53 protein-coding genes and 1 tRNA gene (1 of these 54 running past the window's edge) are annotated in these 57671 nt (G+C 65.8%); 45 read left to right on the top strand and 9 right to left on the bottom strand.

The window, feature by feature from the left end; all coding sequences use genetic code 11:
* Together E3N85_RS04595 and E3N85_RS04590 are read right to left on the bottom strand one after the other, a co-directional pair.
* On the bottom strand, positions 1 to 295 hold the 5' portion of the coding sequence (locus E3N85_RS04595; protein WP_134459971.1) for a globin domain-containing protein. It extends 869 nt beyond the left edge of the window; only the first 295 of its 1164 coding nucleotides appear in the window; it begins with the start codon at positions 293 to 295; its stop codon lies beyond the left edge, outside the window.
* Positions 296 to 411: 116 nt separating this feature from the next.
* Positions 412 to 855: an Rrf2 family transcriptional regulator gene (locus E3N85_RS04590; RefSeq protein WP_134459968.1), complete on the bottom strand. Its 444-nt coding sequence runs from the start codon at positions 853 to 855 to the stop codon at positions 412 to 414.
* 55 nt (positions 856 to 910) lie between these two features.
* Between E3N85_RS04590 and E3N85_RS04585 the strand changes: the two genes are divergently transcribed.
* Positions 911 to 1660, top strand: coding sequence for a trimeric intracellular cation channel family protein (locus tag E3N85_RS04585; RefSeq protein WP_241978302.1), 750 nt, complete (start codon positions 911 to 913; stop codon positions 1658 to 1660).
* A gap of 3 nt (positions 1661 to 1663) precedes the next feature.
* On the opposite strand, the gene E3N85_RS04580 is transcribed toward E3N85_RS04585, so the two are convergent.
* Positions 1664 to 2470, bottom strand: a complete 807-nt coding sequence (locus E3N85_RS04580) for an inositol monophosphatase family protein (protein ID WP_134460717.1) — start codon at positions 2468 to 2470, stop codon at positions 1664 to 1666.
* A 140-nt stretch (positions 2471 to 2610) separates the two neighbouring features.
* On the opposite strand from E3N85_RS04580, the gene E3N85_RS04575 reads away from it, so the two are divergent.
* The 14 genes from E3N85_RS04575 (at position 2611) to dapF (ending at position 16739) form a co-directional block, all read left to right on the top strand.
* Positions 2611 to 2686, top strand: a tRNA-Lys gene (locus tag E3N85_RS04575).
* 174 nt (positions 2687 to 2860) lie between these two features.
* A complete protein-coding gene (locus tag E3N85_RS04570; RefSeq protein WP_174722461.1) occupies positions 2861 to 3925 on the top strand; it encodes an efflux RND transporter periplasmic adaptor subunit in 1065 nt (354 codons plus the stop codon).
* Positions 3922 to 4617, top strand: a complete 696-nt coding sequence (locus tag E3N85_RS04565; protein ID WP_134459962.1) for an ABC transporter ATP-binding protein — start codon at positions 3922 to 3924, stop codon at positions 4615 to 4617. Before E3N85_RS04570 ends, E3N85_RS04565 begins: the two co-directional genes overlap by 4 nt.
* Positions 4614 to 5840, top strand: a complete 1227-nt coding sequence (locus E3N85_RS04560; protein ID WP_134459959.1) for an ABC transporter permease — start codon at positions 4614 to 4616, stop codon at positions 5838 to 5840. Before E3N85_RS04565 ends, E3N85_RS04560 begins: the two co-directional genes overlap by 4 nt.
* Before the next feature lie 121 nt (positions 5841 to 5961).
* Positions 5962 to 8850: a DNA translocase FtsK gene (locus tag E3N85_RS04555; protein ID WP_134459956.1), complete on the top strand. Its 2889-nt coding sequence runs from the start codon at positions 5962 to 5964 to the stop codon at positions 8848 to 8850.
* 3 nt (positions 8851 to 8853) lie between these two features.
* Positions 8854 to 9447 (top strand): CDP-diacylglycerol--glycerol-3-phosphate 3-phosphatidyltransferase, encoded by a 594-nt coding sequence (gene pgsA, locus E3N85_RS04550; protein ID WP_134459953.1) that lies wholly within the window; start codon positions 8854 to 8856, stop codon positions 9445 to 9447.
* 22 nt (positions 9448 to 9469) lie between these two features.
* Entirely contained in the window at positions 9470 to 10012 is a 543-nt protein-coding gene (locus E3N85_RS04545; RefSeq protein ID WP_134459950.1) for a CinA family protein, read from the top strand.
* A 157-nt stretch (positions 10013 to 10169) separates the two neighbouring features.
* Positions 10170 to 10478 carry a helix-turn-helix domain-containing protein gene (locus tag E3N85_RS04540; protein WP_134459947.1) on the top strand — a complete coding sequence of 103 codons (309 nt, stop codon included), beginning with the start codon at positions 10170 to 10172 and terminating at the stop codon, positions 10476 to 10478.
* A gap of 126 nt (positions 10479 to 10604) precedes the next feature.
* Positions 10605 to 10829 carry a DUF3046 domain-containing protein gene (locus tag E3N85_RS04535; protein ID WP_134459944.1) on the top strand — a complete coding sequence of 75 codons (225 nt, stop codon included), beginning with the start codon at positions 10605 to 10607 and terminating at the stop codon, positions 10827 to 10829.
* A 306-nt stretch (positions 10830 to 11135) separates the two neighbouring features.
* Positions 11136 to 12284: a recombinase RecA gene (gene recA / locus E3N85_RS04530; RefSeq protein ID WP_134460714.1), complete on the top strand. Its 1149-nt coding sequence runs from the start codon at positions 11136 to 11138 to the stop codon at positions 12282 to 12284.
* 47 nt (positions 12285 to 12331) lie between these two features.
* Positions 12332 to 13150 (top strand): regulatory protein RecX, encoded by an 819-nt coding sequence (locus tag E3N85_RS04525; RefSeq protein WP_241978301.1) that lies wholly within the window; start codon positions 12332 to 12334, stop codon positions 13148 to 13150.
* Positions 13151 to 13211: 61 nt separating this feature from the next.
* Positions 13212 to 14825 carry a tRNA (N6-isopentenyl adenosine(37)-C2)-methylthiotransferase MiaB gene (gene miaB / locus E3N85_RS04520; RefSeq protein WP_134459942.1) on the top strand — a complete coding sequence of 538 codons (1614 nt, stop codon included), beginning with the start codon at positions 13212 to 13214 and terminating at the stop codon, positions 14823 to 14825.
* 5 nt (positions 14826 to 14830) lie between these two features.
* Positions 14831 to 15805, top strand: a complete 975-nt coding sequence (gene miaA, locus E3N85_RS04515; protein ID WP_241978300.1) for a tRNA (adenosine(37)-N6)-dimethylallyltransferase MiaA — start codon at positions 14831 to 14833, stop codon at positions 15803 to 15805.
* A gap of 52 nt (positions 15806 to 15857) precedes the next feature.
* The gene (gene dapF / locus E3N85_RS04510; RefSeq protein ID WP_134459939.1) at positions 15858 to 16739 is read left to right on the top strand and encodes a diaminopimelate epimerase; all 882 of its coding nucleotides are present in this window, start codon (positions 15858 to 15860) and stop codon (positions 16737 to 16739) included.
* On the opposite strand, the gene E3N85_RS04505 is transcribed toward dapF, so the two are convergent.
* The gene (locus tag E3N85_RS04505) at positions 16736 to 17344 is read right to left on the bottom strand and encodes a class I SAM-dependent methyltransferase (RefSeq protein WP_134459936.1); all 609 of its coding nucleotides are present in this window, start codon (positions 17342 to 17344) and stop codon (positions 16736 to 16738) included. The two genes, dapF and E3N85_RS04505, sit on opposite strands and share 4 nt — an antisense overlap.
* A gap of 39 nt (positions 17345 to 17383) precedes the next feature.
* On the opposite strand from E3N85_RS04505, the gene hflX reads away from it, so the two are divergent.
* From hflX to metE, 3 genes are all read left to right on the top strand, one after another.
* Positions 17384 to 18964 carry a GTPase HflX gene (gene hflX / locus E3N85_RS04500; RefSeq protein ID WP_134459933.1) on the top strand — a complete coding sequence of 527 codons (1581 nt, stop codon included), beginning with the start codon at positions 17384 to 17386 and terminating at the stop codon, positions 18962 to 18964.
* Positions 18965 to 19262: 298 nt separating this feature from the next.
* Positions 19263 to 20228: a methylenetetrahydrofolate reductase gene (locus tag E3N85_RS04495; protein WP_134459930.1), complete on the top strand. Its 966-nt coding sequence runs from the start codon at positions 19263 to 19265 to the stop codon at positions 20226 to 20228.
* 102 nt (positions 20229 to 20330) lie between these two features.
* Positions 20331 to 22673, top strand: a complete 2343-nt coding sequence (metE, locus tag E3N85_RS04490) for a 5-methyltetrahydropteroyltriglutamate--homocysteine S-methyltransferase (RefSeq protein ID WP_134459927.1) — start codon at positions 20331 to 20333, stop codon at positions 22671 to 22673.
* A 99-nt stretch (positions 22674 to 22772) separates the two neighbouring features.
* Here metE and lexA read toward each other — a convergent pair whose 3' ends face one another.
* Positions 22773 to 23480, bottom strand: a complete 708-nt coding sequence (gene lexA, locus E3N85_RS04485; RefSeq protein WP_370289102.1) for a transcriptional repressor LexA — start codon at positions 23478 to 23480, stop codon at positions 22773 to 22775.
* A 288-nt stretch (positions 23481 to 23768) separates the two neighbouring features.
* Between lexA and E3N85_RS04480 the strand changes: the two genes are divergently transcribed.
* The 8 genes from E3N85_RS04480 to E3N85_RS04445 all read left to right on the top strand — a co-directional run bounded on the left by E3N85_RS04480 (position 23769) and on the right by E3N85_RS04445 (position 34099).
* Positions 23769 to 24197: a LysM peptidoglycan-binding domain-containing protein gene (locus E3N85_RS04480; protein WP_134459921.1), complete on the top strand. Its 429-nt coding sequence runs from the start codon at positions 23769 to 23771 to the stop codon at positions 24195 to 24197.
* Between the two features lie 58 nt (positions 24198 to 24255).
* A complete protein-coding gene (locus E3N85_RS04475) occupies positions 24256 to 25380 on the top strand; it encodes a histidinol-phosphate transaminase (protein WP_134459918.1) in 1125 nt (374 codons plus the stop codon).
* A 9-nt stretch (positions 25381 to 25389) separates the two neighbouring features.
* On the top strand, positions 25390 to 26013 hold the full coding sequence (gene hisB / locus E3N85_RS04470; RefSeq protein WP_134459915.1) for an imidazoleglycerol-phosphate dehydratase HisB: 624 nt from the start codon (positions 25390 to 25392) through the stop codon (positions 26011 to 26013).
* Positions 26010 to 26642: an imidazole glycerol phosphate synthase subunit HisH gene (gene hisH, locus E3N85_RS04465; RefSeq protein WP_134459912.1), complete on the top strand. Its 633-nt coding sequence runs from the start codon at positions 26010 to 26012 to the stop codon at positions 26640 to 26642. Before hisB ends, hisH begins: the two co-directional genes overlap by 4 nt.
* Positions 26643 to 26780: 138 nt before the next feature.
* Complete coding sequence (gene priA, locus E3N85_RS04460; RefSeq protein WP_134459909.1) at positions 26781 to 27527, top strand: bifunctional 1-(5-phosphoribosyl)-5-((5-phosphoribosylamino)methylideneamino)imidazole-4-carboxamide isomerase/phosphoribosylanthranilate isomerase PriA; 747 nt, start codon at positions 26781 to 26783, stop codon at positions 27525 to 27527.
* Positions 27527 to 28513, top strand: coding sequence for an SseB family protein (locus E3N85_RS04455; protein WP_134459906.1), 987 nt, complete (start codon positions 27527 to 27529; stop codon positions 28511 to 28513). The genes priA and E3N85_RS04455 overlap by 1 nt, the downstream gene beginning before the upstream one ends.
* 56 nt (positions 28514 to 28569) lie before the next feature.
* On the top strand, positions 28570 to 33318 hold the full coding sequence (locus E3N85_RS04450) for a DEAD/DEAH box helicase (RefSeq protein ID WP_134459903.1): 4749 nt from the start codon (positions 28570 to 28572) through the stop codon (positions 33316 to 33318).
* Positions 33311 to 34099: a DNA-formamidopyrimidine glycosylase family protein gene (locus E3N85_RS04445; protein WP_134459900.1), complete on the top strand. Its 789-nt coding sequence runs from the start codon at positions 33311 to 33313 to the stop codon at positions 34097 to 34099. Before E3N85_RS04450 ends, E3N85_RS04445 begins: the two co-directional genes overlap by 8 nt.
* Positions 34100 to 34117: 18 nt before the next feature.
* Here E3N85_RS04445 and E3N85_RS04440 read toward each other — a convergent pair whose 3' ends face one another.
* The gene (locus tag E3N85_RS04440; RefSeq protein WP_134459897.1) at positions 34118 to 34483 is read right to left on the bottom strand and encodes a DUF1844 domain-containing protein; all 366 of its coding nucleotides are present in this window, start codon (positions 34481 to 34483) and stop codon (positions 34118 to 34120) included.
* 288 nt (positions 34484 to 34771) lie between these two features.
* On the opposite strand from E3N85_RS04440, the gene infC reads away from it, so the two are divergent.
* The 10 genes from infC to pheT all read left to right on the top strand — a co-directional run bounded on the left by infC (position 34772) and on the right by pheT (position 44211).
* On the top strand, positions 34772 to 35398 hold the full coding sequence (gene infC / locus E3N85_RS04435; protein WP_104127223.1) for a translation initiation factor IF-3: 627 nt from the start codon (positions 34772 to 34774) through the stop codon (positions 35396 to 35398).
* On the top strand, positions 35391 to 35585 hold the full coding sequence (gene rpmI / locus E3N85_RS04430; protein WP_092111710.1) for a 50S ribosomal protein L35: 195 nt from the start codon (positions 35391 to 35393) through the stop codon (positions 35583 to 35585). Before infC ends, rpmI begins: the two co-directional genes overlap by 8 nt.
* A gap of 49 nt (positions 35586 to 35634) precedes the next feature.
* Positions 35635 to 36027, top strand: a complete 393-nt coding sequence (gene rplT, locus E3N85_RS04425; RefSeq protein ID WP_134459894.1) for a 50S ribosomal protein L20 — start codon at positions 35635 to 35637, stop codon at positions 36025 to 36027.
* A 152-nt stretch (positions 36028 to 36179) separates the two neighbouring features.
* Positions 36180 to 36980, top strand: a complete 801-nt coding sequence (locus E3N85_RS04420) for an RNA methyltransferase (RefSeq protein ID WP_134459891.1) — start codon at positions 36180 to 36182, stop codon at positions 36978 to 36980.
* 103 nt (positions 36981 to 37083) lie between these two features.
* Positions 37084 to 37872 (top strand): amino acid ABC transporter ATP-binding protein, encoded by a 789-nt coding sequence (locus E3N85_RS04415; protein WP_134459888.1) that lies wholly within the window; start codon positions 37084 to 37086, stop codon positions 37870 to 37872.
* Positions 37873 to 37922: 50 nt separating this feature from the next.
* Positions 37923 to 38792 carry a glutamate ABC transporter substrate-binding protein gene (locus tag E3N85_RS04410; RefSeq protein ID WP_134459885.1) on the top strand — a complete coding sequence of 290 codons (870 nt, stop codon included), beginning with the start codon at positions 37923 to 37925 and terminating at the stop codon, positions 38790 to 38792.
* Between the two features lie 130 nt (positions 38793 to 38922).
* Positions 38923 to 39570, top strand: coding sequence for an amino acid ABC transporter permease (locus E3N85_RS04405; RefSeq protein ID WP_134459882.1), 648 nt, complete (start codon positions 38923 to 38925; stop codon positions 39568 to 39570).
* Entirely contained in the window at positions 39567 to 40496 is a 930-nt protein-coding gene (locus E3N85_RS04400) for an amino acid ABC transporter permease (RefSeq protein ID WP_134459879.1), read from the top strand. Before E3N85_RS04405 ends, E3N85_RS04400 begins: the two co-directional genes overlap by 4 nt.
* Before the next feature lie 20 nt (positions 40497 to 40516).
* The gene (gene pheS, locus E3N85_RS04395) at positions 40517 to 41599 is read left to right on the top strand and encodes a phenylalanine--tRNA ligase subunit alpha (protein ID WP_134459876.1); all 1083 of its coding nucleotides are present in this window, start codon (positions 40517 to 40519) and stop codon (positions 41597 to 41599) included.
* Complete coding sequence (pheT, locus tag E3N85_RS04390) at positions 41599 to 44211, top strand: phenylalanine--tRNA ligase subunit beta (RefSeq protein WP_134459874.1); 2613 nt, start codon at positions 41599 to 41601, stop codon at positions 44209 to 44211. The genes pheS and pheT overlap by 1 nt, the downstream gene beginning before the upstream one ends.
* Before the next feature lie 380 nt (positions 44212 to 44591).
* Here pheT and E3N85_RS04385 read toward each other — a convergent pair whose 3' ends face one another.
* Positions 44592 to 45575 (bottom strand): type IV toxin-antitoxin system AbiEi family antitoxin domain-containing protein, encoded by a 984-nt coding sequence (locus tag E3N85_RS04385; RefSeq protein WP_134459871.1) that lies wholly within the window; start codon positions 45573 to 45575, stop codon positions 44592 to 44594.
* Between the two features lie 374 nt (positions 45576 to 45949).
* On the opposite strand from E3N85_RS04385, the gene argC reads away from it, so the two are divergent.
* The 7 genes from argC (at position 45950) to argH (ending at position 54024) form a co-directional block, all read left to right on the top strand.
* Entirely contained in the window at positions 45950 to 46996 is a 1047-nt protein-coding gene (gene argC / locus E3N85_RS04380; protein ID WP_134459868.1) for an N-acetyl-gamma-glutamyl-phosphate reductase, read from the top strand.
* The gene (gene argJ / locus E3N85_RS04375) at positions 46993 to 48174 is read left to right on the top strand and encodes a bifunctional glutamate N-acetyltransferase/amino-acid acetyltransferase ArgJ (RefSeq protein WP_134459865.1); all 1182 of its coding nucleotides are present in this window, start codon (positions 46993 to 46995) and stop codon (positions 48172 to 48174) included. The genes argC and argJ overlap by 4 nt, the downstream gene beginning before the upstream one ends.
* 2 nt (positions 48175 to 48176) lie before the next feature.
* Positions 48177 to 49097, top strand: coding sequence for an acetylglutamate kinase (gene argB / locus E3N85_RS04370; protein WP_134459862.1), 921 nt, complete (start codon positions 48177 to 48179; stop codon positions 49095 to 49097).
* Positions 49094 to 50287 (top strand): acetylornithine transaminase, encoded by a 1194-nt coding sequence (locus tag E3N85_RS04365; RefSeq protein ID WP_134459859.1) that lies wholly within the window; start codon positions 49094 to 49096, stop codon positions 50285 to 50287. The genes argB and E3N85_RS04365 overlap by 4 nt, the downstream gene beginning before the upstream one ends.
* A 105-nt stretch (positions 50288 to 50392) precedes the next feature.
* Positions 50393 to 51322: an ornithine carbamoyltransferase gene (gene argF, locus E3N85_RS04360; protein ID WP_134459856.1), complete on the top strand. Its 930-nt coding sequence runs from the start codon at positions 50393 to 50395 to the stop codon at positions 51320 to 51322.
* A gap of 56 nt (positions 51323 to 51378) precedes the next feature.
* On the top strand, positions 51379 to 52578 hold the full coding sequence (locus E3N85_RS04355; protein WP_134459853.1) for an argininosuccinate synthase: 1200 nt from the start codon (positions 51379 to 51381) through the stop codon (positions 52576 to 52578).
* A 9-nt stretch (positions 52579 to 52587) separates the two neighbouring features.
* A complete protein-coding gene (argH, locus tag E3N85_RS04350; RefSeq protein ID WP_134459850.1) occupies positions 52588 to 54024 on the top strand; it encodes an argininosuccinate lyase in 1437 nt (478 codons plus the stop codon).
* 224 nt (positions 54025 to 54248) lie between these two features.
* On the opposite strand, the gene E3N85_RS04345 is transcribed toward argH, so the two are convergent.
* Together E3N85_RS04345 and E3N85_RS04340 are read right to left on the bottom strand one after the other, a co-directional pair.
* The gene (locus E3N85_RS04345) at positions 54249 to 54848 is read right to left on the bottom strand and encodes a hypothetical protein (protein ID WP_134459847.1); all 600 of its coding nucleotides are present in this window, start codon (positions 54846 to 54848) and stop codon (positions 54249 to 54251) included.
* On the bottom strand, positions 54845 to 55477 hold the full coding sequence (locus E3N85_RS04340) for a DNA-binding protein (protein ID WP_134459844.1): 633 nt from the start codon (positions 55475 to 55477) through the stop codon (positions 54845 to 54847). The genes E3N85_RS04345 and E3N85_RS04340 overlap by 4 nt, the downstream gene beginning before the upstream one ends.
* A gap of 141 nt (positions 55478 to 55618) precedes the next feature.
* On the opposite strand from E3N85_RS04340, the gene tyrS reads away from it, so the two are divergent.
* Both tyrS and E3N85_RS04330 read left to right on the top strand, forming a co-directional pair.
* The gene (gene tyrS / locus E3N85_RS04335) at positions 55619 to 56920 is read left to right on the top strand and encodes a tyrosine--tRNA ligase (protein ID WP_134459841.1); all 1302 of its coding nucleotides are present in this window, start codon (positions 55619 to 55621) and stop codon (positions 56918 to 56920) included.
* A 56-nt stretch (positions 56921 to 56976) separates the two neighbouring features.
* Positions 56977 to 57516 (top strand): GNAT family N-acetyltransferase, encoded by a 540-nt coding sequence (locus tag E3N85_RS04330; RefSeq protein WP_134459839.1) that lies wholly within the window; start codon positions 56977 to 56979, stop codon positions 57514 to 57516.
* Positions 57517 to 57671: the final 155 nt, after the last annotated feature.

Genomic DNA, 57671 nt, shown 5'->3' with positions numbered 1-57671 from the left:
CGTACTGCTCGGGCTGAATGTCGAGGGAGATGTGCTTGTGGGCGATGCGGGAGAGCATGGCCTCCGGCGTGATGTCGGGGTTCTTCACCATGTGGGTCGCGAAGACGGCGATGCTGCCGGCGAGGGCCTGCTGCTGCGTGCCGTTCTTCTGGTTCGAGCGGCTGAACAACCCATCGAACAATTCGGGGTGGGCGGTGAGCATGCGCTTGTAGAAGTTCCTTGCGATCTGGGGCATCCGCTCACCGACCAGCGGCAGGGTGGCTTCGATGAGGGGGAGGGACTGGGCCGAAAGCATGAATACTCCTTCTATGTGACCGACTCCCGTTTGTGGGGGCCTTCCACAAAAGTAGCATTTGATATGCCAATTAAACGGATGCTTTCTACTAGTCGTAGAAAGTAGGGACTTTAGTCCTACCGCACCGATCCCAGTTCCACGAGGATCGGTCCATTCGGCTTTCCGTGCGGGAGGCTGGCGATGACGAGGCTATCCAGCTCGCGGTAAAAGGCTTCCCTGGCCCGGCGCAGGCTGCCGCGGAGGCCGCATCCGCTCAATAATGGGCAGGGATCGTCGGGGGAGTCGCAGGCGGCGAGGTCGGTGCGCGTGTCGAGCTGGCGAAGGAGTGCCCCGACGGTGACGTCGCGCCCGAGCGGGCTGATGCGCACGCCGCCGCTCCGCCCCCGAATGGCCTCGACCAGGCCGAGCTCGCGCAGGCGCATCAGTGCCTTGCTCACATGGTTGTAGGGAGTGCCGACCTCGGCGGCGACCACTCGCGAGGTGAAGGTCACGCCGTGCGGCGCCGCACAGAGCAGCATGACGATCCGCAGGCACACGTCGGAAAAAGCGTTGATCCTCATGGTTCAACTGTAATTGCGCCCGTCGCCTGCGCCGAGATGAGAGAGAATGGGGCAAGTGAACACTGAGTCGGAGACACTGTTTGAGGTAATCCGCTTCGTGGACCTGGCCGGCGTGCTCGCCAACGCCATTCTCGGCGGAGTCGCCGCGCGCACGGCCCGCCTCGACATTGTCGGCTTCGTGGTGCTTGCCATCATGAGCGGGCTCGGCGGCGGCGTGATCCGCGACACCCTGCTTCAGCAGGGCAGCCCGGCGGCACTGCTCGACCCGGCCTATCTGATCATTGCCATCCTCGGCGGTGTCATCGCCTTCTTCGTGACGTTCAACGGCCGGTGGACCCGTCGTGTGCTGTTGCTGACCGACGCGCTCGCCGTGGGGTGCTGGGCGGCGGTGGGGGTGCAGAAGGCGCTCGATGCCGGTCTCGGTTGGCTGCCCGCCATTCTGCTCGGCATGATCACCGCGGTCGGTGGCGGTATGGTGCGCGACATCATGCTGCTCAAGGTGCCGACGATCTTCGGCGGCAATACGCTCTATGCCACGAGTGCCCTGCTGGCGAGCACCGAGATGGTGATCCTGAGCCAGCTCGGGTTCGTGGCGGTCGGCACCGGTGTGGCCATTCTCAGCGGCGCCGCCCTGTCGCTGCTGGCCAAACGTTACGGCTGGGTTCTGCCAACCGGGTACGCGTTGCGCATTCCGAAGCCGATTCTGCTGCTGAACCCCCGGGCCTGGCGCCAGCGCCAGCGCCGGCTCGATGCGCGCAACGCTCGCAACGGCAACTTTCCCGACGATCCGGGTGCTTCGGTCTGACTGTTAAGACGATGCCTGGCCCGGGTTCAGCACGGCGAGCGTCGCCGCGTGCAGCAGCCCGTTTGTGGCCAGGGCGCTGCCGTGCCAGGGGCCGGGCTGGCCGTCGACCGAGGTGAACGTGCCGCCGGCCTCCTGCACGATCGGTGCGAGGGCGGCCATGTCGTAGGGCTGCAGGTCGAATTCGCCGGCCACGTCGAGGTGGCCCTCGGCGAGAAGCATGTACGACCACATATCGCCGTAGGCGCGGGTGCGCCAGACCTGCCGGGAGAGGTTTACGAGCTCGTCGAGGTGTCCAGCCGCATCCCACTGCTGCAGGCTGCCATAGCTGATGGATGCCTCGGCGAGCGTGTCGATGCCGGAGACGCGCAGGCGCAGGGGGGTGTCATCCGCGGTGCGCGTATCGATCGACCAGGCGCCACTGCCGGCCGCGGCCCACCAACGTTTGCCGAGCGCGGGGGCACTGACCACGCCGAGCACCGGTACGCCATCGACGGCGAGGGAGATGAGGGTGGCCCAGATCGGGATGCCGCGGAGGAACCCCGCGGTGCCGTCGATCGGATCGATGATCCATTGGCGGGTCGTCGACCCGATGATGCCGAACTCTTCGCCGAGAATGCCGTCGTCGGGGCGTTGCCCGGCCAGCAAACCGCGGATCGCACGCTCAACGGCCTGGTCGGCGTCTGTCACCGGCGTGCGGTCGGGCTTCGTCGTCACCACGAGATCGAGCGCGGTGAAGCGCGCACGTGAGATGGTGTCGGCGGCATCGGCGAGGGCGAGTGCCAGGTTGAGGTCCTCGGAAAGGGAATACATTCGCGGTTCGGTCACCCTCCCAAGGATAGTAATTTCACGCACGGATGCCGGTCGTGGGCCCTTTTCGGCCTCGATTGGCATCGAGCCTGCTTGGGGTGTTAGGGTTACACGTTGCCGCGGGTTGTTCCACTGTCGCACAGGCACCTCTAGCTCAATTGGCAGAGCAACTGACTCTTAATCAGTGGGTTCCCGGTTCAAGTCCGGGGGGGTGCACCAGCAACCCCGTCGTCACTGTTTCGCGCAGTGTCGGCGGGTTTTTTTGTTGGATTCGGTTGGCGCGCGAGCCGGGCATGCCATTTCACACGCAGCAACGGAGGCGTCTCGGCTCGTGCAGCGCTAGGCTCAGCCCATCGAGCTTGACCAGGGTGGGTCAGCTGGCGGGGGAGTGTCATGAATGTTGCACGCAAATGGATCTTTCCCATCCTTCGACTGGTCGTGATTGCGGCCATCGCGGTGGCGCTCGTCAAGGTCGCGTTCTACCCCGACAACGCGGCAGACAGCAACCCGGCTGAACCGACCGGAGTCATCGTCGAACCCCAGATTCCAGTCGCCCTCGGCACGATCAGCAACGACGTGACCCTGCCCGGCACGGTCACGGCCGATCCAGCCGTCGCCGTCAAGGCGACCGCCATCGGCACGGTCGACGAGATCTTCCTCGCAGCCGGACAAACGGTGAACAAAAACGACAAGATCTACGACATCCGGGGCGAAACGATCAAAGACCCGGTCGAATCAACGGATGCCGACGGCAACGTCACCATCACCCAGCCAAAACCGGTGATCACCTTCGTCAAAGTGCTGGCCCCGATCACCGGCACCCTGAGCTCGCTCGGCGTCATCCACGGCCAGAGCGTAGCCGTGGGGGATGCCACCGGCCAGGTCGCACCACCGAGCTTTTCCGTGAGCGGCGCCCTCAGCCCCGAGCAGCAATACCGCCTGCTGAGCAAGCCGACCGAGGCATCCGTCGCCATCACCAACGGGCCGGCGCCGTTCACCTGCACCGGTTTGACCATCACCACCCCGCTGGCCGGTGCCGCGGCCGGTGCTGACGGCGTATCCGGCGGCGAGACCGGCTCGAGCGGCACCACCGTCACCTGCGCGATTCCGGCCGAAGTGACCGTCTTCTCCGGTCTGGCCGCCCAGATCACGATCGCTGCAGGCCTGGCCGAAAACATACTCATCGTGCCCACCACCGCGGTGAAGGGCTCCGCCCAGACCGGCGTCGTCTGGTTCGTGTTGCCGGACGGCGGCACCGAAGAGCGCCCGGTAACGCTCGGCATGACCGACGGAGTGAACGTCCAGGTCATCGACGGAATCGTCGAGGGCGACCTGATCAACCAGTTCGTTCCGGGCGCCACCGCTGTCAGCCCCGGCGGCGAGGGCTGCGATCTGCAACCCGACGGCAGCACGGTCTGCTTCGGTGCCAGCCTCTCCAGCAGCGGGATCTCCAAATGACCCTGCTGCACCTTGAGGGCGTGACCCGCACCGTGCAGCTCATCGATGCGCCGCCTCTCACCATCCTCTCCGGCGTCGACCTCGACGTCGACGTGGGCGACCGCGTCTCGATCGTCGGCCGGTCCGGTTCGGGCAAAACCACCCTGCTCAACCTGCTCGGGCTGCTCGACAACCCCACGAGCGGCACCATGCTGTTCGAAGACCGCCCGGTGCATTCGCTGTCCTCCGGGGCCCGGGACCGGTTGCGCGGGCGTGAGGTCGGCTTCATCTTTCAACAGTTCAACCTGCTGCAGGGGCGCACCGCCCTCGAAAACGTGATGACTCCGCTGCTCTACGCGGAAGGTCGTCAGTTCTGGCAGCGCGCCCGAATCGCCACCGAGATGCTCGAACGGGTCGGCCTCGGCGACCGGCTCGGTGCACTGCCCGACCGATTGAGTGGCGGCGAGCAGCAGCGCGTGGCGATCGCCCGCTCGCTGGTGCGCGGTCCACGGTTGATTCTCGCCGACGAACCCACCGGAGCACTCGACCTCGAAACCGGGGAAACGGTGATGGACCTCATCGACGACGTCGCCACCGAATCCGGGGCAGCCCTCGTCACCATCACCCACGATCCAGCCATCGCCGCCCGAGCCACCCGGCACCTGCGGCTCGACCACGGTGTGCTCCAGGTCGTAAGCGCGGTGCCGGCATGAAGCGCGCCGCGAGCAACCTGGTTGGCTCCGTCATCGAAGCCTGGCAGGAGGTGAGAATCCACAAGACCCGCGTCATGCTTTCACTGATCGGCGTCGCCGTCGCCGTCTGCGCCATCACCACCGTCGTCGGACTCGGCGCGGTCGCCCAGCAGGCGACCCTCGAATCGAGCGAGCGGTCGGGGGGGCGCGCCGCCAGCCTCTCCCTGTTCGTGTCGATGAACGATGGCTCCACCCCGACTGAAATGACCGAAATCTGGCGCACGGCGCTCGAACGCTACCAAATCGACTATGCCAGCCGGGTGGTCAACACCAGCCAGACGGTGCAATTCGCCGACGGCGCCGTCCCGGTGCAGACCCTCGGCATCGACCCGCCCTACGGCACCATGCACCGCATCACCCTCGAGAAGGGCGTCTGGTTTACCGACGATGACCAGGCCCGGCTCGCGCCAGCCGTGCTGGTCAACTCCATCTTCTGGGACCGCCTCGGCCGACCCGACCTGCGCACCCACCCAACCGCGACTCTGGTGGGCGAACGCACCACGACGGCCGTCGTAACGGGTGTCTACTCGGCACTCTCGTGGGAGACCGAACCGGCCATGTACATGCTCGCCGACGCGCTCACCGCCATCACGCCGGTCGTCACCGACCCGAACCAGCAATTCGGACCACCGTCCTACGAGCTGTGGGTGCCGGTCGACGTGTCCGAACAGCTGGCTACCGCCCTGCAGCGTGACGTGCAGGGCGCTTTGGGGAGTGAGGCATCCGTTCAGCTGAACCGACAGGACTTCGGGGCGTACATGGATGGCGACCCGTACCTCTCGCTCAAGCTCACCGTCGGCGCCATCGCCGGACTCGTGCTGCTTCTCGGCGCCCTCGGCCTGGTCAACATCGCCCTGGTCACCCTCAAGCAGCGCATTCGGGAGATCGGCATTCGACGCAGCTTCGGCGCGACCGCTGCCCGGGTGTTCTTCGCGGTCATGATGGAAAGCGTCGTCGCGACCGTCGTGGCCGGAATTGTCGGGGTGATCGCCGCCGTGCTCATCGTGAAAAGTCCGATCGTTGAGAATTTCATCAGCCAGGGCCAGGTCACCGATTTTCCACCGTTCCCGGTCGAAGCGGCCGTCCTCGGCCTGGTCTGCGCGACGGTCGTCGGCGCCCTGGCCGGGCTGATCCCCGCGCTGGTAGCGGTGCGGGTGAAGGTCATCGACGCTATCCGCTATTAGTACCAACGGGTGCGCACAAGCGGATGCGCCGCGCGGCATTCGGCACCTGTCCGCTCGCCAGTCGCGCCGGCCGTGGGCGTGGGGTCGGGGGAATGTCGCCGGTGCTTGGTAGCGTTATTTCATGGCTACGAGCACTAAGTCGTCCGGGCGTGCCCGCACTCCGGCAGGGAAGGGCGTCCCGGCGCGCAAACCGGCAACCCGCGGGGCCGGCGCGACCGCCGCGCAGAAGACCGTCAAATTCACCGCCGTCGACGTGAAACCGAGCCTCGGTGCCCGCGCCTGGATGGGCCTGGCCCACCTCACCGGCGGCGCGGCCCGCGCCCTCGGCCCCGAAAAACTCTCCAAAGACGAACGCCGCGACGGACTTCCGTTCTTTCTCGTGCTGCTCGCCATCTCGGGAGCCATCGTCGAATGGTTCCTGATCAACGACTTCGTCGCCCAGCAGCTCGACGCCTACACCTTCGGCGGATTATTCGGCCGGGTCGCCTTCGCCCTGCCGGTCATTCTGCTGGTGTTCTCCGTCTGGCTGTTCCGCAAACCCAGTTCCGTGCACGACAACGGCCGCATCGGCATCGGGCTGAGCCTGCTCCTCGTGACCATTTCGGGGCTGTGCCACATTTTCGGTGTGCAGCCAGAGCCGCAAGACGGCATGCCAGCCCTCGCGCTGGCCGGCGGGGTGATCGGGTGGATGATTGCCGCCCCGCTGATCCTGCTGACCACGTCGATCGGCGCCACGATCGTCGTCATCCTGTTGTTGCTGCTGAGTTTGTTCATCATCACCAAAACCCCGCCGAACCGGGTTGGTCAACGTTCCCGCGAGCTGTATGAGTGGCTGTTCGGCGCGCAGCTGAACGATGACGAAGAACGAGCCGCTGCGAAAAAGACCACGGGTGGTAAGCCGGGCACGACCGCGCAGGTTGAGCTGGACGGCGTCGACGATGAACCAGAGGGCGCGCTCCCGTGGTGGCGTCGGAACAATAGCAAGCGGGAGGAAGACCCCGACTTCGGCGGCGCCCTGTCGACTGAAGCTACGGTCACTCCCGATGCCACTGACCCGCTCAGCGTGCTCCTGGGCGGCGGCCAGTCGCGGGGCGGTTTCGACAGCGCCATCGAGCCCGAAGTCACCGACCATACCGTGCCGCCCGAACGAGATCACTACGGCACCGAGGTGCTCGAAGACCTGCGTAAGGCCGAACTCGCCGTCAAACGCTTCACCGGCGAGGTCGACCTCGGCACGTCCACCGGCCTGCGCTCCGACGATCCGGCCGGGCACACCGAGGTCCTTCCCGGCTTCGACGATGTCTTTCCCGAACTGAGCCAGGCAGTGGACGCCTCCGGCACGGCCCTGCCGCCGCTCGCAGGCTCCGATTCCGACCTGGCCGGCCCGCACCCGGCCATTCCGTATCTCGTGCCCGCGGCATCCACTCTCACCGCCGGACCGCCAGCCAAGGCCCGCTCGGCCGCCAACGATGAGGTCGTCAAGTCGATCACCGAGGTGCTGCGCCAGTTCCAGGTCGATGCGAAGGTCACCGGATTCTCCCGTGGCCCCACGGTCACCCAGTACGAGATCGAACTTGGCCCGGGCGTCAAGGTGGAGCGGGTCACCGCCCTGAGCAAGAACCTCTCCTACGCGGTCGCCTCCAACGAAGTGCGCATTCTCTCGCCCATCCCCGGCAAGAGCGCCATCGGTATCGAGATTCCCAACACCGACCGCGAAATCGTCACCCTCGGTGACGTGCTGCGATCGAGCACCGCCACCAACGCCACCCACCCGATGACCATCGGCGTCGGCAAAGACGTCGGCGGCGGTTTCGTCATTGCCAACCTCGCGAAAATGCCCCACCTGCTCGTGGCCGGTTCGACGGGCTCTGGCAAGTCCAGCTTCGTCAACTCCATGATCACGAGCCTGCTCATGCGTGCCAAACCGAGCGACGTGCGCATGGTGCTCATCGACCCGAAACGGGTCGAGCTCGCCGCCTACGCCGGCGTGCCGCACCTCATCACCCCCATCATCACGAACCCGAAGAAGGCGGCCGAGGCGTTGCAGTGGGTCGTGAAAGAGATGGACATGCGTTACGACGACCTCGCGAGCTTCGGCTTTCGCCACATCGACGACTTCAACAAGGCCGTCGTCAACGGTGAGCTCGTGCTGCCGGTCGGCAGCGAACGCAAGCTCAAGCCATACCCCTATCTGCTGGTCGTCGTCGATGAGTTGGCCGACCTCATGATGGTCGCCCCGCGCGACGTTGAAGACTCCATCGTGCGCATCACCCAGCTCGCCCGCGCCTCCGGTATCCACCTCGTGCTGGCCACCCAGCGGCCCAGCGTCGATGTTGTCACCGGGCTGATCAAGGCCAATGTGCCGTCGCGGCTGGCCTTCGCCGTCACGAGCGTCACCGACTCCCGGGTCATCCTCGACCAGCCCGGCGCCGACAAGCTCATCGGTCAGGGTGACGCGTTGTTCCTGCCGATGGGCGCCTCCAAAGCCGTACGCGTGCAGGGCGCCTGGGTCACCGAGGATGAGATCGAGAAGGTTGTCAGGCACGTCACCCTGCAGGCCCGGCCGGACTACCGGCCCGACGTCTCCATGGTTGCCCCGCGCAAGGAGATCGACTCTGATATCGGCGACGACCTTGAGGTGCTCCTCGCTGCGGCCGAACTCGTCGTCTCGACCCAGTTCGGGTCGACCTCGATGCTGCAGCGTAAGCTGCGGGTCGGTTTCGCTAAGGCCGGCCGTTTGATGGACCTGCTCGAATCCCGCGAGATCGTCGGCCCGTCCGAGGGTTCCAAAGCCCGCGACGTGCTCGTGACGGCTGAACAGCTGCCGAGCGTGCTCGCCCGCCTGCGCGGGTCCGACGACGAACAGCACGCTCTGAAGGCGCAGTCCGTCGATTCAGCGCCCGACGCACGCTATGCCGACGACCCGGTGGAGAAAATGTCACAGGGGTATTCTGAGGTGGATGGCGCCGAGGACGACGAGGACGCCTGGAAACTAACCGGCAGGGACTGAACCATGGCGACACCGCACGAATCCGTCACCCGCCCCAGCAACTGGAACGTGCCCAACCTGATCACGGTCGTGCGCATTCTGCTCGCTCCGGTCTTCATCTGGATGCTGCTGGCCGACAATGGCGCCCATGACGCCCTGCGCTGGGCGGCCGCCGTGCTGTTCATCATCGCGATCGCTACCGACGGTATCGACGGCATGATCGCCCGGCGACATAATCTGGTGACTGACCTCGGCAAGATTCTCGACCCGATCGCCGACAAGATCCTCACCGGTGGTGCCCTGGTCTGCCTGTCCATCCTCGACGAGCTGCCCTGGTGGGTGACCATCGTCATCCTTCTGCGCGAAATCGGCATCACCGTGTTTCGGTTCGTCATGCTGCGTGACCGGGTCATTCCGGCCAGCCGCGGCGGCAAGCTCAAGACCATTGCCCAGTCCGTGGCTATCTCGCTCGCGCTGCTCCCGTTCCAGCTGGTCTTCGGCGACTGGGTGGACTGGGTCAACACGGCCACCATGACCATTGCTCTCGTACTGACCGTGGCATCCGGCCTCGACTACCTCGTCTCGGCCTGGCGACTGCGAAAGCATGACGTTGCCTGACTGTGCCCCGATCACGTCGTCAATGCCCGTCATTCACTCGCCTGAATCAGCCGGGCCGGCGGCTGGTCAGGTGGATGCGGCGGCCGAGCTGATCGCGGAGCTCACCGCCCGCCGTCTCACCATCGCCGTCGCTGAGTCATTGACCGGGGGCCTGCTTGTGGCCGAACTCGTGCGTATCCCCGGCGCATCCGCTGTGTTGCGCGGGGGAGTCGTCGCGTACGACACCTCCCTTAAACGCAGTCTGCTCCACGTCGACAGCAGTGTGCTCAACGTGCACGGCCCCGTGCACTCCGATGTCGCCAAGCAGATGGCGGTCGGCGTGCGCGCCCTGCTCGCGGTCAACGAGGTGCGCGCCGATATCGGCGTGTCTACTACCGGCGTGGCCGGGCCCGGCTCCGCCGACGGACACCCGGCCGGAACGGTGTTCATCGGCCTGTCCAAAGGCACCGCTTCCTGGGCTGTGTCGCTACATCTCGGCGGCAACCGAGCCGAAATTCGCGCCGAAACAGTGCGGCAGGCCATCGATGCTGTGCGTGCGCTGATAGGGCACGGGGACGCGGAATAGTTCCTGTTACGGGCTGGTTACATCGAGGACATTCACAAGCAAAGCCCAGTGATTCTCGGTAATGTCATCGAGTCGGATGAATGCAGTATTGCAATCGTCCAGCACGGCAGTCCGGTTGTCATAGGCTCAAGCTATTAGGCATTAGAAGGAGGTTCCGATGATTCTTGTTCGTCAGGAAATCGGCGATGTGCTCAGGGACTTCCGCCTGCAAAAGGGGCGTACCCTGCGTCAGGTCGCAAGCAAAGCCAGTGTCGCGCTCGGCTACCTCAGTGAGGTAGAACGTGGACAGAAAGAGGCTTCTTCGGAGATCCTCGCGTCTGTTGCCGACGCATTAGACACCCCGATCTCGGTGATCATGCGCGAAGTTGGTGACCGTCTCGCCGTTATCGAAGGAGTCGACCAGTTCCCGGATACCGTGCCGGACGAACTCGTCAACACGTTCGATGTCGATTTCATGGTGCGTTAGTCAGCAACCGCTTGAGGATTCACATCACCACACCACCGCCGACACTGCGTGTCGGCGGTGGTGTCATGTCGGGAGCATTGTCATTTCAGGAGCGACTGTGTACCAGAGCCAGGTAGAAGGAGCGTCGTGCGACTGAGTGAATTTCGCACCGCGATGAAAAACGAGTTCGGCGACGCCTACGGGCGCGTTCTCACCGGCGACCTTGTGCTGACTCCGCTTGGGGGTCGAACTGCGGACCAGGCCCTCGCCGCCGGTGTTCCCGCCCGCGAAGTCTGGTTGGCGCTCTGCGCCGAGGTCGACGTTCCCCGCAGCCGCTGGTACGGTGCCGGCACTCCAGCGCCCCGCCAGTAGCGCCAATTGGGTTGCTTCACCTTCGGCTGGTATTTCGACACGCCGCAAAATATCCCTGGTGATGCTCGAATACCTGTTCGGGCTTGATAGGCTCCTCTACAGCAGACGATCTGACAGATTATGTACCGTTCGAACGTGCTCCCGGCCAATGTCGGAGGTGCGGCGTACAGTCGAATTTGTCCGAGAAAGTCAGCATTTGCCTTGTCGAAACGGGCATCGGGGTCCTCCCGGTGTGCGGGTCGACAGCCTATAGGCGCCACCATGCACATCGTCACGACGACCGCGCAGAACCCAGGAGAAACGACCATGGCATCACAAGCGAACCGCGAAAAAGCCCTCGAAACTGCCCTCGCGCAGATCGACCGTCAGTTCGGCAAGGGATCGGTGATGCGCCTCGGCAGCGACGAGCGCGCTCCCGTTGAAACCATTTCGACCGGGTCGATCGCCCTGGATGTCGCGCTCGGCGTTGGCGGGCTGCCGCGCGGCCGCATCGTTGAAATCTATGGCCCGGAATCCTCGGGAAAGACCACCCTCACCCTGCACGCCATCGCAAATGCGCAGAAGAATGGTGGCATTGCCGCTTTTATCGACGCCGAGCATGCCCTCGACCCGGAATACGCCAAGAAGCTCGGCGTCGACATCGACGCCCTCCTGGTCTCGCAGCCCGACACCGGTGAGCAAGCCCTCGAAATCGCCGACATGCTCGTGCGAAGCGGATCCATCGACCTCATCGTCGTCGACTCCGTTGCCGCCCTCGTGCCGCGCGCCGAGATCGAGGGCGAGATGGGTGACTCCCACGTCGGCCTCCAGGCCCGCCTCATGTCCCAGGCCCTGCGCAAGCTCACCGGTGGCCTCAGCCAGACCAACACCACCATGATCTTCATCAACCAGCTGCGCGAAAAGATCGGCGTGTTCTTCGGCAGCCCCGAGACCACCTCGGGCGGTAAGGCACTCAAGTTCTACGCTTCGGTGCGCCTCGACATCCGTCGCATTGAGACTTTGAAAGACGGAACAGAGGCCATCGGCAACCGTACCCGGGTGAAGGTCGTCAAGAACAAGATGGCGCCGCCCTTCAAGCAGGCCGAGTTCGACATCATCTACGGCATCGGCATCTCCCGTGAGGGCAGCCTGATCGACTTCGGTGTCGACCAGGGGATCGTCAAGAAGTCGGGCGCCTGGTACACCTATGATGGCGACCAGCTCGGCCAGGGTAAAGAAAACTCGCGCAACTTCCTGCTCAGGAACCCTGATATGGCCAACGAGATCGAGCGCAAGATTCTGATCAAGCTCGGCATCGGTCCCGAAGGCATCGCGGCCAAGGCGGCCGAGAAGGCCGCTGCGGCCATTGCGCTGGAGGCCGAAACCAAGGCCAAGGCCGAAGCGGATGCTGCGGCCCTGCTCAGCGGCGGCCCGATCGTCACCAAGGTGGCCCCGGCCGCCCGCAAGAGCGCGTAACAGCGCAACACGGCACTATTACACACACCGAAAGGCAGGTCACGGGAATGGTTCATTTTGAACCCCAGGATGATGCAGCAGAACGCGCAGACGCCGGTTTGGCCCCCGTGACCTACCTGCCCGGGGCAGCACCGGGTATGAAACGTCGTTCACCGCTGCAGCCGCGGCCCGTTGACGGCGTCACCGACATCGAAGGCGCTGCTGGTACTGAGGCCGCTGCTACCGCGGCCGCTGCTACCGCGGCCGCTGCTACCGCGGCCGCTGCTACCGCGGAGGCCGCCGCTGCCGCCGCTGAGTCCGACACGGACCCAAGGGTCAGCGACCACATCGACGAAGACGCCAACGATGAGGCCGACTTCGCCGCCGACGCCCTCGACGAGCGTGAGCGGGCTGAAAAGGTACTGCTGCACCGGCTGCGGGGCCGCTCCCTGTCCACGGTCGAGGCCCTCCTGGTGCTCGGCACCACCGGGGTCGACTCCGGTGAGGCGAGTGAGATCATAGAGAAGTTCATTGAAATGAACTACCTCGATGAGGCCAGGCTCGCCGATCAGATCATCCACAGCCACAACGTGCGCAAGGGCCTCGGCCGCACCGGCGTTGAAGCCGAGATGCGTCGGCGCAAGCTCGACCCGGGCGTCATGCTGGACAAGCTCGAAGAACTTCCCGACGATGAAGCCGAACGCGCGATCGACCTGGCCACCAAGCGCATCGCGCAAATGGAACGCTTCGACGACCAGACCATCGACCGCCGCCTCACCGGTTTTCTGATGCGCAAGGGTTACAGCTCGACACTGGTTCGACTCGCGGTGAAGGCCGCCATGGACAGCCGCGGCGGCGGTGGCGCCTCCCGCGTGCGATTCCGCTGATACCGGGTCACTCGGCGCACACGGCCCGCACACCGAATTGCTCGCGTAAACTATACCCACTATGAGTATCGTCGCCCCCGAACAAGCCCGCCGTACCGTGATCACCCCCTCGGCAGCCGCGATCGACGACTCGGGGCGCGCGCGCACCTACGAGGTACGCACCTTCGGCTGCCAGATGAATGTGCACGACTCCGAACGGCTCAGCGGCTCGCTCGAAGCTGCCGGCTATGTCTCGGCAAACGGCGGCGAAGCCGACATCGTGGTGATCAACACCTGCGCGGTGCGCGAGAACGCCGACAACAAGCTCTACGGCAACCTCGGCTACCTCGCGTCGGTCAAGCGCAAGCACGCCGGCATGCAAATCGCCGTCGGCGGTTGCCTCGCCCAGAAGGACAAAACCACCATCCTCGAGAAGGCGCCGTGGGTCGACGTGGTCTTCGGCACCCACAACATGGGCTCCCTGCCCAGCCTGCTGGAGCGTGCACGGCACAACGGCGAGGCTCAGCTCGAAATTCTCGAAGCGCTCGAGACCTTCCCCTCCACCCTGCCGACCAAGCGGGACTCCAGCTACAGCGGCTGGGTCTCCATCTCCGTCGGTTGCAACAACACCTGCACCTTCTGCATCGTGCCGGCCTTGCGCGGCAAAGAAAAAGACCGCCGTCCGGGTGAGATCCTTGCCGAAATTCAGGCACTCGTCGACGACGGCGCCATCGAGGTCACCCTGCTCGGCCAGAACGTCAACTCCTACGGGGTCGAGTTCGGTGACCGCCTCGCCTTCGGCAAGCTGCTGCGCGCGGCCGGCAAGATCGAGGGGCTGGAGCGCATCCGCTTCACCAGTCCGCACCCCGCCGCCTTCACCGATGACGTCATCGATGCCATGGCCGAAACGCCCGCCGTCATGCCGCAGCTGCACATGCCGCTGCAGTCCGGCTCGGACCGCATCCTCAAGTCGATGCGCCGCTCCTACCGCGGGGCGAAGTTCCTCGGAATTCTTGACCGGGTGCGTGCGCAGATGCCCAACGCGGCCATCAGCACCGACATCATCGTGGGCTTCCCCGGAGAGACCGAGGAAGACTTTCAGGAGACCCTGCGCGTCGTCGAGCAAGCGCGGTTCGCGACGGCATTCACCTTCCAGTACTCCATTCGTCCCGGAACTCCGGCCGCGACCATGCCCGACCAAGTTCCCAAGGCCATTGTGCAGGACCGTTATGAGCGTCTCGCGGCCCTGCAGGAACGCATCTCCCTCGAAGAGAACGAAGCGATCATCGGCCGTGAGGTCGAATTGCTCGTCGCCAACGGCGGCCGCAAAGACAGTGATACCCATCGCCTGAGCGGACGCGCCCCCGATAGCCGCCTCGTGCACTTTGATGTTCCGGCTGGTTCGGCCCGCCCCCGTCCCGGCGACGTGGTCACCGTCGTCGTCACCCAGGCAGCACCGTTCCACCTCATCGCCGACTCGACAGACGGCGCGCCCCTGCGCATCCGGTCGACGCGTGCCGGGGATGCCTGGGACCGCATGGAAGCGGAATCTTGCGGAGTCCCCGCCCACGGCGGCGCATCCAATGCATCCGGCGGGGCCGGTCCGGTTTCCCTGGGGCTGCCGACGATCGGGCTGCGCCTCGACGGCGGATCGACCACCATTCCCATTTACAACGTGAACGACGACGAGCGCTAGGAACGGTGTCGTCTGAACCAGAGGCGCCCGTCGAAACTGCGGCGCTGATCGCAATTGTCGGTTCGACCGGCACGGGCAAATCGGAGCTGTCGCTCGACCTGGCCGAGCGGCTCATGGCCCGCGGGCAGTCGGTGGAGATCGTCAACGCCGACGCCATGCAGCTCTACCGCGGCATGGACATCGGCACAGCAAAACTCACCCTGGCCGAACGCCGTGGCATTCCCCACCACCTGCTCGACGTGCTCGAGGTGACGGATGAGGCGACAGTCAGCAACTACCAAAGGGATGCCCGCGCGGTCGTCACCGCGATCGTTGCGCGGGGGGCCGTGCCGATTCTGGTCGGCGGCTCCGGACTCTACGTCTCCTCGGTCGTGTTTGATTTTCGCTTTCCCGGCACCGATCCAGTGCTGCGTGGCCGGCTGGAAGCTGAGTTGATCGACGTTGGACCGGAGCTGATGTACACCCGACTGCACGCCCTCGACCCGCAGGCAGCCCTGCGTATCGGCCCGCGCAACGGGCGCCGACTCGTGCGTGCGCTGGAGATCGTCGAACTGACCGGCGCTCCGCACGTGGCCGCTTTACCGGAAAACCCCGTGTACTGGCAATCCAGTGTGCTGCTCGGCCTGCGCACCCCGCGAGAACAACTCACCCCCCGGCTCGATACCCGGGTAGAGCGGATGTGGGAGGCCGGCATCGTCGATGAAGCGCGCGGTCTGCTCGCGAGTGGCATCGAGAACGGTGTCACGGCGAGCCGCGCGATCGGCTACGCCCAGGCTTTGGGTCAGGTGCACGGCACCCTCAGTCAGGCCGAAGCTATCGAAGCCACTCAGCAGCTCACTCGCCGGTATGCGCGCCGGCAGGTGAGTTGGTTCAAACGCTACGCACACACTCACTGGATTGAATCCAATGCGGCCGGGCGGGTCGACGACGCCCTCGCGCACGTCGAGCGGGGGATCGCCTCCGTCCCCTCACCACGTTGACGGTTCGGCCCGCCCCGGACAATGTGCAGCCACAGCCCCGTAAACTGGCGGCATGGGCATCACATTGAACTTCACCAAGGGCCACGGCACGGGTAACGACTTTGTGCTGTTCGCCGACCCCGACGGAACGATGGAGCTCACCCCGGCGCAGATCCGCGCCGTGTGCGACCGCAAATTCGGTGTCGGCGCCGACGGCATCATCCGTGCGGTGCGCAGCAAGAACCTGCCAGACGGTGCGGCGTCCCTCGCCGAAGACGACGCGGCCGAGTGGTTCATGGACTACTGGAATGCCGACGGTACCGTCTCAGAGATGTGCGGTAACGGCATCCGTGTGTATGCCAAATTTTTGATTGAGAACGACCTGGCTGAGCTGCAGCCCGGCGACACCCTCACAATCGGCACCCGTGGCGGCGTGCGCGACGTGCAGCGCAATGCCTCGGGGTTCCAGGTCGACCTCGGCCGGTGGAAACTCGACGGCATCGATCCGCTTGTGCGCACCAAGAACCTGCCCGTGGCGCGTCCGGGCCTCGGTATCAACATCGGAAACCCGCACACGGTCGTCGCCCTCGCCGACGACGATGAACTCGATGCGGCCGATCTCACCTTCATTCCGCAGCTCGATCCGGAACCGGGCGGCGGCGTCAACATTGAATTCGTGCTGCCGAACGATCCGCTCGTTGTCAACGGCGTTGGCCGGTTTCGCATGCGCGTGCACGAGCGCGGCAGCGGGGAGACCTTGTCCTGCGGTACCGGTGCAGCCGCGGCCGCCCTCGCCACCCGGCACTGGGCCGGCACGTCGGCGCCGCACCAATGGCGGGTAGAACTGCCGGGCGGCGTGCTCGGGGTGCGGATGTTCCCGGCCGAGGACGGCGAGCATGTGTCGTTGTCCGGGCCGGCGGAGCTGGTTTTCGACGGGGTGCTCAACCTCGGTTAGTCGTGATGCACCTGGAGCACGCGAAAGCCCTTGCTGATGGCCTCCCTCGTCGTCTCAAAAGTGGCGGGGAGTTCGTCGGAGAGCCAACGCTGGAGCGAGTCCGAGCCGAGGTTGCGCTGCACGACGAGCCAGGCATCCGCTTCTGATTCAAGGCGCGGCAGCCAGGTCTGCATGAGACCGTGCAGTTCGTCTTTGCCGACCCGGATGGGCGGGTTCGACCAGATGGTGCGAAAGCTGATATCCGCGGGTACGTCAAGAGCCAGTACCGCGTTGATGTTGGTCAGGCCGAGGGCAGCGGCGTTGGTGCGCACGAGGTCGAGCGCCCGCTCGTTGACGTCGACAGCCCAGACGGTAGCGCCAGGGGAGGCGAGCGCCAAGTGCAGCGCAATCGGACCCCAGCCGCAGCCGAGATCGAGAAAGTGACCGTCGACGGGTGGCTGAGGGGCGTACTTGAGCAGAACTTCGGTGCCGGTGTCGATGTGCGCGGGGCTGAAGACCGAGTTGGCGGTCGTCAGTTCACGATCCTGCCCGTGTAACTGCACCGTGATCTGGCGAGTTTTCAGTACGGTGCCGGGCGCCGGAGAGAAATAATGATCGGACGACATAAGGGAACCTTTCAACTTCGTTGAACTAAGGTTAATGGGATGAATGATCCAACGGAGCCCCGCGGCAACGACGCAGTAGAAAACGTGGCCGCAAACGCTGCCCTCGACCCAGACGATGTCGTCGCGCGGGTGCTGGCCAGCGCCGACAGCAAGGCTGCCGGCTACTCCTTGTTCCGGAGCGGATCGGCGCAGGCTCTGCAAGAGCAGTCCTCGGGTGAGTATGACGGCAGCGACCACGACGGCGACCAGTCCGAACGTGCCGATCGTAACGCCCTGCGCCGCGTCGGCGGGCTCTCCACCGAGCTCGAAGACGTCACCGAGGTCGAGTACCGCCAACTGCGCCTCGAAAACGTCGTTTTGGTGGGCGTGTACACCCACGGCACCGTAGACGACGCTGAAAACTCCATGCGTGAGCTCGCCGCCCTCGCTGAAACGGCCGGCGCCACGGTGCTCGATGGCCTACTGCAACGTCGGGCCACCCCCGACCCCAGTACCTACCTCGGTAAGGGCAAGGCACAAGAAGTCGCCGACATCGTGAAAGCGCTCGGCGCCGACACCGTCATCGCCGATACCGAACTCGCACCCAGCCAGCGGCGCGCCCTCGAAGACGTGGTCAAGGTCAAGGTCATCGACCGCACCGCAGTGATCCTCGATATATTCAGCCAGCACGCCAAGAGCCGCGAGGGCAAGGCGCAGGTTGAACTGGCCCAGATGGCCTATATGCTTCCCCGCCTACGCGGCTGGGGCGACTCGATGTCCCGCCAGGCTGGTGGCCAGGTCGGTGGCGCCGGAGCCGGCATGGGCTCCCGTGGCCCCGGTGAGACGAAGATCGAACTCGACCGACGTCGTATCCATACCCGGATGTCCAAATTGCGCAAGCAGATGGTCGAGATGAAGCCGGCCCGCGAGGCCAAACGCGCCAACCGCAAGCGCAACGCCGTCCCCTCGGTGGCGATCGTGGGCTATACCAACGCCGGCAAGTCCAGCCTGCTCAACCGGATCACCAAGGCCGGCGTGCTCGTCGAGAATTCCCTGTTCGCGACTCTCGACGCCACCGTGCGCAAGTCGACGACCACAGACGGACGCCTGTATACCCTCACCGACACGGTCGGCTTCGTACGCAACCTCCCGCACCAACTGGTGGAAGCCTTTCGCTCAACTCTCGAAGAGGTCGCCGACGCTGACGTCATCGTGCACGTCGTTGACGGCTCCCACCCCGACCCGGTCGCGCAACTCGCCACCGTGCGCGATGTCATCTCCGAGGTGGGTGCCCGCGACATTCCCGAACTCGTCGTCTTCAACAAGAGTGACCTGATCAGCGACGACGACAGGCTCGTGTTGCGAGGCCTGGAGCCGAAGGCGACGTTCGTCTCGGCCCGCACTGGCGAGGGTATCGACACCGTGCTCGCCGCAGTGGCGCTGCTGCTGCCGACGCCGCAGGTCGAACTGGACCTGCTCATTCCCTACGACCGCGGCGACCTTATCGCTGTGCTGCATGACGTAGGCCGCATCGAGACGACCGAATATGTGGAGACCGGCACCCATGTGACGGCGTTCGTCACCCCCGAGATCGAGCCGCAGTTCGCCCCGTTCGTCATTCTGCCTTCGCTCTCCGCCTAGCTGGTGCGCGCCGCTGGCGTTAGAGCGGCAGCGGTCGGCAGTGGTCTGGGGCGCGGTCTGGGGCGGTTTCGCGCTGTCCGCCGCAGCGCTGAGCCGCCCTATTGGAGCACCGATGACACGAACTGTCATATTCGCCCACGCCGGCAGCGGTGTTGTTAGTGTCTAATCAATCGTTGCCGACGGAATTCGTTCCCCGGCATGGAGCGACAGCCGAGCCCGGCATCCGCCCGCGAAGTACCGCCAGTCTTGGCGTGTCCGCGGCCGCCCGGCCACCACCGCTTCTGCCGAATGAGGAAACATGACCGAGATTGGGATTTCCGCGTGTAACGTCCGCCCGGCGTTCTCGTTCGAGGTGTACCCGCCGAAATCGACGGTCGCAGCAGCCGCTCTCACCCGCACCATCGATCACCTGGCCGCCGCCGGTCCCGAGTTCATCTCGGTCACCTACGGAGCCAACGGTTCGTCGCGCAGGTCCTCACTCGACGTTCTGCGCTACATCAAGGACCACACGACCGTGGATGCGATGGCGCACCTCACCTGCGTCGGCTCCTCGCACGCCGAGGCGAGCCGCCTCATCCGGGAATTTCTGGACGCCGGAATTCGCAGCTTCCTGGCCGTGCGCGGCGACGCACCCCAGGGTGCAGTCGAGGGAGACAGCACCTTTCTGGGCGACCTGCACAGCGCGGGAGAATTGGTGCAGCTCATCCACCGCGTGCAGACCGAACGGGTGCCGTACACCGAGACGGTGATTCCCGGTCTGCCGGGCGCCCGCGGGGTGAAAACCGAACGCAGCAAGGTTCGCATCGGAGTTGCGGCCTTCCCGAATGGTCACCCCAGCTCTCGCTCGGTCAGCCAGGACATCGACACCCTGCTGGCCAAGCAGGCCGCCGGGGCGAACCTCGCCATCACCCAGCTGTTCTTCCACGCCGACGACTACCTGAGCTTTATCCAGCGGGCCCGCTCCGCCGGGGTGCTCTTTCCTATTCTTCCCGGCATCATGCCGGTGACCAGCCCGAACCGGTTGCGGCGCATTGTGCAGCTCTCCGGCGAGAAACTGCCCGCCGAACTCTCGATCGAGCTGGAAGTTGAACCGACCGAGGAAGGGCAGCGCCAGATCGGCGTTGACTATGCCGTGCGCCTCGGCCGGGACGTACTCGCCGGTGGCGCCCCCGGGCTCCATCTCTACGCTTTCAACCAGCACGACACCGTGCTCAAGGTGTTGGAGGGGTGTGGGGCGCTGGCGGTGCCCGTTGCCATGCCCTAGGCCTCACGCCCGGCTTCCGGCGTAGGCCCACCCCACCACGTTCATTCTCGCCGACCATTCACCAACCGTCCCAGCGCCCATTGCACCAGTGAAGGAACTCTTATGCCCATTTCGTCCGCATCCCCCGCCTTCCCCACCGGCACCATCCTCGGTTACCCACGCATCGGGCGACGGCGGGAGCTGAAGAAGGCCGTGGAAGCATTCTGGTCGGGAAAGATCGATGCCACGGCCCTCGAAAATGTCGCCACCGGGTTGCGCCAGTCCAGCCGCGACCGGCTCGTTGCCCTCGGGCTCGGCCGCACCGATTCGTCGATTCCCGAGTCGTTCTCGCTCTATGACCAGGTGCTCGACACCATCGTCGCTGTCGGAGCGATCCCCACCCGGTTCGCCGCGCTCGTCGCCGCCGACGGCAGCCTCGACCTGGCTGGCTACTTCACCCTGGCTCGCGGCGAGGGCGAGAACCTGCCACTTGAAATGACCAAGTGGTTTGACTCCAACTACCACTACCTCGTGCCCGAAATTGGCCCGGAAACCGTGTTCTCGCTGGCTGGCGACCGCATCGTGCGCGAATTCCTCGAGGCTAAAGCGGCCGGGTTCCTCACGCGCCCGGTTCTGGTTGGCCCGGTCACGTTCCTGCTGCTGAGTAAGGCCAGCGACGCGGCCCCGGCCGGATTCTCCCCGCTGTCGCGGCTCGATGACCTCATACCGGTCTATGCAGCGCTGCTGACCCGGCTGGCGGATGCCGGCGCCGAGTGGGTGCAACTCGACGAGCCGGGACTAGTCAGCGAGAGCATCGAAGGGCCGCGCACCGCTACACTCGCGGCCGTCGCATCCGCTTACGGGGTACTCGGACGGCTGACCGGCCGGCCCTCCCTGTTCGTCGCGGCGCCCTACGGCAGCCTCGATGACGCCCTGCCGGAACTCGCCGCCACCGCCGTTGAAGCGATTGGCCTCGACCTGGTGCGGGGCACCCTGCCGGAGGCGGTGCCCGGGCTGGCCGGGAAAACTCTGGTCGCCGGGGTGATCGACGGGCACAACATCTGGCGCGGCGACCTGGCCGCCGCCTTCGAAGCCGCCGAGAGCGTGCGGACGCTGTCCGACTCAGTCTCGGTGTCCACCTCGACGTCCCTGCTGCACGTGCCGCACGATGTGCTCGATGAAACGTCGCTCCCGGGTACGCTGATGAGCTGGTTGGCCTTCGCCGACCAAAAGGTCGGCCAGGTCGCGACGCTCGCGCTCGGCCTCACCGCCGGGCGGGCCGCCATTGCGGCATCGCTGGCGGAGGCCGAGGCGGCCCTGGCAGCGCGGCGGAGCGCTCCCGGGGTGCGCGACGGAGCCGTGCGTGCCCGTGCCGCCGCACTAACCAACGCCGACTTCACCCGTGGAGCCTACGCCGATCGCCTGAGCGCCCAAGACGCGGCGCTGCAGCTGCCGCCGCTGCCAACGACCACGATCGGATCGTTCCCGCAGACTGCGGACATTCGCCGGGCACGCGCCCGATACCTCACGGGAACGCTCGCCGCCGACGACTACCGCGACCTGATGCGTGCCGAGATCGGCCGAGTCGTGGCGTTGCAGGAAGAGATCGGACTCGACGTGCTCGTGCACGGCGAACCCGAACGCAACGACATGGTGCAGTACTTCGCCGAGAACCTCGACGGGTTCGCCGTGACCGAGAACGGCTGGGTACAGTCCTATGGCAGTCGCTGCACCCGGCCATCCATTCTGTGGGGCGACGTGTCGCGCCCGGCACCGATCACGGTGGACTGGTCGGTATATACGCAGAGCCTCACTGCCAAGCCCGTCAAAGGCATGCTCACCGGGCCGGTGACGATACTGGCCTGGTCCTTCGTGCGCGATGACCAGCCACTCGGCGAGACGGCACGCCAGGTGGCCCTCGCTCTGCGCGATGAGATCGGCGACCTCGAGGCTGCGGGCATCCGGATCGTTCAAGTCGACGAGCCAGCCCTGCGCGAATTGTTGCCGCTGAAGGCGAAGGACCACGCCGACTACCTGGACTGGTCGGTCGGCTCATTCCGGCTCGCCACTTCCGGGGTAGCGGATGCGACCCAGATACACACACACCTCTGCTACTCGGAGTTCGGCGTTGTCATCGAAGCCATCCGAAACCTCGACGCCGACGTCACGAGCATTGAAGCGGCTCGGTCGCGCATGGAGGTCGTGCGTGAGATCAAGGCCGGCGGGTTCGACCACGGCATCGGGGCTGGCATCTACGACATCCACTCGCCCCGGGTGCCGAGCGTCGATGAACTGACGACGCTGCTCGACACCGCCCTGGAATCCATCCCCGAGCGTCAGGTTTGGGTGAACCCGGATTGCGGGCTGAAAACGCGCGGCTACGAGGAGACCGTGCAGTCGCTGCACAACATGCTCGCCGCGACCCGAGTTGTTCGCGAACGCCGCGGCGCGCAGGTCAGCGTCTGACTCGACCCGCCGCACGCTCCGACGGACAGTCTTGAGGCCCGATCACCGGTCGGTGGTCGGGCCTCTGGACTGCCTGTCGTGTTGCCTGAAATCAGGAAGCTAAACCGAGCGCAGTACCGCGACGACCTTGCCGAGGATGTCGGCAAAGTCGCCGACGATGGGTTCGAAGTTGCTGTTGCGCGGCAGTAGCCAGGTGTGCCCGTCGCGTTTGCGCAAAACCTTCACCGTGGCCTCGTTGTCGAGCATGGCCGCAACGATCTCGCCGTTCTCTGCGGTCTTCTGCTGGCGCACGACCACCCAGTCGCCGTCGCAAATCGCGGCATCGATCATCGACTCGCCGACAACCTTGAGCATGAACAACTCGCCCTGGCCCACGAGCTGACGGGGGAGCGGGAAAATCTCGTCAATCTGCTGATCTGCTGTGATGGGGATGCCAGCGGCAATGCGGCCGACGAGCGGAACCATTGCTGCATCACCGACCTGCACGCCCGGGTGGAAGCTGTCCTGGTCACTGCTGGCGACGTCTTCGGGGGCACGTGGAATTTCGATCAGCACTTCGAGCGCCCGCGGTCGATTCGGGTCCCGGCGCAGATACCCGCTGAGCTCGAGTTGGTTGAGCTGATGGGTCACGCTCGACAGCGAGGCGAGACCGACGGCGTCACCGATCTCGCGCATACTCGGCGGGTAGCCGCGCGAGCTCACCGACCGTTGAATCACGTCGAGAATGGCGAGCTGGCGTTGGCTCAAACTCTTACGGCGCCGAGTGCCGCCTTTGTCGCGGGTGCCGTTGGTGTCTCGTGTCACGATGAGCGCTCCTGAGGTCGGTCCCGCACGGTCTGAGCAGACGTGTCGCGGGGATGTCGGTGGTGTCTGGTTGAGTATGAATCAAGCAATCGTTCTATCGAAAGTTTATCCAGTTCTCGCCCCTGAAACAAACACTTATTCGAGTGTGTCGCGCGAAATTCCGGGCTTAAACCAGAAAAAGCTTGCATGTTCGATTGTTCGAAGTTATATTCGGAACATAGTTTCGTATTCGGTCCTCCCGGCCGAGGACCGGATACGAGACTCGCAGCCCGCCAACCTTGGAGGTTTGACATGACCACAGCATCTGCAACCGCACGACCGCTCTCTGCCGTAGCGCACACACCCGTCACCCGTCTGCGCCTCACCCGTCGTGGTCGAGTAGTGCTGACGGCCCTCACTGCCGTGCCGCTCGTGCTCGCTGCCGTCGTCTTCTCCCTCAACGGGGGACCGGCCGGCGCGTCGGATTCGGCCACGGGGCTTGATCTCATGTCGTACACGACCGAATCCGGCGTTGTCGCGACGCTGGCATACTCGCCCACCGACGTCGGTTCCGCCGTCTTCATGACGGTCGAGCCCGGCCAGACCCTCTGGGACCTCGCCGAAGAGATCTCTCCGGCTGCCGACCCGCGCGACGTTGTGGCGGAGATCAAGCGATTGAACGCCCTGGCCGTCGAAACCCTGCAGCCGGGCCAGCGCCTGCAGGTCCCCGCCAACTCGTAACACGCAAAGCCGTGCGAGGCACGGAGCCGGAACACGGCGCGTAGTAGAGGGTCGTAGCATGGAACCTGTGACCAGTCTCGAAGATCTTCCGCTCCGCGCCAACCTGCAAGGCTTGACACCCTACGGAGCTCCGCAATTGCACGTTCCGGTGGCACTGAACGTCAACGAGAACACGCATCCCGTTCCCGAGGCGGTTGCTCGCGATATCCTCGCCGACCTGGCCGAGGCCATTCGCACGGTCAACCGGTATCCCGACCGTGAATTCACCGCCCTGCGCGAGGCACTGGCCCGGTACCTCGGCGAAGGACTCATCGCCGACAACATCTGGGCGGCCAACGGCTCCAACGAAGTACTGCAGCAGGTGTTGCAGGCTTTCGGCGGGCCCGGACGCAGTCTGCTCGGCTTTGCCCCGACCTATTCGATGTACTCGATTCTCGCCTCGGGAACAGACACCACCTGGATTGCGGGCACGCGCGACGCCGACTACGAGCTCTCGCCGGCCACCGCCGTGAGCGAGATCACACGCACCAACCCCGACATCATTTTTCTCTGCTCTCCGAACAACCCCACCGGCACCCCGCTCTCCCTCGAGACCATCGCCGCCGCCTACGACGCGACCGACGGCATCGTCGTCGTCGACGAGGCCTACGCGGAGTTCGCGCCGACCGGCACGCCGAGTGCGCTCACCCTGCTGCCCGCCCGGGAGCGTCTGCTCGTCTCGCGCACGATGAGCAAGGCCTTCGCCTTCGCCGGTGCCCGGGTGGGGTATCTGGCCGCGGATCCGGCAGTCACGGACGCCCTGCGCCTGGTCCGCCTGCCGTACCACCTCTCCGCCCTGACTCAGGCCGCCGCGAACGCGGCACTGGCGCACAGCGCCGAGATGCTCGCTATGGTCGATGACATTCGGGGGCAGCGTGACCGGCTCGTGGTTGAGCTGTCCCGCCTGGGCTATGCCCCCCACCGCAGCTGGAGCAACTTCGTACTGTTCGGGGGAGTGGCCGACCCGCACGCGACCTTCGAGGCACTGCTCGCGGAGGGAATTCTCATTCGCGATGTCGGCATCCCCGGCCATCTGCGAGTGACCGCGGGGACCGAGCACGAGACGACGCTGTTTTTGAATGCCCTGGCCCGGCTGGGGCGCACCGAAGTGAGCGGTCAAGCGCCGCCGGCCCGAGCCGAATAAGCTAGTGCCATGAGTTCAACTGTCGGTATCATCGCGCCCCGCGTCGCACGCCTGCAACGGGAGACGAGTGAATCCAGCATCGACCTCTCGCTGAACCTCGATGGCAGCGGCGTCAGCGATATCCACACCTCGGTGCCCTTCTACGATCACCTGCTCACGGCGTTCGCTAAACACTCGCTCACCGACCTCACCGTGCGCGCCTCCGGCGACATCGAAATCGACGTGCACCACACCGTTGAAGACGTGGGAATCGTGCTCGGTCAGGCTATCCGTCAGGCCCTCGGTGACAAGTCGGGAATCTCCCGCTACGGCGACGCCCTGGTCCCGCTCGATGAGGCGCTCGCCCAGGCCGTCGTCGATATCTCCGGCCGCCCCTACCTCGTGCACACCGGCGAGCCGGCCGGCTTCGAATTTCACCTCATCGGCGGACACTTCACCGGATCCATGGTGCGTCATGTCTTCGAAGCCATTACCTTCCACGCCGGTCTGACCGTGCACGTCACCGTCTTGGGCGGTCGCGACCCCCACCACATCGCTGAAGCCGAGTTCAAGGCTTTCGCCCGCGCGTTCCGCCTGGCCAAGGCTCTCGACCCGTTCGTGCAGGGCATCCCGTCGACCAAGGGAGCACTGTGACCCAGGTTGTTGTCTTCGACTACGGCACCGGTAATGTGCACTCGGCCGTCAAGGCGCTCGAGTTGGCTGGGGCTGACGTCACTTTGACGAGCGACCGCAAGACCGCGCTCGAAGCCGACGGCCTCGTCGTGCCCGGTGTCGGTGCGTTCAGCGCCGTGATGGCAGCCTTCACGGCGGTACGTGGCGATGACATCGTTGATCGTCGCCTCGCCGGCGGACGCCCCGTGCTCGGCATCTGCGTGGGCATGCAGGTCATGTTCGAACACGGCGTCGAACGCGGCGTTGACACGCCAGGCCTCGGCGAATGGCCCGGAACGGTCACCGAGCTTCCCGCCGCGATCCTGCCGCACATGGGCTGGAACACCGTCAGGAGCGCTCCCAACTCCGAACTTTTTCGAGGGATCGAAGAGGAACGGTTCTATTTCGTGCACTCGTACGCTGCCCAGTCGTGGACGCTGGAGGTTATGCCGCCGTTTCCCGAACCGCGACTGACCTGGGCCGAACACGGCGCACCCTTTCTCGCAGCGATCGAGAACGGTCCGCTGAGCGCCACCCAGTTTCACCCAGAAAAATCGGGGGCGGCGGGCATCCGCTTGTTGAAGAACTGGATCGGCACTCTCAACCGTTAGGTCCCTGCGGCGAGCTGCGCAGTCGGCCCTCAGCGCGTCTTTACTTCCCACCCTGCACCCCCGGACGTCCCTATCGACATCACCGGCATATTCCATGACATTGGCCGCAGCACGCGACCGCACCAAGCAAGGACATCAATGAGCGAGTTCAACAAGACACCGAGGCTCGTCCTCCTGCCCGCCGTCGACGTGGCCGGCGGCAAGGCTGTTCGCCTGACGCAGGGTGAAGCTGGCACCGAGACAAATTACGGTGATCCCGTCGATGCTGCGGCCGACTGGGCCCGCCAGGGTGCCGAGTGGATACATCTCGTGGACCTTGACGCGGCATTCGGTCGGGGCAACAACACCGGAGTGATCGAGAAGGTCATCCATCAGGTCACGGGTGTCAACATCGAGCTTTCCGGTGGTATCCGCAATGACGAGTCGCTCGAAGCGGCTCTGGCCACGGGCGTCAAACGCATCAACCTGGGCACTGCGGCACTCGAAAACCCGGAGTGGGCGGCGAGCGTCATCGCGCAGTACGGCGACGCCGTTGCCGTGGGCCTCGACGTACGCGGAACCACCCTCGCCGCCCGCGGCTGGACCAAGGAGGGTGGAGACCTCTGGCAGGTGCTCGAACGGCTCGAAGCGGCCGGCTGTGCCCGCTACGTTGTGACCGACGTCACCAAGGACGGCACCCTGCAGGGCCCCAACATTGACCTGCTGCGCCAGGTGCTCGATCGTACCCGCAAGCCGGTCATCGCCTCCGGCGGCATCTCCAGCCTCGATGATATTCAGGCCCTGCGTGACCTCGTACCGCTCGGCCTCGAAGGGGCGATTGTGGGCAAGGCGCTCTACGCTGGCGCGTTCACCCTGGCTGAGGCCCTGGACGTCTCGGGGTCGTAATGTCCAGGGCGCGCAACCTCGGTTCCACGGGCGATCCCTCGGGTCGACCGGGTGTACCGGCGCCGTCCGACCAGCCCGACGCGCCGGGCGACGTGGCCAACACGGCTGACTCGACGGGCGTGGCCAACACGGCTGACTCGGCGGGCGTGGCCAACACGGCTGACTCGGCGGGCGTGGCCAACACGGCTGACTCGGCGGGCGTGGCCAACACGGTTGACTCGGCGGGCGTGGCCAACACGGCTGACTCGGCGGGCCAACCCTGGGCCGGGCGTGAGTTCGAAGCCAATCTGGATGCTGGCGACGACGGAGCGGCTCCGGCCGCTCTCGCCGAGGCGCTTGCCCGCTTTCAGGCTCGGGAAACCGGCGAAGAAAGCGTCATCGATGCCATCCGTGGGTCCCGCCTGCTCATCCCGCTCGTGACCAAGCTCGGCGACTCCGCCCTGAACGCGCACGGCCAGACAATCGACAAAACCCAGGAACTGTCGATCATCACGGTGGCGGGCCCCGACGGTCGCACGGTACTGCCGGCTTTCTCCTCGACGGCGACCATGACGGCTTGGAATCCTCGCGCGCGACCTGTTCCAGCGGATGCGGTGCGCGTCGCCCTGGCCGCAGCGCAGGAAAATACCGACCTCGTCGTGCTTGACCCGACGTCGCCCGGCGAATATGTCATCCGGCGGCCGGCGCTGTGGGCGATCGCGCAGTCGCTGCCGTGGACGCCGAGTTATGCCAGTCACGAGGTCGCCGACGCATTCACCGCGTCGATCGCTACGGAGCTTTCGATACTGACTGTTCAGCTCGTCGCCGGCGACCCCCAGGCGCGACTGGAGGGCCCCGAACTGGTCGTGCAGCTGGAATTGGTCGATGGCCTCACCCAACACGACCTCGACGCGATTTTGAGCCGGCTCGGCACTCGATGGTCGGAGAGCGAGATCATCACGACCGGTGTCGATTCGCTGCGGGTGAAGCTCGTCGCTTCGACGTAGTTTGTGACACTGGGTGTGAATATGGCACTGTCGGTGGTTTAGGCGACAATGAGCGTATGAGCGACGTTCTCGATCGATTCTCCTCGGCCGCCCGAGCCTGGTTCACCGAGGCTTTCGCCGCGCCGACGGCAGCGCAGCTCGGGGCGTGGAACGCCATCTCGTTGGGATCGCACGCCCTCGTCGTGGCTCCGACGGGATCGGGCAAAACCCTCGCCGCGTTTTTGTGGGCCATCGACCGGCTGGCTACCGACTCCGCCGTCCCGGCCGTGCCCGGCACGCGCGTGCTCTATATCTCGCCGCTCAAGGCACTCGGCGTCGACGTGGAACGCAACCTGACCGCTCCCCTCGTGGGTATCACCCGTGCGGCCCAGCGGCTCGGTCTGGAGCCGCCACGGGTCACGGTCGGAGTGCGCTCAGGAGACACTCCGGCCGCCGACAGGCGCCGGCTGGTCACGGCGCCGCCTGACATTCTCATCACCACCCCGGAATCGTTGTTCCTCATGCTGACGTCGGCGGCCCGCGAGTCGTTGAGAGGCGTGCAGACGGTCATCATCGACGAGGTGCACGCGGTGGCCGCGAGCAAGCGTGGCGCGCACCTGGCCCTCTCTCTCGAGCGCCTCGACGCGCTGTTGACTCGGCCAGCCCAACGCATCGGGCTCTCGGCCACCGTGCGCCCGGCCAGTGAAGTCGCCCGGTTCCTCGGTGGGGCCGCCCCGGTGCAGATCGTGGCGCCGCCCGCGCACAAACGGTTTGACCTGCGCGTGGTCGTTCCGGTCGACGACATGAGCGACCTCGGACCGGTACCTCAGCGCGAGGGGGTCACGTCGGCCGCCGCGCCCCAGACCGGCTCCATCTGGCCGCACGTCGAAGAAGCCATCGTCGACGAGGTACTCGCACACTCGTCGAGCATCGTGTTCGCGAATTCCCGGCGGCTCACTGAACGGCTCACGGCCCGGTTCAACGAGATTTATGCCGAACGGCTGGCCGGGGAGGAGGCGTCGGTTGTGTCGCCTGCACTGTCGGAGCCTGCGCTGTCGGTCCCTGCGCTGTCTGAGCCAGCACTGTCGGAGCCTGCGCTGTTGGTCCCTGCGCTTGCGCTGCCTGCGCCATCGGTGCATGGGTCTTCGGGTGGGAGCGGTCTGGTGGGCACCCTGCCAACAGCTCGTCCGCCGGCCGAACTGATGGGTGCGAGTGGCCAGAGCTTGGGCGCCGAACCGCTGCTGGCGCGCGCACATCACGGTTCGGTCAGCAAGGAGCAGCGTGCGCTCATCGAAGACGACCTGAAATCGGGCCGGCTGCGCTGTGTCGTCGCCACGTCCAGCCTCGAACTCGGCATTGATATGGGCGCCGTCGACCTGGTCGTGCAGGTTGAATCGCCGCCGTCGGTGTCGAGCGGGCTGCAACGGCTCGGCCGGGCCGGGCACCAGGTCGGCGAGGTCTCCCGCGGAGTGATCTACCCCAAACACCGGGCCGACCTGATCCACGCGGCGGTCGCCGCCGAGCGCATGGTGGCCGGCGCCATTGAATCGCTGCGGGTGCCCACCAACCCGCTCGACATCCTGGCCCAGCAGACCGTCGCGGCCTGCGCGCTCGAGCCGATCGACGTGGAAACCTGGTTCGACACCGTGCGGCGCAGTGCACCGTTCGCGACCCTGCCCCGATCCGCCTTCGAGGCCACCCTCGACCTACTCGCTGGCCGTTACCCATCTGACCAGTTCGCCGAGTTGCGCCCGCGCATCGTCTGGGATCGCGACGCCGGCACCCTCACCGGGCGCCCCGGAGCGCAACGTCTGGCCGTCACAAGCGGCGGCACAATTCCTGACCGCGGCCTGTTTGGCGTCTTCATGGTCGGCGGCGAACAGATCACCGGCAAACGGGTCGGCGAACTCGACGAGGAGATGGTCTACGAGTCGCGCGTGGGCGATGTCTTCGCGCTCGGCACCACGAGTTGGCGCATACAGGAGATCACCCACGACCGGGTGCTGGTCGTGCCCGCTTTCGGGCAGCCCGGGCGGCTACCGTTCTGGAAGGGTGATGGCCTCGGCCGCCCGGCTGAACTGGGCCAGGCCATCGGTGCTTTCGTGCGCGAGGTGGGCAATTTGCCGCCCGATCAGGCCTGGTCCCGCTGCGCCGTTGGCGGTCTCGACGAACGGGCGATCAGCAACCTGCTGGCCTTCCTCGACGAGCAGCGCGCCGCAACCGGGCAACTGCCGACCGACCGCACCCTCGTAGTGGAACGGTTCCGCGACGAACTGGGGGATTGGCGTGTCGTGCTGCACTCCCCGTTCGGTACGCCGGTGCACGCACCGTGGGCGCTCGCGGTCGGCGCCCGGGTGCGTGAACGCTATGGAATCGATGGCTCGTGTGTTGCAAGCGACGACGGTATCGTCGTGCGCATTCCCGACACCGAGACCGAACCGCCCGGCAGTGAACTGTTCGTGTTCGACCCTGACGAGCTCGAACAGTTGGTCACCGACGAGGTCGGCGGCTCCGCCCTGTTCGCGTCCCGATTCCGGGAGTGCGCCGCCCGAGCATTGCTCCTGCCGCGCTACAAGCCCGGTTCGCGCTCGCCGCTCTGGCAGCAACGACAAAAGGCCGCGCAACTGCTCGACGTGGCACGCACCTTTCCGACCTTCCCGGTCATTCTCGAGACCCTGCGGGAATGCCTGCAAGACGTTTACGATCTGCCGGCCCTCACCGGTCTGGCCCGGCAGATCGCCTCCCGCGAACTGCGCCTGGTTGAGACTGCGACCGACACTGCCAGCCCGTTCGCGAGCACCTTGCTCTTCGGCTACGTTGCCGCTTTCATGTACGAGGGCGACACCCCGCTGGCTGAACGACGCGCCACCGCCCTCGCGATCGACTCGAGCCTGCTCGCCGAACTCCTGGGCCGGGTCGAACTTCGGGAACTTCTCGATCCGGCCGTCATCGACCAGACCGACCGGGAACTGCAGCGGCTCGCGCGGGATTACCTGGCCAAGGGAGTGGAGGGCATCGCCGATCTGTTGCGCACCCTCGGCCCGCTTAGCACGAGCGAGGTCACCGAGCGGATGCTCATGCCGACGCCCGACGCGTCGCGCGTGCCCGACGAGCCAGGCCGCATCCTCGCCGAGGAAGCCCTGCTCAGCCTTGTCGACGCGCGCCGCGCCATGCGCGTGAGCATCGGGGGCGAGGAACGCTGGGTAGCGGTGGAAGACGCCAGCCGGTTGCGCGACGCGCTCGGAGTCCCCCTGCCGATCGGGGTACCCGCAGCGTTCACCGAATCCGTGGCTGATCCGCTCGGCGATCTGGTGAGCCGCTACGCACGCTCGCACGGACCATTCACCACCGGCGCCGTCGCCGACCGGTTCGGCCTCGGCACCGCCGTCGTGCAGATTGCCCTCGGACGCCTCGCCGACGCCCGGCGTATCGTAGCCGGCGAATTCCGGCCGAACGGCACCGGCTTGGAATGGTGCGACGCCGAGGTGCTGCGGCGCCTGCGTCGGCGTTCCCTCGCGGCGCTTCGGCACGAGGTGGAACCGGTGGACCAGCAGGCCATTGGACGGTTCCTGCCGGTCTGGCAGCACGTGGGAGGCAAGCTGCGCGGAATCGATGGCGTCGCATCCGTTGTAGAACAGCTCGAAGGGGCGCGCATTCCGGCGTCCGCCTGGGAGACGCTCATTCTGCCGGCCCGGGTGAGCGACTACCAACCGGGAATGCTCGACGAGCTCACCAACGCGGGGGAGGTGCTCTGGGCGGGCGCGGGAACCCTCGCCGGCAACGATGGTTGGGTCAGTCTGCACTTGGCCGAAACGGCCCAACTCACCCTGCCGCTTCCCATCGATGTGGAGACGACGCCGCTACAGCAGGAGATCCTGACGACCCTGGGCGGTGGCGGTGCATACTTCTTCCGACAGCTGTCTGACGCCGTCGGCAGCCAGGACGACGCCGCACTGGTGCAGGCGTTGTGGGACCTGGTCTGGGCCGGTCTGATCAACAATGACACGTTCGCTCCGGTGCGGTCGCTGCTGGCTGGCGGGCACACGGCCCACCGGCAGAGCCGGGCCGCGCCGCGCGCCCGTCTGCATCGCGGGCGGTCTATGCCGCGGCCGAACCTGCCGAGTCGCAGTGGTCCGCCGACGGTGTCGGGTCGCTGGTCGATCCTCCCGGTGGCCGACGAGTCGCCAACGCGTCGCGCGCACGCCCTGGGGGAGACGCTGCTCGAACGCTATGGCGTGGTGACCCGGGGGGCGGTAATGGCGGAGAGCGTGATTGGCGGCTTCTCACTCGTCTACCGCACCCTCACCGGGTTTGAAGAGATGGCCCGCTGCCGCCGCGGCTACTTCATCGAGGGGCTCGGCGCAGCCCAGTTCGCTACCGGCGGCACCATCGACCGGCTGCGCACCTTCGCTGTGGGAGCGTCCCAGACTTCCGTGGACGTGAGGAACACCGCGCCCCTGGCTGCTGTGGCCCTGGCCGCAACGGACCCGGCGAACGCCTATGGCGCCGCGCTGCCCTGGCCGACCCTGCCTGGCGACACCACCCACCGACCGGGCCGGAAGGCGGGTGCACTCGTCGTTCTTGTCGACGGTGCCCTCGTGCTGTATGTCGAGCGCGGCGGTAAAACCGTGGTTGCCTTTGAAACGGATGAGCAGGTGCTCACGGCGGCCACCGTGAGCCTGGCCGCCCTGGTCACCAACGGTCGCGTGCAGAGGATAGCGGTGGAAACGGTCAACGGTGTGTTCGTGATCGGCACCGACGTGGGCGCGGCCCTGCGCGCCGCCGGATTCACCGAGACCCCGAAAGGACTGAGGCTGCGTGCCTGAGGGCGATACCGTCTACCGCACCGCGCGTACCCTCGACCAGGCCCTGCGCGGCAGCATCCTGACCGGCTGCGACATTCGGGTACCCGCTTTCGCAACCGTCGATCTGACCGGGCAAACCGTGCACGAGGTTGTCAGTCGCGGCAAACACCTGCTGCACCGGGTCGGTTCCACGAGCATCCACTCACATCTCAAAATGGAGGGCGCCTGGCACCTCTATCGGCCCGGCACGCGGTGGCTGCGGCCGGCGTTTCAGGCGCGCATCGTGCTGCACACAGCGCAGTGGGTCGCCGTCGGGTTCGAGCTCGGCCTGCTGGAGTTGATGCCGACCCGAACCGAGTCGGAGATCGTCGGCTACCTCGGACCCGATCTGCTCGGCGTCGGCTGGGGCGCCGCTGACAGCGCCGAAGCCGCGGCACGCATCGCAGCGATGCCGGAGCGCCCGATCATCGTTGCCCTCGCCGACCAGCGCAATCTCGCCGGGCTCGGCAACGTCTACGTCAACGAGCTGTGCTTTCTGCGCGGACTGTCGCCGGAGCGGGCCGTGGCTGAAGTCGGCGACCTCGCCGGGCTCGTGCACCTCGCCCGCCGCCTGATCCTGGCCAACAAAGACCGCGACGAGCGCACGACGACCGGAAACCTGCGCCGTGGAGCCCAACTGTGGGTCTACGGGCGGGCCGGCCAGCCGTGTCGTCGGTGTGGCAGTCGCATTGCGCGCGGGCGCCTCGGTCGTAACGAGCTGGAGCTGCGGGATACCTACCGGTGTCCACGCTGCCAGACCTGAGCTGTTAGACGGAACGAGCTAGTTGACGGGGCCGGTGTACTTCTCGCCGGGGCCCTCGCCGATCGCGTCGGGAATGGTGGAGGCCTCGCGGAACGCAAGCTGCAGGGAACGAAGGCCGTCGCGCAGGCTGCGCGCGTGCATGTCGGCGATGTCGGGAGCGGCCGCCGTGACCAGTCCGGCCAGAGCCGTGATGAGCTTGCGCGCCTCGTCGAGGTCGATCTGGGCGCCGGGGTCGTCGGCGAGGCCGCACTTCACGGCGGCCGCGCTCATGAGGTGCACGGCGGCCGTGGTGATGATCTCCACAGCGGCCACGTCGGCGATATCGCGTGTCGCTTGCGCCGCATCTTGCTCAAAACCCGTATCGTGCTCAAAACTTTGGCTCACTGCATTCCTCTGCTAGGCTCATCTTTGGTTCCGGGACAATAGTCTCGGTACGAAAGTGGAGAATCTCCCACCCGCGCATACCGCTTCATCAAGGTTACCGGGTAGATTGCACTCCGCCGTCGCGTTGCCGCCTCCTTCGGGAAGGTGATATAGCGAGGGTAGACAGGGTGTCGTGTAATGCAGGTCAACGAAATAGTTGGCCTGGAAAACGCGTGATTTTCCTCTCTTCGTCCCAGTCGGCATCCGCTGTCTGGTTGTGATCACGAAGTTAACCAAGAGGAGAGACGCATCAGCGATCCCCGTACAAATGACCGTATACGCGTCCCCGAAGTTCGTCTCGTTGGTCCCAACGGCGAGCAGGTCGGGGTCGTGGCGATTGATGTTGCCCTGCGCCTGGCACAGGATGCCGACCTCGACCTCGTCGAAGTTGCACCCGAAGCCAAGCCGCCCGTGGCCAAGATCATGGACTACGGCAAGTTCAAGTACGAGGCTGCGCAGAAGGCCAAGGAGGCCAGGCGCAACCAGGCGAACACGATCCTCAAGGAGGTTCGTTTCCGTCTCAAGATTGATACGCACGACTACGAGACCAAGCGCAAACGCGCCGAAGGCTTCCTGAAGTCCGGTGACAAGGTCAAGGCCATGATTCTTTTTCGTGGCCGTGAACAGTCCCGGCCTGATCAGGGCGTACGACTGCTCCAAAAATTTGCCGAGGATGTCGCCGAGTACGGTTCCGTGGAATCTACTCCGATGATCGACGGTCGAAACATGGTCATGGTGATTGGCCCGTTGAAAAACAAGTCAGAAGCCAAGGCCGAGATCAACGCCCACAAGGCTGCCGAGAAGGCAGACAAGGTCGCCGACAAGGCCGACAAGGTTGCCGACAAGGCAGCGAAACAGGAGGAACCACATGCCTAAGATGAAGACCCACTCCGGAACCAAGAAGCGTTTCAAGGTCACCGGAAGCGGAAAGATCATGAAGCAGCAGGCCGGACTTCGTCACAATCTCGAGGTCAAGAGCACGCAGCGCAAGTCCCGTTTGAACCAGGATCAGGTGCTGGCCAAGTCGGATCAGAAGACCATCAAGAAGCTTCTCGGTCTGTAATTTTTAGGTCCATAACCCGGCCTCGTCAACGAATAAGGATTTGTAAAAAATGGCAAGAGTAAAGAGGGCCGTAAACGCCCACAAGAGTCGCCGCGTTATTCTCGAACGCGCCAAGGGCTACCGCGGCCAGCGTTCACGCCTGGTCACCAAGGCCAAGGAGCAGCTCACACACTCCTTCACCTACAGCTACCGTGACCGTCGTGCACGCAAGGGTGACTTCCGTCGCCTGTGGATCCAGCGGATCAACGCTGCTTCGCGCGCCAACGGCCTCACCTACAACCGTCTGATCCAGGGCCTCGGCCTGGCCGGCATCGAGGTCGACCGTCGTATCCTCGCCGACCTCGCGGTCAACGAGGCAGCCACGTTCGCCGCCCTCGTCGAGAACGCCAAGGCAGCACTGCCCGCAGACACCTCGGCACCGAAGGTCGCCGTCACGGCGTAAGGCTTCAACCCGATCGGCTCACCACCCGCTGCCTCCTGGGCGTAAACGTGGCGATCAGATCGATAGTTTTGAGTTCCAGGCAATTTCGATTTGCACAGTGAGGAGCGGGCGACCTGGTCGCCCGCTCCTTTTCTGCACGTAAACTGAGCATCATGCTTGATAATCCACGTTCACCGCGCGTCCGTGCCGTCGCAAAACTTGCCAAGCGCGACGCGCGCCTCGAGTCCGGTCTTTTTCTGCTCGAAGGCCCGCAGGCCGTCTCCGAAGCCCTCACCTTTCGTCCGGAACTCGTCGTGGAGCTGTTTGCCACGCCCACCGCGCTCGACCGCTACACCGACCTGGCCCAGAAGGCGATCGACGCCCAGGTCGAGGTGGAATTCGTCTCCGAAGAGGTGCTCGAGGCCATGGCCGACACGGTCACCCCGCAGGGCTTCGTGGCTATCTGTCACCAGTTCCCGACCTCCGTGAAGAAAATCTTCAACGCCGAACCCAAGCTCGTCGCCATCCTCGAAGAGGTGCGCGACCCCGGCAACGCCGGCACCATCATTCGGGCAGCGGATGCCGCTGGCGCGGATGCCGTCATCCTCACCGGTCGCAGCGTCGACCTGTACAACCCCAAGGTCATCCGTTCCTCGACCGGCTCCATTTTCCACCTGCCCGTCGCCATCGCGGCCGACCTCTCCGATGTGCTCGACCGTGCCAGGGCCGCCGGCCTGCAGCTGTTTGCCGCCGACATCAAGGGTTCCGACTTGCTGACCGCGCGCAACGAAGGCTTGCTTGCCGCTCCGACCGTGTGGCTGTTCGGCAACGAAGCTCGTGGCCTGACCGACGAAGACCTCGCTCGGGTCGACCGCAGCGTGAGCGTGCCGATCTATGGCGAAGCCGAGTCGATGAACCTGGCGACCGCGGCATCCGTGTGCCTGTACGAGAGTGCGTTCGCCCAGCGCGCCTGACCCGCTACACAGCACAACCGCCCGCGGCCCGGACTGTCACAAATGCGTTACTGTCCGGGCATTTGGCGTGCCCAGACACGCGTTCTGTCCTAAGTTGGAAAGTATGGAGCCAACAGATTCGTCCCCGGCCACCTCGAACATCACCGTTCGTCGGGGCGAACCGCTAGTCGTCGTAAAAGACATCAACAAGCATTACGGAGAACTGCACGTTCTCAAGAACATCAACGCCGTGGTCAACCGGGGCGAGGTGGTCGTAGTCATCGGACCGAGTGGGTCGGGCAAATCCACCCTCTGCCGGGCCATCAACCGTCTCGAAACCATCGATGACGGCCTCATCACCATCGACGGTGTGAAGCTACCGGCCGAGGGCCGCGCCCTGGCCACACTGCGCGCAGACGTCGGTATGGTCTTTCAGGCGTTCAACCTGTTCGCGCACAAAACGGTGCTCGAGAACGTCACGCTCGGCCCGATCAAAGTGCGCGGCCTGTCGAAAGCGGATGCCGAGAAGAAGGCCATGGCCCTGCTCGAGCGCGTCGGCGTGGCCAACCAGGCCAAGAAGATGCCGGCCCAACTTTCCGGTGGGCAGCAGCAGCGCGTGGCAATCGCCCGGGCGCTAGCCATGGAACCGAAGCTCATCCTGCTCGACGAGCCCACCAGCGCTCTCGACCCGGAAATGATCAACGAGGTGCTCGAGGTCATGATCGATTTGGCCAATGACGGCATGACGATGATCGTCGTGACCCACGAGATGGGTTTCGCGCGCAAGGCCGCAGACCGCGTGATCTTCATGGCCGAGGGCGAGATCGTCGAGGAGACCACTCCCGAAGAGTTCTTCACCAATCCCCAAAGCACGAGAGCGAAGGACTTCCTCTCCAAAATCCTTGCCCACTAATCAGTGAGCAGGCTCATCAGCAGCACCTCACAGCAATCAGGAGCACGTCCATGAGACTCAAAAAAGGCCTAATGTTCTCGGCCATTGCCCTCGCTGGTGCCCTCGTGCTCAGCGGCTGCACCGACTCTGGCGCCACGCCGGAGGCCGCCCCCGTCGAGAAAGCACCCGAATTCGCAGCGGGTACGACGATGGCCGATCTTGCGGCAGCCGGCACGATGACCATCGGTACCAAATTTGACCAGCCGCTGTTCGGTCTTCGCGGCCCCGGCGGCGACCCGGTTGGGTTCGACGTTGAAATCGGCAAGCTCATCGCTGCCAAACTCGGCATCGCCGCCGACAAGATCAAGTGGACAGAGACCGTCTCGGCGAACCGCGAACCGTTCATTCAGAACGGTCAGGTCGACCTCGTCGTCGCTACCTACACGATCAATGACACCCGCAAGGAGGTTGTCTCCTTCGCGGGGCCCTACTACTCCGCCGGCCAGGACCTGCTCGTCCTTGCGGGCAACCCCGACAGTATCCAAGGCCCCGAGGACCTCACCGACAAGCCGGTCTGCACGGTGAGTGGGTCGACGTCGGAGAAGAATATCGCGGCATACACGACAAATGTCATCGCCACGGACACGTACTCCAACTGCCTCGGCCCGCTGCGCAGCGGTGAAGTCGTCGCCGTCACCACCGACAACGTGATCCTCGCTGGAATCGCCGACCAGAACGAGGGCGAGTTCGAGGTCGTCAACAATCCGTTCACGGAAGAGCCCTACGGTATTGGTCTCGCACTCGAGGACACCGAGTTCCGTACCTTCATCAACGACGTACTCGAAGAGTCCTACAAGGACGGAGCCTGGGTTGACGCCTGGAAGTCCACCGCCGGGAAGGTTCTAAACACCCCCGAGCCGCCCGCCGTCGACCGCTACTAGACGACACCCCACCTCAGCGCGGCACGCGCACTAAGCCAGGATGGCCCGTTCGTTATCGGACGGGCCATCCCGGTGAGTATTCGACCCAGAACACGTGTTTCACCACAGACAGAAGAAGAGGAGGTGAGTTGTGGACGCAGTCATCGACAACCTGCCGACGTTCCTGGAAGGCTTCCGGAACACCCTGGGCCTCCTCGCCCTCGCCGGGATCGGCGCATTCATCCTCGGCATCGTCATCGCAGCGATGCGCATCTCGCCCGTGGGATCGTTTCGTGCCTTCGCGACGATCTACACCGAGATCGTGCGCAACACTCCGCTCACCCTCGTGCTGTTCTTCTGCGCTTACCTATTGCCGTATCTGCAGTTCAGCCCCGGCTATTTTCAGCTGGCCGCGATCGGTCTGACGGTCTACACCTCGCCCTTTGTCGCCGAAGCATTACGCTCGGGCGTCAACGGCGTACATGTCGGTCAGGCCGAGGCCGCGCGCAGTATCGGCCTGACCTTCGGACAGACTCTGTCGTTCATCGTGATGCCGCAGGCCGTTCGAATGGTGGTCCCGCCGCTCATCAACGTCTTCATTGCCCTCGCCAAGAACTCGTCGGTCGCCGGCGCCTTTTTCGTCTTCGAGCTTTTTGGAGCCGCCCGGCAAATCACGAATGAGCGCGGCGATGCGGTCATCGCGATCCTGCTCGGGGTCGCAGTGTTTTACCTCATCATCACCATCCCGCTCGGCGTCATTGCCGGACGGATCGAGAAGAAGGTGGCGGTACTCCGATGACCTCCGTACTCTACGACGTTCCTGGCCCCAAAGCGCGGGCCCGGTCCAGAGTCATCTCAGTCTTCGGCATCGTGCTCATCGTCGCGGCTCTGATCGCTCTCGTCGTCGTGCTCGGGCTGCCCAAAGCCAGCGCCAACGGTGCGGTGCAGCCCGGGCTCTGGGACGCGTCCCGCTGGGATGTCTTCAACGATCTGCAGGTGTGGCGAACGCTGGGCATCGGCGCGCTGAACACGCTGCGCATGGCCGCTGTGGCCGCCATCCTGGCCCTCGTGATCGGCATCCTGTTCTCCTTCGGTCGGGCATCGGAGAACGCCTGGGTGCGCATTCCCACCACGGTGATCCTGGAATTCTTCCGCGGCATGCCCGTGCTGCTCATGATGCTTTTCATCTTGTTGGTGTTCTCGACCGGGTCGTTCTGGGCGGGAGTCGCTGCCTTGGCCGTCTACAACGGCGCCATCATCGGGGAGGCGCTTCGCGCCGGTATCAAGGCGCTGCCGAGCGGTCAACGCGAAGCGGGCCTTGCCATCGGCCTCACGCCGATCGCGACCAGGTTTCGTATCGAGTTTCCGCAAGCGTTCCGCCAGATGCTGCCGATCATCATCGCGCAGCTCGTCGTGCTGCTGAAGGACACGTCCCTGGCCTTCGTCGTCGGGTATAACGAACTGTTGCGCAGCGGAAACTACAACCTGTCGCAGTTCTTCGGCAACCGATACTCGTTCTCGTTTTTCTTCATCGTGCTCGCGATCTACCTCGCGATGAACCTGTCGCTGTCCTGGCTCGCCCGCGTGATCGCTCGTCGCACCGGCTCGAACGGTGGTGGGGTCAAGCCGACAGGCTCGACCGCGCCGCCGTCGAAACCGGCCGACCCCAACCTGATCTACTCGAACGCACTGGGCGCTCAGAGCACGGCCGGTGGGGTCGTCTAAGGCCGCTAAACTTGAGCCTTGTGTCTGATCCCAGCGTTCCCCCAGAGCCCACCACCTCAGTCGAGCCAGCAGAGCCGTTGATCTCCGAAGCCGCCGTCAACGCCGCGGTTGACACCGCTCTGGCCGCCATTGCCGCCGCCGACACGACTGCCGCCCTCAGGCGCGTGCGCAGTGAGCACGCGGGGGAGTCCTCACCGCTGTCGAAGCTCAATGCCCTGATGCGCAGCGTGCCCGGCAACCAGAAGGCTGCAGCCGGCAAGCTCGTCGGCCAGGCGCGCGGCGCCGTCACGAAGGCGTTGACCGCTCGTGAAGACGACATCGGCACCGCTGAAGCGGCCGCCCGGCTGCTCGCCGAAACGGTCGACGTGACTGCCGCAGCCTCGGCGTGGAAGCCTGGGGCGCGGCATCCTATTTCGCTCCTCACCGAGCGCGCCGCTGACGTGTTTGTGGCCATGGGCTGGGAGGTGGCCGAAGGGCCGGAGCTCGAGAGCGAATGGTTCAACTTCGACGGGCTCAACTTCGACGAGGACCACCCGGCTCGCGCCATGCAGGACACCTTTTTCGTCGAACCGACGGATGCGCACCTCGTTCTACGCACGCAGACCTCACCCGTGCAGCTGCGCGCGTTGCTCAGCCGGGAACTGCCGGTCTACGTCGTCGCGCCCGGACGCGTTTTTCGCACCGACGAACTCGACGCGACACACACACCGGTCTTTCACCAGATCGAGGGCATCGCCATCGACAAGGGCCTCACCATGGCCAACCTGCGCGGCACTCTCGACCACTTCGTGCAGGCCCTGTTCGGCCCAGAAGCCAAGGTGCGGCTGCGCCCGAACTACTTTCCGTTCACCGAGCCGAGCGCCGAGCTCGACGTCTGGCACCCCACCTTCAAAGACGGCGCACGCTGGATCGAGTGGGGCGGCTGTGGCATGGTGCACGCCAACGTGCTGCGCTCGGCCGGCATCGACCCCGAGGTGTACTCCGGATTCGCGTTCGGTGTGGGCGTGGAACGAGCAGTGATGTTTAGAAATGACGTAAAGGACATGCACGACATGGTCGAAGGCGATATTCGGTTCAGCCAGCAGTATGGGATGACGGTCTGATGCGGGTTCCACTTTCCTGGCTCGGCGAATTCGTCGACCTCGCCCCCGGCACCACGCCGGAAGACGTCCATGCTGCCCTCGTGAGCGTCGGCCTCGAAGAGGAAGACATCCACCGCTTCGAGGTGTCCGGACCGATCGTGGTCGGCGAAGTGCTCGACTTCGTGGGCGAAGAGCAGACCAACGGCAAGACCATCAACTGGTGCCAGGTGCGAGTTGCACCGGGCGACGAACTCGCCGCCGACGGCGGCCCGGCCATCCATGGCATCGTCTGCGGCGCACACAATTTCGCCGTCGGCGACAAGGTCGTCGTGACCCTGCCCGGCGCTTCGCTGCCGGGCCCCTTCCCCATCGCCGCGCGCAAAACCTACGGCCACACGTCCGACGGCATGATCGCCTCAGCCCGTGAGCTCGGCCTCGGCGACGAGCACGACGGCATTCTGCTGCTGAAGAACCTCGGCATCGACGCCCCGGTCGGAACGGATGCGATTGCCCTGCTCGGCCTGGATGACAGCGCCGTCGAGATCAACGTCACCCCCGACCGCGGCTACGCCTTCTCCATTCGAGGCGTCGCCCGCGAATACTCGCACGCCACCGGCGTGCCGTTTCGCGACCCCGCGCTCGCCCTGACCGTCGTGGCGCCGGTCACCCGGTTCCCCGTCACGATCGACGACCAGGCTCCGATTCGCGAGCAAACCGGCGCGACCGTGTTCGTCACCCGCGTCGTGCGCGGCGTCGACCCGACCCGCCCGACCCCGGCGTGGATGATCGCCCGGCTCGGGCTGGTCGGCATCCGCTCGATCTCCCTCATCGTCGACGTCACCAACTATGTGATGTTCGAGCTCGGCCAGCCGTTGCACGGCTACGACCTCGACAAGCTGGCCGGCGGAATCATCGTGCGGCGCGCGACCGCCGGGGAGAAATTCACGACGCTCGACGCGGTCTCCCGCACGCTCAACGTCGAGGATCTGCTGATCACCGACGAATCCGGGCCGATCGGCCTGGCTGGCGTGATGGGTGGGGCGAGCACCGAGATCACCGCGCAGACCGTCAACGTGCTCGTCGAGGCCGCCAACTTCGACCCGGTGTCGATCGCACGCTCGGCCCGCCGCCACAAGCTGCCGAGCGAGGCGAGCAAACGGTTCGAACGCGGCGTCGACCCCCGCGTTGCTGCCGTTGCCGCCGCCCGCGTGGTGCAGCTGCTCGTCGACCTTGCCGGAGGAGCCGCCGACGACCTCGGATCGGTCTACGACGAGGCTCCGGCCCCACAGTCGATTCTGCTGCCGACCGGGTTCGTGTCGGGCCTCATCGGCCTCGATTACACCGGCGACGAGGTACGCGATGCCCTCGTCGACGTCGGTGCTTCGTTAGTCGAAGCCGACGGCGACCTGCAGGTCACCCCGCCCAGCTGGCGCCCCGACCTCACCGACAAGTGGACGCTCGCCGAGGAGGTCGCCCGCATCGTCGGCTACGACCGCATCCCCTCCGTGCTGCCCGTCGCCCCGCCCGGCCGCGGCCTGACCCGCACGCAGACTTTGCGCCGGACCGTCGCGCAGACCCTGGCCGCCACCGGTCACACCGAAGTCTTGACCTACCCGTTCGTGTCGGAGCAGGCGAACAACCTGTTCGGCGTGGTCGTGATGTCGACTGAAGCGGATGCCGGCGCGACCGTGGCCGACCCGGGCGAGGCATCCGCTGTGCCGGTTTCGGTGCCGCAGATGAAGGTCGCCAACTCGCTCGACGGGGAGGCGCCGTTCCTGCGCACCTCGATGCTGCCGGGCATGTTGCAGATCGCGCACCGCAACCGCTCACGCGGCCTGGTCGATGTCGCTATCTACGAGCAGGGACTGGTCTTTCGCCCCCAAGCCGGGATGACCTACGGCACGGCCGTGCTCCCCGCCGGAGCGACGCGCCCGAGCGATGAGGCTGAGGCGGCGCTAAACTCGGGAATTGTGCCGCAACCACTCCTGGTCGGGGTCGTCCTCGTCGGCAACGACGTGCGGCACCAGCCAGGACAGCCCGCTGTCCCCGCCGGCTGGCAGTCGGCGCTGGCCGCCGTGCAGCAAGTGGCGTTGGCCACCGGCGCGCGCATCGAGGTGCGCCAGGGCCTGCACCCGGCGATGCACCCGGGTCGTACCGCGGAGCTGTTCGTCACCGTCACCGGCGCTGCGACAGCCGCGGCCTCGACGGTGTCCGTCGGATTCGCCGGCGAACTGCTGCCGGCAGTCGCCGACGACTACGACCTGCCCGCTGTCGTCGCCGTCGCGGAGATCAACCTCGCGCTCGTCTTCCTGCACGCTGCCGAGGACCTCACGGTCACGCCGATTCGCACGATGCCGGCCGCCACGCAGGACCTGTCGCTCGTCGTCTCAGCATCCGTACCGGCTGCGGCCCTGCGCGCGGCCGTCGCCGAGGGCGCCGGTGACCTGCTCGAGAGCATCGAGCTGGTCGACGACTACCGCGGCGCCGGCGTTGAACCCGGTCGGAAATCGCTCACCTTTGCGCTGCGTTTTCGCGGCACGGAGCGCACGCTGACCGCTGCCGAGGCGAGCGCTGCGCGCCTGTCCGGCGTCGCGGTCGCCGCGGATCGCTTCGGAGCAACCCTGCGCGAATAGGCCGCCGGGGCCTGTGTCTCGCGCGCAGCGGATGCCCGCGTCCCGCGGCATCCGCTGGTCGCGGCACTCGTCAGGGAAGTGGGCACTCAGTGCCCGGAGTGCCGCGAACTGTGACGAGTGCCGTGAGTCGTCCCCATCAGGTGGACGCGCGGGATCCGCTTGTGGTGGCACTCGGTCGGGACGCGGGCACTCTTTGCCAGGGGTGCCGCGAACCCCAACGGGTGCCGCGAACCCCAACTGGTGCCGCGAGCCCCAACGGGTGCCGCGAGTCTCCGGAGGTGCCGCGGACCCCAACGGGGTGCCGCGAGCCCCAACGGGTGCCGCGAGTCTCCGGAGGTGCCGCGGACCCCAACGGGGTGCCGCGAACGCAGGGTGCAGCGTCAGCGGGCGCGCGGCACACCCTTTTCGCAGAGGAACCGGTAGAACTCGACGGCGTTGAGGGCCAGGTTCCACCCCCACCGGTTGAAACTCGTCACAAATGGGCGAAGTGCGCTCTCCCGATCCTTCTCAGCCACGACCACCCCCACCACGTCCTTGCCGTTCATGACCGCCGCGCGGGTGTACTTGATGTGCCCGTCAAACTCTCCGATCTTGCGCACACCCCGCCAAAAGTAGTCCACGAAGTACGAGCGGCCAGCGACGTCGAAACGCACCTGCAGTTCGGGAATCTCGAACTTCAGTTCCTCGAACCGCACTCTGCTGAGTGACTCGCCAGCGTTGGCCGAGAGTTCGTCGGCAAAGGTGATTGCCTGCTCGGCGGCCTGCCGCCCCGTACGAGGACGCACCGCGTCCAGTTCCGCGAAGAGCACCGCCTTCGTGATCGCCGGAACGCCCGGATTCCCCGTGCCGGGCACCACCCGCCTGCTCTCCTGGTGGAGCACGTGGTCGATCATTGTCACTCCGGCAAGAAAACTGCCCCCGGCAGCCATATCGACAAGGGTACGGGCGAGGCTGGTCACCGCGACACCGGTGATAAGTGTTGCATTCGGATCGGCGACGGCGCGATGCGTGGTGACGAGGCGCTGACTGCTGCCGCCATGGGCATCGGAGACGAGGGCATGCACCGTGGCGGGCCAGGCGCCAATCATCGGCAGTCCGTGCATGGCCGCGGCGGAATGATGCGAAAGCACGAATGGTCGTTTGGCTGCACCGGCAGTGGCACGCGCGAACAGGCGGTATTGCCCGTCGAGACCAACCGCCTGCCACTTTGCGCCGAGGGCGTACCAACCGCGTCGAAGACGCCGGAGCTCGCCGCGTCTCACCAGCAGGTCCACGGCGTGCGCATTCATACCGGCCGCACGGAGGGCATCGGCCGTGATGAGGCCGTCGCCGAGCACATCCTGCGTTTCCACGGCCTCCAACATGTCCCCACCCTGCCGCAGAACGGGAGCCGGTCCTTGTTTGGCACAACAACTGTGTGGAACTCGGCACGGGCATGCACTGTGCAGAGAGCGGATGCTCCGACTCTCGTGGCACTCGTTCGGGACGCGGGCACTTGGTGTCAGGGGTGCCGCAAACACTAACGCGTGCCGCGAGTCGCGCCTGGGGGCCGGCCCGCGGCATCCGTCGCCGCGGCACTCATTGGGGAAACCGGCACTTCTAGTTGGGGGTGCCGCGAACCAAAGGGGGTGCCGTGAACTCTGCCGAGGGCAGCGACGGCCAACGGATACCCGCCGCACGCGTGACGCCCCGCGCGAGCGCGGAAACGGGGCCGCCGGGGCCGCGCTAGGTTTAACCCATGGTTTTTTCGGTGGCAGTGGCAGGCGCGAGCGGGTATGCGGGCGGCGAACTGCTGCGGCTGCTCGCCGGTCACCCCGAATTCGAGGTGCGCACGGTCACCGCGCACAGCAACGCCGGGCGGCGCCTGGTCGACCTGCAACCGCAGCTGCGTTCCCTCGCCCACCTGGTGCTCGTCGATACGACACCGGAGAATCTCAGCGGGCACGACGTGGTCTTCGTTGCCCTGCCGCACGGAAAATCCGGCGAGCTGACGGCGCACCTGCCGAAGGACACCCTCGTGGTGGACTGCGGCTCCGACCACCGCCTCGAGAACCCCGACGACTGGGCCGCGTTCTATGGCGGCGACTACTTCGGCGCGTGGACCTACGGCGTGCCTGAACTTCCCACGTCTGAAGGCAAGCAGCGCAGCCGCCTCGTCGGCGCGCGCCGTATCGCCGCGCCCGGCTGCAACGCCAGCACGGTCGCCCTCGCACTGGCCCCCGGCATCCACGCCGGCGTGATCCAGGCGCAGGACCTCGTCGCCGTACTCGCGGTCGGCCCCAGCGGTGCTGGCAAGAGCCTCAAAGTGGCCAACCTCGCGGCCGAGATCCTCGGCTCAGCCAACCCCTACGCCGTCGGCGGCACCCACCGGCACATTCCCGAGATCGTGCAGTCGTTGCGCTGGGCCGGAAGCGCTACCGGCGCCACCATCTCGTTCACACCGGTGATCGTGCCCATGTCGCGCGGCATCCTCGCCACGTCGACCGCCCGGCTGGTACCCGGAACAAGCGCCGCCGCCGTGCGAGCCGCCTGGGAGAGTGCCTACGCCGACGAACCCTTCGTACACCTGCTCCCTGAGGGACATTTTCCGCGCACGGCTGACGTTCTCGGTGCCAACACCGCGCTGATCGGACTGGCCGTCGATGAAGCAGCCGGCCGCGTTGTCACGGTCACGGCCATCGACAATCTTGTTAAGGGCACCGCCGGCGCCGCCATCCAGTCCGCCAACATTGCCCTCGGCCTGACCGAAACGCTCGGTCTGACCATGAATGGAGTTGCTCCGTGAGTGTCACCCTTCCCGCCGGTTTTGCTGCTGCCGGCGTCACCGCCGGCTTGAAGAAGTCCGGCGGGCTCGACCTCGCCCTCGTGCACAACCTCGGTCCGCTGCAGAACGCCGCGACGGTGTTCACCAGCAACCGCTGCCAGGCCAACCCCGTCATCTGGAGCACCCAGGTCATGAGCGACGGCCGGGTCAGCGCGATCGTACTCAACTCCGGCGGCGCCAACTGCTATACCGGCAGCATCGGCTTTCAGACCACGCACGCCACCGCCGAAGCTGTCGCGACCCGCCTCGACATCTCCTCAGGGGACGTTTTGGTCTGTTCCACCGGCCTGATCGGTGAACAGCTCGACCTCGACCTCCTCACCGCCGGAGTGTGGGACGCCACCCTCTTCCTCAAAACGGATGCCGCAACCACGCCCGCCGCCGGCCTCCTGGCCGCGCAGGCGATCATGACCACCGACACCCGCCCCAAGCAGGCCGCGCACACCTCTGCCGCCGGTTGGAGCATTGGCGCCATGGCCAAGGGTGCCGGCATGCTCGCTCCGGGGCTGGCCACGATGCTCGTGGTCATCACGACCGACGCCGTGCTCGACTCGGCCGACCTCGACACGGCGCTTCGCGCGGCGACCCGGGTCACCTTCGATCGCCTCGATTCCGACGGCTGCATGTCGACCAACGACACCGTGAGCCTGCTCTGCTCCGGTGCGAGCGGCGTCGCCGCCGACAAGGACGAATTCAACATCGCCCTCATCGAGATCTGCCGCGACCTCGTCTTGCAGTTACAGGGAGACGCCGAGGGTGCCGCGCACGACGTGGCGATCACCGTCACCAACGCGGTCTCCGACGATGAGGCGGTGACCGTGGCCCGTGCTGTCTCGCGCAGCAACCTGTTCAAGTCGGCCATCTTCGGCAACGATCCGAACTGGGGCCGCGTGCTCGCCGCCGTCGGAACGGTGCCGGTCGACGACGCCGCCTTCGACCCGTACGGCATCGATGTCGCCATCAACGGCGTTCAGGTGTGTACCGCGGGCGAGCCCGACCAGCCGCGCGAACTCGTCGACCTCTCGGGCCGCGGCGTGACTGTGCTCATCGACCTGCATGCCGGCAGCGCAACGGCCACCCTGTGGACCAACGACCTCACCCACGACTATGTCGAAGAGAACAGCGCATACTCGAGCTGATCATGACCGACATCGACACCCCGGCTGCCGCAGCCGACGAGACCAGCCAGGCCGAGGCATCCGTCAAAGCGGCGACGCTGATCGAAGCGTTGCCGTGGCTCAAGCGCTTTCACGACCAGATCATTGTCGTGAAGTTCGGCGGCAACGCCATGGTGAGCGAAGAACTGCAACGCGCCTTCGCCGAAGACATGGTCTACCTGCGGTACGCGGGCATCCGACCGGTCGTCGTGCACGGCGGCGGCCCGCAGATCTCGGCCATGCTGGCGCGCCTCGGCATCGAGAGCGAGTTTCGCGGCGGCTACCGGGTGACCACGCCCGAAGCGATGGACGTGGTGCGCATGGTGCTCACCGGCCAGATCAACCGCGACCTGGTCAGCCACATCAACCAGCACGGCCCGCTCGCCGCCGGACTCTCCGGTGAAGACGCCGGCCTGTTTCGCGGGCGACGGCGCGGCGTGGTCGTCGACGGCGAAGAGGTCGATCTCGGGCTCGTCGGCGATGTCATCGGCGTCGACCCGGAAGCGGTGCTCGCCCAGCTCGCGGCCGGCCGCATACCGGTGGTCTCCTCGATCGCTCCCGATATGGATGTTCCGGGCCAGTCCCTCAACGTCAACGCCGACGCTGCTGCTGCCGCGCTCGCGATCGCGCTGGGCGCGGCCAAGCTCGTGATTCTCACCGACGTCGCCGGGCTCTACCGCGACTGGCCGAACCGGGATTCGCTCGTGTCGATCATCGATGTGCTCGAGTTGCGCGGTCTGCTGCCCGAGCTGGAATCGGGCATGATTCCCAAGATGACGGCCTGCCTCGATGCCGTCGACGGTGGCGTCGCCAAGGCCGCGATCATCGACGGGCGAGTGCCGCACTCGATCCTGCTCGAAATTTTCACTGGAAGCGGCATCGGCACGGAGGTAGTACCGGCATGACCACGCCCGAAGAAAAACCCTGGCAGGATCGGTTCGCCGATTCGATGATGCGCACGTTCAGCCCGCCGCTGGCCATGCTCGTGCGCGGTGAGGGCTGCTACGTCTGGGACGAGAAGGGCACGAAGTATCTCGACTTTCTCGCCGGCATCGCCGTGAATTCGCTTGGCCACGCGCATCCTGAGGTCGTTGCTGCCGTCACCAAGCAGATCGGCACGATCAGCCACGTCTCCAACTATTTCGCCACACCGCCGCAGATCGAACTGGCTGAACGCCTCAAGCGCCTCACCGGCGCCGGCGACACGGGCCGCGTCTATTTCTGCAACTCCGGCGCGGAGGCCAACGAGGCCGCGTTCAAATTGGCCAGGTTGAACGTGACGGGCGCCCGCCGCACCCGCATCATTTCGCTGCACGACTCCTTCCACGGTCGCACGATGGGCGCGCTCGCCCTTTCGGGCAAGCCGCACATGCGCGAGGCCTTTAAACCCGTGCCCGGTGGTGTCGAACACATCGACAGCACGATCACAGCCCTCGAGGCCACCATCGACGACACCGTCGCCGCCCTGTTTCTGGAACCGGTCAAGGGAGAGGCGGGCGTCATCGACCTGCCGGAGGGGTTCCTCCAGCGTGCCCGTGAGCTGTGCACCGAGCACGGCGTGCTGCTGGTCCTCGACGAAATCCAGACCGGCATCGCCCGCACCGGCGCCTGGTTCGCTTACAACCATGCTGACATTCTTCCGGATGCCGTCACCATCGCGAAGGGGATGGGCGGCGGCATCCCCATTGGTGCGCTCGTCACCTTCGGCTGGGCCTCCGAGCTGTTCCGTCGCGGCCAGCACGGCTCGACGTTCGCCGGCAACCCGCTCGTGACCGCGACCGCCAACGCCGTGCTCGGCGTGATCGAACGTGACGATCTGGCCGCCAACGCCGCCCGCCGCGGCCACCAGCTGCGCGAGATCATTCTCGGCTTTCACTCACCGCTGATCGAAGAGGTACGCGGACGTGGCCTGCTGCTCGGCGTCGGGCTGACCGAACCGGTCGCGTTGAAGCTCGGCGCGGCCGCGCTGGCCCAGGGTCTCATCGTCAACGCCGCCAACGAGACCAGCATTCGTATCGCGCCGCCGCTGATCGTGGGCGACGCCGAACTCGGCGACTTCCGAGCGCGGTTCGGGCGCGCCCTCGCCAGCCTCTAGGCTGGACGAATCCCACTTTGCGCAGGCTTCGGGCGGCGCGGGCGGGTCTAACCGGGGAGCGGCATCCGCTGGCCTTTTGAAAACACTCCAAGAGAAAGTGACACCGTGACCCGCCATTTCCTGCGCGACGACGACATCTCCCCGGCCGAACAGGCCGAGATTCTCGATCTGGCCCTGGAGCTGAAGCGTGACCGATTTGCGGTGCGCCCGCTCGCCGGCCCGCAGACTGTCGCGGTCATTTTCGACAAGTCCTCAACGCGCACCCGGGTGTCCTTCGCGGTCGGTATCGCCGACCTCGGCGGCAGCCCCCTCATCATCAGCACCGCGAACAGTCAGCTCGGTGGCAAGGAGACCGCCTCCGACACGGCCCGCGTGCTCGAACGCCAGGTCGCCGCGATTGTCTGGCGCACCTACGGCCAGGCCGGACTCGAGGAAATGGCACTCGGCACGACCGTGCCCGTCATCAACGCGCTCAGCGACGACTTCCACCCCTGCCAGCTGCTCGCCGACCTGCTCACCATCCGCGAACACCGCGGCGACCTCGCCGGCCAGACCCTCGCCTTTCTCGGTGACGGCGCCTGCAACATGGGCCAGTCCTACCTGCTCGCCGGCGCTACCGCCGGCATGCACGTGCGCATCGCGTCACCGGTGGGCTACACCCCGACCGACCAGGTGGTAGCGGATGCGACGGCCATCGCCGCCCGCACCGGCGGTTCGGTCGCCCTGTTCACCGACCCTCGCGAAGCTGTCACGGGGGTCGACGTGGTCGTCACCGACACCTGGGTCTCGATGGGCAAGGAAGAAGAGAAGGCCACCCGGCTCGGCGACCTCGGTCAGTATCGGGTCGACGCTGCTCTGATGGGCCTGGCCAAGCCGGGCGCGCACTTCATGCACTGCCTGCCGGCCGACCGCGGCTACGAGGTGACCGCCGACGTCATCGACGGGCCGCAGAGCATCATCTGGGACGAGGCCGAGAACCGCCTGCACGCCCAGAAGGCTTTGCTGGTCTGGCTGCTCGCGCGGAACGCGGCCTGACCGGGCCCAGCGCCCCAGCACGTAAACTTTAGACAGATCAAGATTTAGGGAGAACCATGGCGGAACGCGTTGTACTCGCATACTCGGGCGGACTGGATACCTCGGTCGGTATCGGCTGGCTCAAGGATGCCACCGGTAAAGAGGTCGTAGCCCTCGCCGTCGACGTCGGTCAGGAGGGCGAAGACATGGACGTGATCCGTCAGCGCGCCCTCGACTGTGGCGCCGTCGAGTCCATCGTCATCGACGCGAAAGACGAGTTCGCCAACGACTACATCGTGCCGACGCTCAAGGCGAACGCCCTTTATCAGAAGCGCTACCCGCTCGTTTCGGCCATCAGCCGTCCGTTGATCGCAAAGTACCTGGCCTCCACCGCCAAGGAGCTCGGTGCCGACAGCGTCGCCCACGGATGCACCGGCAAGGGCAACGACCAGGTTCGGTTCGAAGCGGCCGTCGCCGCCCTCGCGCCCGACCTGACCTCGCTCGCGCCGGTGCGGGACTTCGCACTGACCCGCGACAAAGCCATCGAATACGCCGCCAAGCACGACCTGCCCATCGTGCAGTCCAAGAAGAGCCCGTACTCGGTGGACCAGAACGTCTGGGGTCGCGCCGTGGAAACCGGATTCCTCGAAGACCCGTGGAACGCGCCGATCGAAGATCTCTACACCTACACGCAGGACCCCTCGGTCACCCGGGACCCCACCGAGGTGGTCATCTCCTTCGAGCAGGGTGTGCCCGTTGCCATTGACGGCAGGAAGGTCACCCCGCTGCAGATGATTCAGCTGATGAACCGTCTCGCCGGCGATCAGGGTGTCGGCCGCATCGACATCGTCGAGGACCGCCTCGTCGGCATCAAGAGCCGCGAGATCTACGAGGCTCCGGCCGGCATCGCACTGATTGCCGCCCACGAGGAACTCGAGAACATGACCGTGGAACGTGACGTCGCCCGCTACAAGCGCGGCGTCGAGAGCAAGTGGGCCGAGCTCGTCTACGACGGTCTCTGGTTCTCGGGTCTGAAGAAGAGCCTCGACGTGTTCATCGAGGACACCCAGAAGCACGTGACGGGCGATATCCGCTTGAAGATGCACGCCGGCACCGCCGTCGTCACCGGTCGCTCGAGCACGACCAGCCTGTACGACTTCAACCTCGCCACCTACGACACCGGCGACTCCTTCGACCAGTCCATGGCCAAGGGATTCATCGAACTGTGGTCACTGCCGAGCAAGATCGCGGCCCGCCGCGACGCCAACGGCAAGTAGGGCGCCACGGTGTCGAGTGAGCAGAACGCGAACCGCGCAGGAGCGGCGGGCGCCCTCTGGGGCGGCCGTTTCGCCGGGGGACCGTCGCCGGAACTGGCGCGGCTGAGCAAGTCGACCCAGTTCGACTGGATGCTGGCCGAATACGACCTGCAGGGCAGCCGCGCGCACGCCAGGGCCCTCGCCGCCGCCGGGTATCTCACCGACATCGAACTCACCCAGATGGTCGGCGCGCTCGAAGAGCTCGAGCGTGCCGTCCTCGCCGGCGAATTTCTTCCGGCGGAGGCCGACGAAGACGTGCACTCGGCCCTGGAGCGGGGCCTGATCCAAATCATCGGCGTCGAGATCGGCGGCAAGCTGCGCGCTGGCCGCAGCCGCAACGATCAGGTCGCGACGCTCGTGCGCATGTGGCTGCGCGACCACGCCGTCATTCTCGCCTCCCTCGTCATCGAACTCATCGATGCCCTCGCGGCCCAGGCTGAAACGCACGAAAGCGCCATCATGCCCGGCCGCACCCACCTGCAGCACGCCCAGCCGGTGCTGCTCGCGCACCACCTGTTGGCGCACTGCTGGCCGCTCGTGCGTGACCTCGACCGCTTCGCGGACTGGGGTCGGCGAGCGGATGCCTCCCCCTACGGTTCCGGCGCCCTCGCCGGCAACACCCTCGGTCTCGACGCGCATCTCGTCGCCGTGGACCTGGGCTTCGCCGCCGTGGTCGAGAACTCCATCGACGGCACCGCGAGCCGCGACCTGGTCGCCGAATTCGCCTACATCACCGCACAAATCGGCATCGACATGTCGCGGCTGGCCGAAGAGATCATTCTCTGGAACACCCGCGAATTCGGTTTCGTCACCCTCGACGACGCCTACTCCACCGGCTCGTCGATCATGCCGCAGAAGAAAAACCCCGACATCGCCGAGCTGGCCCGCGGCAAATCGGGCCGCATGATCGGCAACCTCACCGGGCTGCTCACCACGCTCAAGGGTCTGCCACTCGCCTACAACCGCGACCTGCAGGAAGACAAGGAACCGGTCTTCGATTCGATCACGACTCTCGAAGTGCTGCTGCCCGCCTTCACCGGCATGGTCGCCACCCTCACCTTCCACACCGAGCGCATGGCCGAGCTGGCGCCGCAGGGTTTCTCCCTCGCAACGGATGTCGCGGAATGGCTAGTCAAACGCCACGTCTCGTTCCGCGATGCCCATGAAATCACCGGTTCGCTTGTGAAGTTCGCCGAAACCAACCAGCTCGACCTGCACGAGGTGAGTGACGAAGCGCTGCTCGCAATCTCGCCGCACCTCGTTCCCCAGGTGCGCGAGGTGCTCACCATCCGTGGATCGGTCGAGAGTCGCGACGGCGCTGGCGGAACCGCCCCCGTGCGCGTCGCCGAACAGCGCGCACACCTCGTGGCCCGCGTACGCGACCTGACGGCCGCGCTCAGCCGGTAGACCGTGCCGTTTGCGCCGCTCACCGTTCGATGCGACGTGCCGGTGCGGTGCGTGATCTTCGTGGCGGGCCACACACCGGCGTGAGCGGCCTCGGCGAGGAATCGCCTACCGTGGCGCCTGTGGATGCCGGGAGGTATCCTTTCGGCGTCTCGGCGGCACGCGCCTAACCCGGCACGCAGTTGTGTCGGCACGCACCTGTGCCGGCACGCAGTTAAGCCGGCTCGTTAGGCCAGGGCCATCGGTACGAGGGCGGCGCAGGCGCACGCCCAGATCAGGCTCGACAGGGTGCCGATGATGAACCGCTCGCGCGATTCGGCCGCGGCCAGCTCAGTGAAGCGGCCCACGCCCTTGATGGCCACGACCACGGCGATCGCTTCGGGAAAACCGGCCAGGATCGCGCCGGCCACTGCGAGGCGTTCCAGGATGCCGATGGTCACGCCGCCGCGCAGCACCTCGTGGGTCTCCAGGTCGCTCACCCCGGCCATGGTCGGGGCTGGTTTGCCGGCGTTGAGCACCATGATTCCGCCGTGCTGGCCCGGTGGTACCGAGTTGTTGGTGGCGAGATCGAGCGCCAGCACAGCGATCGGGCCGCCCCCGATCACGGCGAGGGCGAGGGCGAGCATGCCGATCACGATGCCGAAGGCGCTCGGGCCGGTGCCAACGGGCACCGCGGCGAGCACGAGGGCAACGACGAGACCGGCCATGGCCCAGATCGCGAAGAGCTGCCGGTGCAGTTTGAAGGCGATCGCGGCGCAGGTGAGTGAGGCGAGCGTGACCAGGAGCAGGGCGACCCAGTAGAGAAACGTGAGAACGGTGAAGGTCATGCGGTAGTGTCCGTTTCGTTCGGGCCACGGTCTGGGCCGTGGTCGAGCTGCTCTAGCAGCCTAACCAACGCCGGCCGTGCCGCCTGCTCAACGCGGTACTGCGCCGCCTTGAGCCGCTGGCTCACGGCCCCGGTGGTGATGCCGAGCGACGCGGCGATTTCGGTCTGGGCCAGTCCGCTTTCAAACAGATCGCCGGCCTGCCAGCCCTGGGGGGTGCGACGCTGACGCAGTAGCAGGAGCATGGTCAGGAGCGCTTCGATGCCGGGGGAGGCATCATTTGTGTGACCGACTTCGAGGGCAAAGTGTGCCTCGGTTCTTTTCGCCCGCAGCACGGCGTCGCGGGCCGCGATGAACGCGCCGCCGGTGGCCTGCCTGGTCGACGGCGGCAGGGGAGTGCGCACGGTGCCCACGCCGAGCCCGACGCTCCAATGACCGGAACGGTGCAGGGCGAGTATCGCGTCGAGTGTCGGCTCGGCCTCCGACACCAGCAGCTGGATCTCATCGCCGGCAGTCTGGTCGGGCGGCAAGCTGAACCCGTTCGGACTCGGCGCCACGAGGCGCGCGATCATCTCGCGCGCCCGATCGTGATCGTTGCGACTGTCAATCTGGTCAGCAGTGATAACAAACATGGTGTGAGGCTCCGTCCTCCATTCAGTGTAATTTAGCTCACAGGCTAAATCAAGCCGATTATAGGCTCCAGCCTGATTGCCTGACCAGGGAACGAAAACTGCGCGATTCGGCGCGGCGGACCCGGCTGGTAATCTGAACGCGTGTCAGACCCCACCATTCTTGCCCAGCAGACCAATGATCCCTCCTTCGACTCGGTGTGGGAGGAGATCAACTGGCGCGGCCTCGTGCACGTCTCCACCGACGAGACCGAGCTCAAGGCGCTGCTCGATGGTGACCCGATAACCTATTACTGCGGATTCGACCCGACCGCGCCGAGCCTGCACCTCGGCAACCTCGTGCAGCTGCTGCTGATGCGGCGCTTGCAACTGGCCGGGCATCATCCGCTGGGACTGGTCGGCGGTTCGACCGGACTCATCGGTGATCCGCGCCCCACCGCCGAGCGCACGCTGACCCCCGTGGACACCGTCGCGGAATGGGTTGGCTACCTGCAGGCGCAGGTCTCGCGGTTCCTCAGCTCCGAAGGCGACAACGCCGTCACCCTGGTGAACAATCTCGACTGGACCGCACCGTTGTCTGCCATCGATTTCTTAAGAGAAATCGGTAAGTACTACCGTGTGGGCACCATGCTCAAGAAGGATGCCGTCAGCGCGCGCTTGAATTCCGACGCCGGCATCAGCTACACCGAATTCAGTTACCAGATTCTGCAGGGCCTCGACTACCTCGAACTGTTCCGCAGCTACGGCTGCGTGCTGCAAACCGGCGGCAGCGATCAGTGGGGCAACCTGACGAGCGGAACCGATCTCATCCGTCGCGCCGAAAGCGGCACCGTGCACGCCATCGGTACCCCGCTCATCACCAACAGCGACGGCACCAAGTTCGGCAAGAGCGAGGGCAACGCGGTGTGGCTCGACCCGAACCTCACCAGCCCGTACGCCTTCTATCAGTTCTGGCTCAACACCGATGATGCCGACGTCGTCTTTCGGCTGCAGGTGTTCACTTTTCTCTCCCGTGGTGAAATCGAGCGGTTCGCCGAGCTCGTCGAAAGCGAACCGTTCCGCCGCGAAGCGCAGCGCCGGCTCGCCCTTGAGGTGACCAGCCTTGTGCACGGTCAAGCGGCAACGGATGCGGCCATCCACGCCGCCGAGGCGCTCTTTGGCCAGGGTGACCTCGCCGAACTCGACCCCGACACGCTCGAGGCCGCACTTCGCGAACTCCCGCACACGACGACGGCACCGCACGCGACCGTGCTGCAGCTGCTCGTCGACACCGAACTGTCGAAGAGTCTCGGCGATGCCCGTCGAGCGGTGCAGCAGGGTGGGGTGTACCTGAACAACCAAAAGGTCACGAGTGTCGACCTGACCATTGAAGGATCGGTGCTTCCCGGGGGAGTGGCGGTACTGCGCCGTGGCAAGAAGACGCTCGCGGGGATTTTCGTCGAGTAGCTGTTCCAGCGGGTGCGGTGCAGGGGGTCAGCAGGTGCGGGTGGCAAGATGACGTCGTGGAAACTCTTCGAACCGAACGCCTGCTGCTGCGCCCCTGGACCCTGGATGACACCGACTTTGTTTTCGGGCTCTACTCGCTGTGGTCCGTGCAACAACACATCGGGTTGCATCCGCGCGTCATGACCGACCGCGCCGAGGCGATCGCCGTCATCTCGCGCTGGCAGGGTATGGAGCATCCCATTCACGCCATCAGGGCGGTAACGGATGCCGACACCGGCGAGATCTTCGGCAATCTGCTGCTCAAGTCCATCCCGGCGTCGAGCGCGGTGACACCGCTCGAGCCATCGGGGGACACCGAGATCGGCTGGCATTTTCACCCGAACGCGTGGCACCACGGCTACGCGACCGAAGCAGCGTCAGCTGTACTGGCTGAAGGCTGGAAGACCGGCCTTGACCGGGTGGTTGCCGTGACGACTCCGAGTAATCGCCCGTCGCAGCGGGTCTGCCTGCGCATCGGAATGACGCACAACGGCAGAACCGACCAGTACTACAACTCCGTGAGCGAACTCTTCGCGGCCGTCGCCCCCGAGTCGTAACCGTCTTTCTAAACGGTCGATGCCGGCCCTGCGCGGGTCGGTTTGTGTTGGTGGGGGAGTGGTTGGTCGGGGTGCGACACGCCCGGGTTGGGGGCGTTTTGACGGGTGGGCGGTGGGACCGTAATGTATCTATACGTACCCCAAAGGTGCGGAAA

Origin of the sequence: Cryobacterium sp. Hz9, assembly GCF_004402825.1 — a bacterium.
Lineage (GTDB): Bacteria > Actinomycetota > Actinomycetes > Actinomycetales > Microbacteriaceae > Cryobacterium > Cryobacterium gelidum.
This window is presented reverse-complemented; position numbering and strand designations above follow the sequence as displayed.

Coding starts and splice junctions, on each gene's coding strand:
- E3N85_RS04590 (WP_134459968.1), bottom strand. CDS start 855: ATGAGGATCAACGCTTTTTCCGACGTGTGCCTGCGGATCGTCATGCTG.
- E3N85_RS04580 (WP_134460717.1), bottom strand. CDS start 2,470: ATGTATTCCCTTTCCGAGGACCTCAACCTGGCACTCGCCCTCGCCGAT.
- E3N85_RS04570 (WP_174722461.1), top strand. CDS start 2,861: ATGAATGTTGCACGCAAATGGATCTTTCCCATCCTTCGACTGGTCGTG.
- E3N85_RS04565 (WP_134459962.1), top strand. CDS start 3,922: ATGACCCTGCTGCACCTTGAGGGCGTGACCCGCACCGTGCAGCTCATC.
- E3N85_RS04560 (WP_134459959.1), top strand. CDS start 4,614: ATGAAGCGCGCCGCGAGCAACCTGGTTGGCTCCGTCATCGAAGCCTGG.
- E3N85_RS04555 (WP_134459956.1), top strand. CDS start 5,962: ATGGCTACGAGCACTAAGTCGTCCGGGCGTGCCCGCACTCCGGCAGGG.
- pgsA (WP_134459953.1), top strand. CDS start 8,854: ATGGCGACACCGCACGAATCCGTCACCCGCCCCAGCAACTGGAACGTG.
- E3N85_RS04545 (WP_134459950.1), top strand. CDS start 9,470: ATGCCCGTCATTCACTCGCCTGAATCAGCCGGGCCGGCGGCTGGTCAG.
- E3N85_RS04540 (WP_134459947.1), top strand. CDS start 10,170: ATGATTCTTGTTCGTCAGGAAATCGGCGATGTGCTCAGGGACTTCCGC.
- recA (WP_134460714.1), top strand. CDS start 11,136: ATGGCATCACAAGCGAACCGCGAAAAAGCCCTCGAAACTGCCCTCGCG.
- E3N85_RS04525 (WP_241978301.1), top strand. CDS start 12,332: ATGGTTCATTTTGAACCCCAGGATGATGCAGCAGAACGCGCAGACGCC.
- miaB (WP_134459942.1), top strand. CDS start 13,212: ATGAGTATCGTCGCCCCCGAACAAGCCCGCCGTACCGTGATCACCCCC.
- dapF (WP_134459939.1), top strand. CDS start 15,858: ATGGGCATCACATTGAACTTCACCAAGGGCCACGGCACGGGTAACGAC.
- E3N85_RS04505 (WP_134459936.1), bottom strand. CDS start 17,344: ATGTCGTCCGATCATTATTTCTCTCCGGCGCCCGGCACCGTACTGAAA.
- hflX (WP_134459933.1), top strand. CDS start 17,384: ATGAATGATCCAACGGAGCCCCGCGGCAACGACGCAGTAGAAAACGTG.
- E3N85_RS04495 (WP_134459930.1), top strand. CDS start 19,263: ATGACCGAGATTGGGATTTCCGCGTGTAACGTCCGCCCGGCGTTCTCG.
- metE (WP_134459927.1), top strand. CDS start 20,331: ATGCCCATTTCGTCCGCATCCCCCGCCTTCCCCACCGGCACCATCCTC.
- E3N85_RS04480 (WP_134459921.1), top strand. CDS start 23,769: ATGACCACAGCATCTGCAACCGCACGACCGCTCTCTGCCGTAGCGCAC.
- E3N85_RS04475 (WP_134459918.1), top strand. CDS start 24,256: ATGGAACCTGTGACCAGTCTCGAAGATCTTCCGCTCCGCGCCAACCTG.
- hisB (WP_134459915.1), top strand. CDS start 25,390: ATGAGTTCAACTGTCGGTATCATCGCGCCCCGCGTCGCACGCCTGCAA.
- priA (WP_134459909.1), top strand. CDS start 26,781: ATGAGCGAGTTCAACAAGACACCGAGGCTCGTCCTCCTGCCCGCCGTC.
- E3N85_RS04455 (WP_134459906.1), top strand. CDS start 27,527: ATGTCCAGGGCGCGCAACCTCGGTTCCACGGGCGATCCCTCGGGTCGA.
- E3N85_RS04450 (WP_134459903.1), top strand. CDS start 28,570: ATGAGCGACGTTCTCGATCGATTCTCCTCGGCCGCCCGAGCCTGGTTC.
- rpmI (WP_092111710.1), top strand. CDS start 35,391: ATGCCTAAGATGAAGACCCACTCCGGAACCAAGAAGCGTTTCAAGGTC.
- rplT (WP_134459894.1), top strand. CDS start 35,635: ATGGCAAGAGTAAAGAGGGCCGTAAACGCCCACAAGAGTCGCCGCGTT.
- E3N85_RS04420 (WP_134459891.1), top strand. CDS start 36,180: ATGCTTGATAATCCACGTTCACCGCGCGTCCGTGCCGTCGCAAAACTT.
- E3N85_RS04415 (WP_134459888.1), top strand. CDS start 37,084: ATGGAGCCAACAGATTCGTCCCCGGCCACCTCGAACATCACCGTTCGT.
- E3N85_RS04410 (WP_134459885.1), top strand. CDS start 37,923: ATGAGACTCAAAAAAGGCCTAATGTTCTCGGCCATTGCCCTCGCTGGT.
- E3N85_RS04400 (WP_134459879.1), top strand. CDS start 39,567: ATGACCTCCGTACTCTACGACGTTCCTGGCCCCAAAGCGCGGGCCCGG.
- pheT (WP_134459874.1), top strand. CDS start 41,599: ATGCGGGTTCCACTTTCCTGGCTCGGCGAATTCGTCGACCTCGCCCCC.
- E3N85_RS04385 (WP_134459871.1), bottom strand. CDS start 45,575: ATGTTGGAGGCCGTGGAAACGCAGGATGTGCTCGGCGACGGCCTCATC.
- argC (WP_134459868.1), top strand. CDS start 45,950: ATGGTTTTTTCGGTGGCAGTGGCAGGCGCGAGCGGGTATGCGGGCGGC.
- argB (WP_134459862.1), top strand. CDS start 48,177: ATGACCGACATCGACACCCCGGCTGCCGCAGCCGACGAGACCAGCCAG.
- E3N85_RS04365 (WP_134459859.1), top strand. CDS start 49,094: ATGACCACGCCCGAAGAAAAACCCTGGCAGGATCGGTTCGCCGATTCG.
- E3N85_RS04355 (WP_134459853.1), top strand. CDS start 51,379: ATGGCGGAACGCGTTGTACTCGCATACTCGGGCGGACTGGATACCTCG.
- E3N85_RS04345 (WP_134459847.1), bottom strand. CDS start 54,848: ATGACCTTCACCGTTCTCACGTTTCTCTACTGGGTCGCCCTGCTCCTG.
- E3N85_RS04340 (WP_134459844.1), bottom strand. CDS start 55,477: ATGTTTGTTATCACTGCTGACCAGATTGACAGTCGCAACGATCACGAT.